A 57,671-nucleotide genomic window follows, 5' to 3' on the forward strand; every position below is an offset into this window, starting at 1 on the left:
CGCATGTAAAAGTCAACGTCAAGTTCTTCGAAGGCGACATTGACGCTTCACGCTCTGCCCTGATCGGCAAGCACAACCAGTACAACACCATGGCCGCCGTGGCGGTCGCCAAGCTGATGGGCTTGGAGGACAGTCAGATTGAAAAGGGGCTCGAGACATTTGAGAACGCAGAGCACCGTTTGCAGGTGATCACAGTTTCAAAGGAAGTCACCTACATCAACGACTCGAAAGCGACCAACGTGGAAGCCGTGTATTATGCCCTGGAGGGTATAAAGCAGCCGATCATCTGGATTGCGGGTGGCGTGGACAAAGGCAACGACTACAGCGTGCTGCAGGAGCTGGCCAAGGAGAAAGTGAAGGTGCTGATATGTCTGGGCAAGGACAATGACAAGTTGAAAGAAGCATTTGGGCGTATAGTGCCGGTTGTGGTGGAGACCACTTCCATAGAATATGCCGTGCGCATGGGCAAATTGCTGTCGACGCCTGGCGATGTAGTACTGTTGTCACCTGCCTGCGCGAGTTTCGACTTGTTCAACAATTACGAGCACCGGGGGCAGCGCTTCAGGGAGGCCGTAGAGAAGATAGTTTTGAGAAAGTAAATTTTTAATTCTTAGCCAAAGGTATTATGATCAAGCAGTGGTTACAGCGGAACCTGAAAGGGGACGCGGTGCTTTGGGGCATCGTGCTGATGTTCTCGCTTATCAGCATGGCAGTCGTGTATTCGGCTACCGGTACCTTGGCGTACAAGCAAAAAGACGGTAACACAGAGTACTTCCTCTTCAAGCACTCTTCCCTGATCTTCATTGGCCTGGCCTTCATGTGGCTGGCGCACAAGATCGATTACCGCTATTATTCCCGACTATCACTGGTAGCGCTTATCCTGGCGGTGCCGCTGTTGCTCTATACCTTTTTCTTTGGTTCTAACATTAACGAAGCGTCTCGCTGGATCACCATTCCAGTGATTAACCAGACCTTCCAGCCTTCGGATTTGGCGAAACTGGCCCTGATCTCCTATCTGGCCAGCATGCTTTCGAAGAAGCAAAACCACCTCGATGACTGGAAGCGCAACTTGCTGCCGATCTTCGCCTGGACAGCATTTATTTGTGCCTTGATCGCCTTGACGAACACTTCCACAGCGGTGCTACTTTTCCTGACGAGCCTGTTGCTGATGTTCATCGGTCGTGTTCCGATGAAGTCGCTGGCTGCTTTCGTGGTAGCGGGTGCTATGCTGGGCGGAGTTGGCCTGGCAGCTGGTCAGCGTCTGGGTACGGCGATCAGCAGGGTTGAGGCTTTCTTCGACGAGTCGGAAACCGCTTTCCAGCTGGAGCAGTCCTATATCGCGATCGCAACCGGTGGCGTGGTAGGCAAAGGGCCGGGCAACAGCGACCAGCGCGATATTCTGCCGCACCCTTACTCTGACTTTATCTATGCGATCATACTGGAAGAGTATGGTTTGTTGGGAGGCGCCCTGGTGCTGTTCCTATACCTTGCCCTGCTCTACCGGGGGCTGGTGACAGTCACGAAAAGCAACGGTGCCTTCGGTGGTTTGCTGGCAGCCGGTCTGAGTTTCAGTCTGGTGCTACAGGGCATGATCAATATGGGCGTGGCCGTTGGGCTGGGTCCGATTACGGGTCTGCCACTGCCACTTCTGAGTATGGGAGGTACGTCACTGATCTTCACCGGTATTTCCATCGGGATTATCCTAAGTGTAAGTCGTACCGTGAAGGCCGAGGAAACATTTGGTGCAACCGCAAAAGTAACGGCCAATGCCTAATCCGCAGCGTCCATATCGCTTCATCATCAGCGGTGGCGGCACCGGCGGGCATATTTACCCGGCCATTGCCATTGCCAACCAGATCAAGGTGGTGCACCCTGATGCGGAGATTCTGTTTGTTGGAGCGATCGGGCGCATGGAAATGACACGCGTGCCGGAAGCTGGGTATAAAATAGTGGGCCTCTGGATCAGCGGTCTGCAGCGCCGCCTCACACTGGACAATCTCTCTTTCCCCTGGAAAGTGATCTCCAGTATCCGGATGTCGCACAGGATCATCCGTGACTTTAAGCCAGATGCGGTGGTAGGAGTGGGAGGCTATGCCAGTGGCCCGTTGCTGTATGCGGCGACTTCTAAGAAGATTCCGGCCCTGATTCAGGAGCAGAACTCTTATGCCGGCATCACTAACAAGCTGTTAGCAAAGCGGGCGCAGAAGATCTGCGTGGCCTACAACAACATGGAAGCCTTCTTCCCGGCTGAAAAGCTGGTGCTGACAGGCAACCCGGTTCGCAAAGACATCATGGGCAGTAACTCGAAGCGTCGCGAGGCTTTGCTGCACTTCGGGCTGACTTCAGAAAAGAAAACCATACTGGTAATAGGCGGAAGCCTGGGTGCCAGAACCATAAACCAAAGTATAGCCGCAGGGCTGCGGCAAATCGCAGATGCCGGCTATCAGCTGATCTGGCAAACGGGCAGAGCTTTTTATCCGCAGGCGCAGGAACTGGAGAAGCCGTTTGCCGACGCAGGTATACGTGCTTTCGATTTCATCCGGCAGATGGATCTGGCCTATGCCGCCGCTGATGTGGTGGTATCCAGAGCCGGGGCACTTTCGATTTCGGAACTGTGTCTGGCTGGGAAGCCGAGTATACTGGTGCCTTCGCCGAATGTGGCCGAAGACCACCAGACCAAAAACGCCATGTCGCTGGTGCAGGAGCAGGCCGCCCTGTTGGTGCGCGATGCCGAAGCACAGCAACAGCTTATACCCGCCGCATTGGAGCTGGCTGGAAACGAGGCAGAGCAGCAGCGTCTGTCGCAGAATATTGTGAAACTGGCGCGGCCAAATGCCGCTGTCGATATTGTAAACGAACTGTTAAAGTTGATCAAGTGAGACTGGAAGATTATAGCTATATCTATTTCCTTGGCATCGGCGGCATCGGCATGAGTGCCATCGCCCGTTGGTTCAATGCCCGGAAGCTTCCGGTATGGGGGTATGACAAAACGCGCACCCCACTCACCGAGGCGCTGGAGCAGGAAGGCATCCGGGTACATTATGAAGATGATGTGAACCAGTTGCCAAAAGAAATACTCGAAAACAAAGAGGTCACTTTAGTGGTGCTCACGCCGGCTATACCCGCTGAGCATACCGAGTGGGCATACCTGAAAGAGCAGGGCTATACTATCAAAAAGCGCTCAGAGGTGTTGGGCATTATCACAGGCTCGGCTTATACCGTGGCAGTGGCCGGTACCCATGGCAAGACGACTACTTCCTCCATTGTAACGCATTTGCTGCACGAAGGTGGAGTGGACTGTTCGGCGTTCCTGGGAGGTATAGCGACGAACCTGAACTCGAACCTTTTGATCGGAAAAGGTACGGCTGAGCAGGAGACCATTGTGGTGGAAGCCGACGAGTACGACCGTTCGTTCCTGACGCTTTACCCGGACATTGCCATCGTGACGTCGGCTGACCCTGACCATCTGGATATTTATGGCGACAAAGAGGAACTGATCAGGACGTTTCAGAAGTTCATTAGCCAGGTGAAGCCCGGTGGTTACCTGATTTTGCATAGTGCTACCGATCCGCGCTTACTCCAAAAAGTGCATGAGGGGGTGAAGGTGATTCGCTATAGCTTGAACGAAGGTGATGGCCATGTGCAACAGCTTGAGATACAGGGGTACAGCTTTTGTTTTGATGCAAAAACACCCTTCGGTAACATAGCCCGTCTGGCGCTGGGATTTCCCGGATATCACAATGTAGAGAATGCGCTGGCCGCATTGATTGCAGGTCAGATCATGGGTGTGTCGGAAGACAAGTTGCGTGATGCACTGGCGACTTACAGAGGTGTGAAGCGACGCTTCGAAGTGGTGTATGAAGGGAAAGGAAGAGTATACATCGATGACTATGCTCACCATCCGAAAGAGATCGATGCGTTCATGACATCTTTGCGCGCCATTTACCCTGACAAAAAGCTGACCGTGGTGTTTCAACCGCACTTGTTCAGCCGCACCCGCGACTTTGCAACCGAATTTGCACAAAGTTTGAGCGCTGCCGATGAACTGATCCTGCTGGATATATACCCAGCACGGGAAAAGCCAATTGAAGGTGTGACTTCAGAGATGATTCTGGGCTTGGTAAATGGTCCGAAAAAAAGACTTTTGCATAAAGAGGATGTTGCGGCTTATTTAGCCGAAAACGCTGATTTTGAGGTGCTGGCGACAGTAGGTGCTGGTGATATCGATACATTAGTAAAGCCTATAAAAAATATTTTAGAAAATAACTGAAATGGGCTTGAATAGTAAAATAAAATCTTTAATTTTTGCATGTTGTAGCGTAGTTACCATTGCCGCACTTGCAGGTTTTGCTTCCTCTCGCCAAAATGAAAAAAAGTGTGAGAAAGTGTCAATAAATATTGATAATGAGTACAACAATTACTTTATTGGGGAAGAGGAAGTAAGAGACCTCCTGACCCGTGAAGGCGAACGAAAACTTGAAGGTTTGCCGAATCAGCAGATCGACCTGAAGAACCTCGAAAAGCGCATCGAAGCGCATAGCTTTGTGAAAGAAGCGGAGGTGTTTAAAGGTTTAGACGGCAACATACAAGTAAGCATAAAACAGAACAGGCCTATAGCTAGAATTATACGATCAGATCAGGATGTCTACATCGACGCAGAGGGTAATATGCTGCCCCTGTCCGACCGATACACCGCTCGTGTAATACCCATTACGAAGACCCAGTCCGGCAGACCATTTAGCCGGGATTTCTTCCAGGACTCTACAGGCCAGGCCTACCTTTCCTTGCTGCGTTTCATTGAAACAGATCAGTTTTGGAAAGCCCAAATAGCCCAGATGCATATCGATGAAAAGGGCAAAGTTTCTTTTCTGCCACAGGTAGGGGAACACACCATCGAGTTTGGGAAGCCAAATGATGTGGATGAGAAATTTAAGAAGTTGATGGTCTTTTATAAAGAAGTACTGCCTGTGATGGGCTGGGATAAATATAAGAGAGTCAATGTGGAGTACGAAGATCAGATAATTTGTGAATAACATATACAGCATATGCAGAACGACAAAATTGTAGTAGGCTTGGACATCGGCACAACCAAAGTTTGCGCACTTGTTGGTCGGAAGAATGAGTATGGAAAGCTGGAAATTCTTGGGATGGGTAAAGCCATCTCAGAAGGGGTGGTACGCGGTATTGTCAGCAATATCGACAAAACCGTAGAAGCGATCAGAAAAGCCGTTCAGCAGGCCGAAGATCAGGCGAGCATCAACATCAAGGTGGTAAACGTGGGCATTGCCGGGCAGCACATCAAGAGCCTGCAGCACAATGGCAGCATTACCCGCCAGATGACAGACGATGAGATTACGGTAGAGGATGTGAACCGCCTGACGAACGACATGTACCGGTTGGTGACTCCTCCGGGGAGCGAGATCATCCATGTGATGCCGCAGGAATACAAAGTAGATTACGAAGAAGGTATAGTGGATCCGGTAGGGATGTCGGGTGTTCGTCTGGAGGGTAACTTCCATATCATCACCGCACAGTCTAACGCGATCAGCAATATCAACAAATGCATCGCCCGTGCCGGACTGGAGATCGACAATCTGATCCTGGAGCCACTTGCCTCGAGCATGTCGGTACTGAGTGACGAGGAGAAGGAAGCCGGTGTTGCCCTGGTGGATATTGGCGGTGGTACGACAGACCTGGCCATTTTCAAAGACAATATTATCCGCCATACAGCTGTTCTACCTTTCGGGGGTAATATCATCACATCTGACATCAAGCAGGGCTGCATGGTGATGCAGAACCAGGCCGAGCAGCTGAAGGTGAAGTTTGGCAAAGCTATCGCCGACGAAGCCTCCGAAAATGAGATCGTTTCGATTCCAGGTCTGCGTGACCGCACGCCTAAAGAGATCTCTCTGAAAAATCTGGCCTATATCATAGAGGCGAGAATGGAAGAGATTGTGGAGTTGATCTACTCTGAGATTGTAAGATCAGGGTATAGCAACAGCCTGGCGGCAGGTATTGTGATCACCGGTGGTGGCGCGCAGCTCCAGAACTTGGTGCAGCTGGTGGAGTACATTACCGGCATGGATACCCGCATTGGTTACCCGAACGAGCACCTTGGCAAGTCGAAGATCGATGCGGTGAAGAGCCCGATGCACGCAACAGGCGTTGGCTTGGTGTTGGCCGGCTATCAGTCGCTTGATCAGCGCGAAGAGAAGCACGTGGAAGTGCAGCAGCATGAAGAGTACAACAGAGTAGTAACAACAAAGACCGCCAGCAAAGAAAGCAGCGGCAAAGGATTGCTCGACAGAATTAAAGGACTTCTGTCGGACGACATCGATTAGTTAGAAGCATAATTATTAGAAACCCATAATAGCAGGAGATTTTAGTATGACATCAATGTACAGTTTTGACCTGCCGGCAAGCGGTAAGTCCATCATCAAGGTGATTGGCGTCGGGGGCGGAGGCAGCAACGCGGTAAACTTCATGTACGGCCAAGGTATCAAGGATGTAGAGTTCGTGATTTGCAACACGGACATGCAGGCTTTGAAAAGCAGTAGCGTACCAAACAAACTTCAGATTGGTCTTAACCTGACTGAAGGTCTGGGTGCCGGAGCCAACCCTGAAAAAGGAAAGCATGCCGCCCTGGAAAGTAAAGAAGAGATACGTGAGCTACTCAGCAATGATACCAAGATGGTGTTCATCACCGCAGGTATGGGTGGTGGTACCGGTACTGGTGCAGCGCCTGTCATTGCTAAAGTCGCTAAAGAATTGGGTATCCTGACAGTAGGTATCGTAACGGCACCTTTTGCCTTCGAGGGCAGAAAGAAGAAGGCTGCCGCCGAAAACGGCATCAAGGAGCTAAGCGAGAACTGCGACACAATCCTTGTTATCCTGAATGACAAGCTGCGCGAGATGTTTGGTAACTTGGCGATTCGTGAGGCTTTTGCAAAGGCCGACAACGTATTGACTACAGCTGCTAAATCTATTGCTGAAATCATTACCGTAACAGCCGAAATCAACGTTGACTTCGAAGACGTTAAGACTGTTATGAAAGATTCTGGAGCTGCAGTGATGGGTTCTGCAACGACAGAAGGTGAGGGGCGTGCGCTCCGAGCTGCTGAAGAGGCACTTTCTTCTCCATTGCTTAACAATACTGATATCCACGGTGCTCAGAAGATACTCCTTTCTATCATGTCTGGTGACCAGGCTGAATTGGAAATGGATGAGTTGACCGAGATTACAGAATACATTCAAGACAAAGCCGGTCAGGAGGCAGAGGTTATCTTTGGTCACGGCATTGACTCTTCGCTGGGTCAGAGCATCCGCGTGACTGTGATTGCCACTGGTTTTGCCAGCAGCGCTGAGGAGATCATCGAGCCAAAAAAGACGGTTTTTGATCTGGAGAGCCAAAAAAAAATTGAAGTAGCAGAGCCAGTTAAGCCAGAGCAGCCTAAGATGGTGAACTTCGTGCCGGAGCCAGTAGTAGCGCCTGTAGTTACGCCTCAGCCGCAGCAGCCTGTGCAGCAGCAGTTCGAGATTCGCCGCCCGGTGGTGGATCAGCCGCAGCAGCCAGCTCAGCCGCAGGCCCCGCAACAACAGCAGTACCAGCAGGCGCCTCAGCCACAGCAGCCGGTACAGCAGCAACCGCAGCGCCGTGTGTTTAACCTGGAAGGCTCCACTACACAAGAGTACAGCAACGGTTTTGGTGCACAGCAGCAGGAAGATTATGCCACACGTGAGGCAAAACGCCTGGAAGCTGAGCGTGAGCTGATGAAGCAGAAAGCGATTGAGCGCCGTGAGCGCCTGAAGATGCTGAGCGCCGACATGACCACGAGCGAAGCGATGAAAGAGAAGCTGGACGTACCGGCTTACCTGCGTCGCAATGTTGCCCTGGATTCAGTTGCACACTCTTCTGAACGCAACATATCCCGTTTCAACCTAAACGATGACAACGAGATACTAGGCGACAACCGCTTTCTGCATGATAATGTAGACTAATTTTCAATCCTGTTTTCTAATAATGTGAAGAGCCCGCTGTCAAAGCGGGCTCTTTTTTTATACCTATACCTATACCTATACCTATACCTATACCTATACCTATACCTATACCTATACCTATACCTATACCTATACCTATACCTATACCTATACCTGTGCCTATACCTGTGCCTATACCTGTGCCTATACCTGTGCAGTCTGACTAAAACAGGTTCGATATTAATATTACAGGTATAAAGAGCGGAAGGAGCAGTTTTGTAGTTGCCTTATAAATAACTCTGGCCGTTGAAAGACTTTAAGAAAACCCCAAAGGCCCAGATTAGCGAGTAGGAGCAAGGGGTAATACACCATCAGCAACAGTGGAGCCTTGTCATTGCCAGTCCATGTTTTTAATACCAGTAGGGCAACGAATATCAGATTGATCAGAATTGCTAATGCGAAGTGGTAGCGCATATTTAGCTCTTCAGGGTGTATCGCCTAGGCTATTAGAAATGGATGAATTGATCGATCTGCTGTTTTAGCAGCTCCAGGTATAGCTCGTTTGTGATAGCAGTTCCATCGAAGTTCTTCTCAATTTGAGCCAGGCGCGGTTTCAGCGCCAGCACGTGCATGCCTAAGTAATTGAAAATATCAGTCAGGTGGCTCATAGCCAGTCCACTGCCTTGCACTCCGGATGATAGGCCAACCAAGGCTGCCTTTTTATTGCGAAAAGTGTTTGGGTAGGAAAGGCCATCAATAAAAGCCTTGAGAACGCCCGGGAATGAACCGTTGTACTCCGGCACGATAAATACAAACTTTTCTGAATCACCAATAAGAGTGCTCAACTCATTGAAGGCAGCGTTTGTGCCAATGTTGTCGTAAAGGGCTGATGTCGTAAAGTCAGCCGGAAGGTCGGCTAAGTCCAGTATCTGATTGGCTATTTGGCGCTCCTCCAACAGTTTTGAGTACAGATTGGCTACAGCTCTGGAGTTGGAGGATGGTCTGTTTGTGCCCGTTATAATGGTGATCATAGTATCATGTAGGTGTCTTCCTGTAAACAGACGCTAGTCTTTACGGTTTACAGGAAAGTATAGATGTCAGAATATTTGTGCGAATATAAAAGCAAAAGGCGAGAACAGTTTCCTGTCTCGCCTTTTAAGCTTATTAGAATCAGGTTAACTATACGTTCTCTGAAGTTGCTTTTGCGCTAAGATACTCACGGTTCAACATGGCAATGTTGTCAAGTGAAATACCCACTGGGCACTCAGCAGCACAGGCACCTGTGTTAGAGCAGGCACCAAAACCTTCCACGTCCATTTGAGCCACCATGTTCTCGGCGCGAGTCTTACGCTCCACTCTACCTTGTGGCAGCATCGCCAGCTGTGATACCTTCGCACTTACAAAGAGCATAGCAGAGGCATTCTTACAGGCAGCTACACAGGCTCCGCACTGGATACAGGTTGCCGCGTCAAAAGCTTTGTCTGCAATTGTCTTCGGAATTGGAATAGCATTGGCATCAGGTACGCCACCTGTGTTTACAGACACGTAACCACCAGCCTGCTGAATGCGGTCGAGAGCAGAGCGGTCAACGATCAGGTCTTTGTGCACCGGGAAAGCAGCTGCTCTCCAAGGCTCGATCGTGATGGTATCGCCGTGGTTAAAGTGACGCATGTGCAACTGGCATGTGGTGGTGCCGCGCTCCGGACCATGTGCTCGGCCGTTGATGAACAAGCTGCACATACCGCATATACCTTCGCGGCAGTCATGGTCAAAGGCAACAGGCTCTTCACCTTTTACAAGTAGTTCTTCGTTGAGCACGTCCAGCATTTCCAGGAAAGACATATCCGGAGATATGTTCTTAAGCGGATAGGTTACCAGCTGACCTGCAGTATTTCTATCTTTTTGGCGCCAAATCTTCAATGTGAGGTCCATTGGTTTAGCATTTGGATTACTTCCAGCCATTTCTTTATTAATTACGAATTAAGAATTACGAATTAAGAACTTCAATCATCTGTTTACCAGATCTATTACTCGTTCTTAATTATTAATTATCCATTATTTATAGCTACGCTGCGTCAGCTTCACGTTCTCGAACTTGAGCTCCTCCTTGTGCAGGATTGGGTCGTTGCCTACCCCTGTAAACTCCCAGGCGGCTACGTAGGCATAGTTCTCGTCGTCACGCAGGGCTTCGTTTTCTGGTGTCTGGTACTCCTCACGGAAGTGACCGCCGCATGACTCGTTTCTGTTCAGTGCGTCGTCTACCATCAGTTCACCCAGTTCCAGGAAGTCGGCTACACGGTGCGCTTTCTCCAGCGTCTGGTTCAGCTCTTCGTTAACGCCCGTCACTTTCACGTTCTGCCAGAACTCGTCACGTAGCTTGCGGATTTCCTGCTTGGCAAACTGAAGACCTTCAGCGTTACGTGCCATACCGCAGTAGTCCCACATGATCTGTCCAAGAGCCTTGTGAAAGTCGTCTACCGTACGGTTACCTTTGATGGAAAGCAGTCGCTGAGTAATACCCATTACATTCTGCTCAGCTTCCTTAAACGCAGGATGGTCTGTGCTTATCTTGTCGTAAGGCGTCTGTGCCAGATAGTCACCGATTGTGTAAGGAATAACGAAGTAACCGTCAGCAAGACCCTGCATCAGAGCAGAGGCACCAAGGCGGTTTGCACCGTGGTCAGAGAAGTTACACTCACCTGTTGCATATAGGCCAGGTATGTTCGTCATCAGGTTATAGTCAACCCAAAGGCCGCCCATGGTATAGTGTACAGCAGGGTAGATACGCATTGGCTTTTCATACGGATTCTCATCCGTGATCTTAGCGTACATATCAAACAGGTTGCCATACTTGGCTGCGATTGCCGCTTGTCCGTCACGCTTGATCGCATCAGCGAAGTCAAGGTATACCGCCAGGCCGGATGCACCTACACCGCGTCCTTCGTCGCACATCAGCTTAGCATTGCGTGATGCGACGTCGCGTGGTACCAGGTTACCGAAGGCAGGGTATTTGCGCTCCAGGTAGTAATCACGGTCCTCTTCTTTGATATCATTCACTGTGATCTCACCCTTGCGCAGGCGCTGGGCAATCTCAACAGTCTTAGGCACCCATACACGGCCGTCGTTACGCAGTGATTCTGACATCAGTGTCAGTTTCGACTGGTAACCACCCGAAACAGGTATACAGGTTGGGTGAATCTGTGTGAAGCAAGGGTTAGCGAACAAAGCACCTTTCTTGTGTGCTCTCCAGGCTGCCGTAGCGTTAGAGCCCATCGCGTTAGTAGAAAGGAAGAACACGTTGCCGTAACCTCCTGTTGCCAATACCACGGCGTGTGCACTATGAGACTCAATTTTACCTGTGATCAGGTTACGCACCACAATACCGCGGGCTTTGCCGTCTACCATTACCAGGTCCAGCATCTCCGTGCGAGGGAACATCTTCACTTTACCGTAAGCGATCTGACGGTTAAGGGCAGAGTAGGCACCCAATAGCAGCTGCTGTCCGGTTTGGCCGCGGGCGTAGAAGGTGCGGGATACCTGCGCACCACCGAATGAACGGTTAGCTAGCAGGCCGCCGTACTCACGGGCGAAAGGAACACCCTGCGCCACGCACTGGTCAATAATGTCCACTGACACCTGAGCCAGGCGGTACACGTTTGCCTCACGGGCGCGGTAGTCACCACCTTTGATGGTGTCGTAGAACAGACGGAAGATCGAGTCACCGTCGTTCTGGTAGTTTTTAGCGGCGTTGATACCACCCTGCGCAGCGATAGAGTGCGCACGGCGAGGGGAGTCCTGGAAGCAAAACGCTTTCACGTTGTAGCCCAGTTCGCCAAGAGTAGCAGCAGCGGAAGCACCGGCAAGACCAGTACCCACTACAATGATGTCGTATTTCCGTTTGTTGGCTGGGTTTACCAGCTTCACATTGAATTTATGCTTATCCCACTTTTCAGCTAAGGCGCCTTCCGGGATTTTAGAATCTAATATCATAGCAACTATTGAAAGTTTATGTTATGCAGCGAAAAAGAAATAAATCGGAATGATGGCAAAGCCAAAGCAAACCGCTATAGAGAATACAACACCGAATGTCTTAATGAACGGGGTGTATTTTTTGTGCGTCAGGCCCAGTGACTGGAAGGCACTCTGGAAACCATGGATCAGGTGATAAGCCAAAGCGATCATAGAAATAACGTAGATCAGTACATACCACCAGATTTGGAAAGACTGCACTACCTTCAGGTAAAGGTTGTCATAGTCCACATTCTCAATCACAACACCCTCCAGGCCACCAGCGGCACCAAAACGAGCTGGAACAAAGAAATTCCAAAGGTGAATGATCAGGAATACCAGAATCACTGTACCTAAAAGGCCCATGTTACGGGAAGACCAGGTAGAGTTTTCCTGCGGATGCTGCTCAGCATAATCAATAGGACGGGCAGCTTTATTGCGGCGCGTCAGTACGAGCGCATCGTAGATGTGAAACAAAAATCCCAGAACCAATACAATCTCCATCGTGCGGATGATCGGATTATTCGCCATAAAGTGAGAGTATAAGTTAAATGTCACGCCGTCATCACCTTTGAATAGCGTTAAATTACCTATCAAGTGAACTACCAGAAAAGAGCACAGGAAAAGACCTGTGATAGACATGATGATCTTGCGGCCGATTGTACTGGAAAACGTTTTAGTAAACCAATTCATCTGTATTTGTTAGAAGGTTAAGTAATGAATGCTTTTTAATGCCCAAAGGTACAAGCGGAGCCCGTATAAAACAATTAAATAGCATATTTTGAATCAATCTAAATTGCAATGCGTAGGACTGAAAACCATATACTATTAACCCACTTTTCTTGTGATTGTTGATAATAAAAAGGTAAAAATTCAGTTTTCATTTTACCTTTGTTCAGCGCCAAACCTAACTCTACGCTTATGCCAAATAGTTTACGCTTGAGCTGTTGCTTGCCTGGCCGCATTGTGCTGTTGGTATTGATGTTGTTGTTGGGATATGCATTCGAGGCGCAGGCAACACACATCAGGGCGGGAGATATCACTGCCCGCAGGGACACAGGTCCCAACCCCAATCCCCGAAAGTTCTTCTTCACCATGGTGATGTACACCAAAACCAGCTCCCCGGCTGATGACCCTTTTGTCTTTATTTCGATGGGGGATGGTAATACGGTGCGCGTAGAACGGCAGTCCGTAACACCGGTAAAGCCGGAGGTGGACCGTGAAGTGTTTGTGTGGGAGTATATCTATGATGCCAACGGGACCTATCTTGTAACATGGGTAGGGGAAAACCGCAATGGGGGCATCCTGAACATGGCCGCTCCAACTGATCAGCTTACCTTTTCTATTACGACCACGGTTTCAATCAACCCGCTTCGTGGCCTGAACAGTACGCCAGTGCTCACCGTAGCACCTATTGACGAAGCAACTGCTGGCGAGCGTTGGGTACATAACCCAGGAGCTATTGATGACGATGGAGACAGCCTCGCATACAAACTGATACAACCGCAGCACCGCAACCAGGCTACTGGCACGATCACCAACGTGCCTGGCTACCGCGATCCGCATACGGTGGATAACTGTCGCAACTCCGCTAACACCGGACCCTCTACTTTTACCCTTGACCCCATCACCGGACAGTTAACCTGGGACGCGCCCTGCCGACTGGGCGAGTATAACGTAGCCTTTGTGGTGGAAGAGTGGCGTGTAACAGGCGCCGCACCCGTGCTGATCAGTACGGTGGTGCGCGACATGCAGATCCTGGTGGTGGATGCCCGTAACCGTCCGCCGGTGCTGGTTCCCCGCGACACCTGTATCGTAGCTGGCGAAACGCTGCGCACTACCATCACAGCTACTGACCCTGACGGTCACCTGATCACGCTTACTGCGCCTGGTACTGGCGGTGTTCTGCCACCTGCTACCTTCAACGTGACTGTAAATCAGCCGGGCCGCGCTGCAGGACAGCTTGTGTGGAACACCTCCTGCAACGATGTGCGTGCCAATCCATATCAAGTCATTTTCAGGGCAGAGGATAACCCGCCGCCGCCATCCAGGCAGCTGGCTGACCTGCAGCCCTACCGCATTAGAGTAATTGGCCCGCCACCGCAAAACCTGCTGGCAACCGGCCAAGACCGTACTGTGCGGCTGACCTGGGACAGCTACATGTGCCAGAATGCCGCAACCATCCGGATCTACAGGCGCGAAGGACCCTCTGGCTGGACCCCCGGCCCTTGCGAAACCGGCGTGCCTGCCATCACAGGCTATGTGTTGATTGGAGAAGTGGGCAAGGATGCTACTGAGTTTCTGGATGATAACAACGGGCAAGGGCTGGCAGCAGGCGCAGAGTATTGCTATGTGATTTATGCTGAGTTTCCAAGACCGGCCGGCGGACAAAGTATTGCTTCGCTGGAGGCCTGTGTTGTGATAGAGCGTGACATACCTTACATCACCAATGTGACAGTAGACCGCACCGACGTGACTAACGGGCAGATTACCGTTCGCTGGACGCAGCCGGGTCCAGGTATAGAGCGCCTGAACCCACCGTTCGAGTACCGGCTGTACCGTAAGACAGGGCAGGAGCCAGGCGGAGCCTATCAGCGGGTATTTACTTCCCGCAGACTGAGTGACACCGTCTATGTGAACAGCGGCTTGAACACAGAGGAAAACGCCTATCGATATAAACTTGAGTTCTACAGTACCACTACACCAGGTGGCGCCACACCGGATATGCTGCGCGATTCGACATCCGCCTCCAGTGTGCGACTGGCTGCCGAGGCACAGAGTACTGGCGACGAACTGGGTGTAACACTCAATTGGACCTATGATGTGCCGTGGCGCAATGAAGTGCTGGAGCACCAGATCTTCCGGGTAGTGGGAGATGAACTGGTGCAGGTCGGCAGCGTAACGGCATCGGCTACCAGCGGCACCTTTACCGACAATGGCACTGCTGCCGCCCCACTGGAGCGGGGCCAGACCTACTGCTACGTGGTGCGTACCCAGGGCACTTACCAGATAGACGGTCTGCCGGAGCCTTTGCAGAACCTGAGCCAGGAAGTGTGCGTGGAGATACCGCTTATCATCTGTCCGCCTGAGCTGACCCTGGATGTGCTCAACTGCGAGGCTTTCTTTGCTAACCCAACCCAGCCGCCTTACCAGAACGTGCTGAACTGGGTGCCGCAGATCGGAAATGGATGTACGGATGAGATCGACTTCTATACCGTATACTTCAGAGGACCGGGCGAAACCGAGTATCGTGCCATCGCTACGACTAAAGAGACCACCTTTACCCACACCGGGCTGGAGTCTTTTGCGGCTTGCTATTACGTGACGGCCACAAGTCTGGCAGGAGAGGAGAGCGAGCCAAGCAACGAAGAGTGCAAAGACAACTGCTTCTTCTTCGAGCTGCCGAACATTATCACGCCTAACGCTGATGGCAAAAATGATGTGTTCAAGCCAGATCCCAGAGCTGCGTTTATTCGCTCCACCACCTTCAAGGTATTCAACCGATGGGGCGTGAAGGTATACGAAAGCAGTGCAGATGCGTATATTAACTGGCCAGGCACCGATAACGATGGTAAGCGCCTTAATGATGGGGTTTACTATTATGAGGCCGAGGTTGAGTTTATATCCATTGACCCGAACCGCAGCCGCAGTAAGTACAAAGGCTGGGTTGAAATAGTACGCTAATGATAAAAGATGAACTGGACCGGCTGCAGGGTTTGCCCATCGTATTTTACGATGGCACCTGCGGCTTTTGCCAGGCCAGCATACAGATCGCTTTGAAGTATAATAAGCAGCAGAACCTGCATTTTGCCGCTTTGCAATCCGGATTGGTAGAGCAGTTGGTACCACAGCAGCTTATACCTGATCCCTTGCCCGACTCTATTCTTTTTTTTGAAAACGGCCAGCTCTACACCGAGTCTGAAGCCGCTCTCCGCATCGCCCGCCATCTCAATTTTCCATGGTCGGTGCTTTACTATTTCAGGTTTATTCCCTTATCTTTCCGCAATTTTGTTTACCGCTTTATCGCGAAACACCGCTACCGCATAGCAGGGCGCAACGAAGCCTGTATGCTGCCAAGCCCCGAAGAGAGGGCCCGGTTTGTAGCTTACTAAATTGTTAAATTGTTGATGGTTAAATTGTTGTTGGGCCTTTGCGTGACGACAAGAAGTGGCTGTGCTTATCAGGTTTATACCTCTGAGGTAGGTATAAGTACGGATGGGTTCAAGCATGGATAGGCCTTGGTGAACACAGCTATACCTGTGTAACCGTCCAAGAGAGAGCTATAAACCAGACCCGCAAAGACCACAGGCAGCCATTTAAAGATTCAACAATTTAACCATCAGCAACCAGCAACTAACTATCAACAATTAATATTAGCATGAAAAAGGCATACGTTTTCACGGGACAGGGCTCTCAGTTTGTGGGTATGGGTAAGGACCTGTATGAGCAGCACGAGTCTGCTCGTCAGCTGTTTGATAAAGCAAACGAAATCCTGGGATTCAACATTACGGACATCATGTTCGGTGGTACGGACGAAGAGTTGAAGCAAACCAGAGTGACACAACCGGCTATTTTCCTGCACTCAGTGGCGCAGGCGGCCGTTGCACAGGATTTCAATCCGGATATGGTGGCTGGTCATTCACTGGGTGAATTCTCAGCTTTGGTAGCCAGCAAAGTGCTGAGCTTTGAGGATGGCCTGAGACTGGTATACAAAAGAGCGATGGCGATGCAGGCAGCCTGCGAGGCCAATCCGTCTACCATGGCGGCTATCCTTGGTCTGGACGATGCGAAAGTAGAGGAGGTATGTGCCTCAATAGAAGGTGAAGTGGTAGTGGCAGCTAATTATAATTGTCCGGGTCAGCTGGTGATCTCGGGCTCTAACAAAGGGATAGAGATCGCCTGCGAGAAGATGAAGGAAGCCGGTGCCAAGCGTGCCTTGCCACTGCCGGTAGGCGGTGCTTTCCATTCCCCGCTCATGAAACCAGCCGAAGAGGAACTGGCCAAAGCAATCAAAGAAACAACCTTCAGCCAGGGCATTTGCCCGATCTATCAGAACGTAGATGCTCAGCCGCACACTGATCCGGAAGAAATCAAGCAGAATCTGATCAGCCAGTTGACGGCCCCGGTGCGCTGGACGCAATCAGTGCAGCAAATGGTAGCCGATGGTGCTACGCATTTCGTAGAGTGCGGCCCTGGTAAGGTATTGCAGGGATTGGTTAAAAAGATCGAACGTACGGCTGAGGTGAGTTCAGTAGAATAAACCTTAACGCAAGACATAAAAAAAGACCATTGCAGCTGCAATGGTCTTTTTTTATGGGAAGTAGATGTCTTAATGATGGTGCTTGGGTAGGGCTTACTGCCCATTCTCGTCTACGGCCATCGGTGTTACGCCTAGTCTGCTTAGTTCGTCCGACAGTTTCAATAGTTCATTTCTGATGATGTCGCTTTGCTGCAGTTCCTCTTCTGGCAGGCTGATCACGCGTGACAGGTATAGATTCTCCTTTAGCTGCAGCTCTTGCATGAGCCGGTCCAGTAATTCCTGGTTTTGACCGACATAGATGAGGGGCGAGAGCTCGATCTGGATGTTGTGCTGCTTTGGGTTGATGATGTTCACCCTGAAGAAGTAATTGCCTACTTTGCCGAACAGATAGGTTGAAATCTCCTTCACAATCGCGTTGTATTTTTCAACAGCTCCACTGAAATGAAGCGATGCAAAGGCAGGGAAGTCATACAGACGCTTCTTCTGCAGCAGCTTTTCGTAGTTGTTGAGCAGCAGCAGGATAATAATGCCGGCTGCGATCAGTGCCGCAACGAGGGCCTTTTCTGGCAATTGCTGGCTAAATGTTTCAGCAGTAAAGCGCTGCGTGAACAGAACAGGTATAAAAGTAAAGGGAAGCACCAGTATGAACACAACCAGGAAGCCTCGCATAAGGCTTCTTTTTTCATTCGTGATGATGGTGAGGAGGTCGTTCATAAGCTATTCGGGAGAAGCGCACCACGAGCGCATCATATCTCGCACAATCGCAAGTATAGCAATCTCGCAATATAAGTAAAATTTTACTTTCTTGGCTGTATTCCGCTCTAAAGTAAGGTATTTTAGAGGAAATTCACAGCTCCCTTCCAAGCTATTGATTTGAAGTTGAATTAAATAAATAAACGGGAAGTTCGTCTGGGCAATTTTGTAAGAGCTGTGTTACCTGCATGTGCAGTACTGGGTGCTGCAGGTACGGTGCGATCTCGCTCAGCGGCAGGAGCGTGAAACGGCGCAGGTGCAACTGCGGGTGGGGGATCGTCAGGCGCTGCGACTGCAGTACAAGCTCGTCATAGAACAAAATGTCGATGTCGATAACGCGTGCTCCCCAGTGCTCGTGCCGGATGCGGCCCAGATCCTGCTCGATCTGATTTATCGTTTGCAGCACTTGCTCCGGGCTGAGAGTAGTCTGCACCTCCAGCACCTGGTTCAGGAAAGCGGGTTGGTCTGTATTGCCCCAGGCAGCGGTTTCGTAGAGGGAGGAGCTTTGCGCGATCGAACCGACCTGTGTGGCAATGCTATCGCGGGCTTGGGACAGGTATAGCGGACGGTCACCGAGGTTGCCGCCCAGGAGCAGGTATAGCTTAGGCATGTTTGTTAAAAAAGGCGATACTAAGATCGGCAGCGGCTTTGGCTGCAAGTGGTAACTCTTCCTGCTGGTAAGGGTGTTGGCCCCCGAAAGAGTGATCGGCGCCAGGTAGAAGGTGCAGCTCAGCATCGGGTTTCCAGGTATGCAGGTCGTGGGCCATCTGCACTGGCAGTGTCTCGTCCTCCTCGCCATGAAGTATAAGCAGAGGTTGCTGCATTTTCTGAATCACCTTCGGGATTTCCAGTCGCTCCACATTGGCCAGGTAATCCTCCACGATCTGGTAGTAGAGCGGCATGCGTATACCTGTGCGGGCGTTGGTGACCCATTGCACGCCTTCTTTCTTCCAGGACTCTTTTTCCAGTTCGTCCCAGCGCTGGTCAAAATTATTGACGGCAGCCCAGGTAGCCACAGCCCGCACACGGGTATCTTCAGCGGCTTTGAGTATAACAGAACCACCTCCCCGGCTGTGGCCGATCAGGTAGATGCGATTCAGGTCCAGCTCGTTTTGCGGCAGCGGGCCTTCCTCGTCGTGCACCAGGTCGATGAGCGCCTTCAGATCCTCGAGCTCGATACTGAAGTTATTGCGCCCAAAGGCTTCCATGTCGTGCAGGTCGGAGTCGTTGTCGATGCTGGTGCCGTTGTGAGAGAAGTTGAACTTGATGAACACAAAGCCTTGCTCCGCGAAATAGTTTGCCAGCAGGTTGAAGTGCCCCCAGTCTTTGAAGCCTTTAAAGCCGTGGGTATAAAGCACGACTGGCTTTTTGTTGCCGTCCTGGGTATAGGTGGCGTCAGCGGTGAAAGGACGCTCGTGCTCCGGGTATACCACGAAGTCTACTTTGAGTGTGTCTGCCATAACGGTCTGCTGTGTTATCAGAAGGCAATATAGTTATTTTAGGCATGCGGCAAACCAGCACGAGGCTGTGCTGTTGGTTACGTATACCGCCTGGCTTATCTTAGATTATTTAAACGCCGATTTGCTATACTTGTTTGGAAACGACCCCCACACCTAGTAATATTGCGGAATATCGCATGAGCATTAGCCTAAAGGAAATACAAGCGCCGATTGCGCAGGAAATGGAGCTGTTCGAGAAAAAGTTCAGGACTTCGATGAAGTCTAAGGTGCTGCTTCTCGACAAGATCATGAGCTACATCGTAAAGCGCAAGGGCAAGCAGATGCGGCCTATGTTTGTGTTTTTCATGGCCAAGCTCTTCCGCGGCGACGCCATCGGCGATGCCACCTACCGTGGTGCGGCCCTGATCGAGCTGCTGCACACAGCCACCCTCGTGCACGACGACGTGGTGGATGATGCCAACTACCGCCGCGGTTTCTTCTCTGTAAACGCTCTCTGGAAAAACAAGATTGCCGTGCTGGTAGGCGACTACCTGCTCTCCAAAGGCCTGCTTCTCTCGCTGCAGAATGATGACTACGAACTGCTCAAGATCGTGTCGAATGCCGTGAAGGAGATGAGCGAAGGGGAACTGCTGCAAATTGAGAAAGCCCGCCGCCTGGATATTGATGAATCTGTGTACTTCGATATCATCCGACAGAAAACCGCCTCCCTGATCGCCTCTTGCTGTGCGGTTGGAGCTGCCTCTGCCGGCGCCTCTAAAGAAGACATTGAAAAAGCGCGTCTCTTCGGCGAGAAAGTAGGCATCGCTTTCCAGATCAAAGACGACCTGTTTGATTATGGCACCGCTGAGATCGGCAAGCCCGTAGGTATAGACATCAAGGAAAAGAAGATGACCCTGCCACTGATCCATGCCCTGCGCGAAGCTGATTGGATGACTCGTCGGCGTGTGATCTACAACGTGAAGAACAATAACGGCGATAATAAGCGCGTGCAGCAGGTGATCGACTACGTGAAAACCTCCGGTGGTATACAGTATACCATCGAGGCCATGAACCAGTATCACGCCGAGGCGCTGGCCATTCTCCATACCTTCCCGGCCTCCCCATCCCGCACCTCCCTGGAGCAACTGATTGCTTATACCATCGAAAGGGAGAAATAGAATTGCTGAATTGTTGGTAGTTGAATTGTTTTGACCTCGCGGTGCGCGCAGCTCCCGCGAGTGCCTTAGGTAACAGCTATACCTATACCTGAGCGAAAATATCTGTAAACTTTGGAATGAAATCTGTAAGCTTAGATGGCAGGAGCGTGGGTAATTTTGAGCTGTACGAAATGACCTATGAAAAATGAGTATCAACACGAACACCTGGAACCGACTGCGCTATACGGTATACCTGCCGATTTATGACCTCATCGCAGACCGCATCTTCCGAAGGTATAGGAAACGCTCGGTTGAGCTGCTGCAAGCCAAACCTGATGATGCTATACTTATAGTCGGTGCCGGCACCGGGCTGGACCTCCCATACCTCCAGGGCTATACCCGTATCACCGCCAATGATATCACACCGGGCATGATCACGAAACTAAAGGCAAGAGCTGAAAAGCTGGGTATACCTGTCGATGCCCATGTGATGGACGGCCAGCAACTCAGTTGCCCCGACAACAGCTTTGAAGCCGTGATCCTGCACCTGATTATTGCGGTTATACCTGATCCAGTGGCCTGTATCCGGGAAGTAGAGCGGGTGCTGAAGCCGGGCGGCACCGTCATGGTGTTCGACAAGTTCCTGCCAGACGGACAGAAGCCCTCGCTGCTGCGCCGTCTCTTCAATCAGGTCGCCAGCACATTTTTTTCTGATGTGAACCGCAGCATTGGCAGCATCGTGCGCCATACCTCGCTGCAGGTGGAATTGAACGAGCCGGCAGCTTTCGGGGGGACGTTCAGGATCGTGCGGCTTCGGAAACATGCCTAAGCATAGATCGCCAGGATGAATGGTAGCCAGAAGTTACTACATAAAGGCTCAGAAGGTGATGAAAGGGCTATACGGAACTGCAAAAACACAAAGGCCACTACTGCATCAGTAGCGGCCTTTGCTATACCTGCTGATCCAACAATCAGCAATTAGCAATCAACAATACTATTTCTCCGCCAGCAGTTCGTCCATCGTTTTGTTAAAGTCAGCTACCCATTCTTCGTAGTATTGGCCTGTACCAGGACCAGAGAAGCCGGTGTGGATCTTGCGCACTTTGCCCTGACGGTCGATGAAGATGGTGGTCGGGAAGGAGAGGACGTGGTTAAGCGCCGGCAAAGCTTGCGCGGCAGCTTCTTTATCGGCTGGACCGGCGTAGAGCAGGTCATACTCGATGTCGAAGCGGTCCTGCATTTTCTTCAGCCTTGGCACAGCCTGCTCGTAGCCTTTGGTGCGCTCAAAGCCAAGGCCGATGATCTCCAGGCCACGGTCTTTGTTCTTGCTGTAGTAGGGCGCCAGAAACTGGGTTTCGTCCATACAGTTCGGGCACCAGGAGCCCAGCAACTGCACCAGCACTACTTTGCCCTTATACTTGTCATCTGACAGCGACACCTGCTTGCCTTCCAGGTCTGGGAACGTGAACTCCAGCGACTCGTAGCCTGGCTTCAGGTAAGTCAGTTCGTTGGCGTTGGCCAATTCGGCGTTTTCATTGCGATTGGCAGTCCAGGTTTCGTAGTCGTAGAGGCCGGCAAAGTACTCACCTTTCAGCGTCTCCTCTGCCGTTGGCTGCGCCGTGAACAGGTAGTCGTGGTTGCCGTCAAAAGTTGACAGCTTCAGCTGGTTGCCTTCCACCTGCCCCTCCAGGTAGCGGTAGTCGCCGGTTTGGGTGATGAACGTGCCGGTCACGTGATTGTCTTTCTGCTCGAACACGCCGATAGCCGGGTAGGTCTTGCCGTCAGCTTTCGTAAAGGTCACCTCCCACTTACCGGAATAGTTAAAAGTAGCCGGGGCGGGGTTTTCCTTGAAGCGATTGGTCTTGCCATGCTCCGCCGTGAAAGGCACAGAATAGCGCTTGCTCAGGTCGTTGCGGGTAAAGCGGCCAGCCATCTTATCGCCGTCGACCTTCGCGATCAGGTCGGCGTCAAAAATGTGTAGTCTGATCTTAAGTGAGTCGCCTTCTTCCTTGATTTCGTCCACAAGGATGCGCTCTTCCGCATTGATCAGGTATAGCACGGCCTTGCCGTTCTGCTCTTCAGCTTCCATGATGAAGGGAATCTCCTGGCCCTGGGCCTGCAGCACAACGCGCCACGGTCCGGGTTGTATGGTGTTATCGCTAGATGTAGAAGAACCACAGGAGGTTAAAAGCTGTGTGAAGGACAGTGCCAACAACAAAATCAGCTTCATTGGGGTATTAAAACAAGTAAGTTTCATACCGCGAAATTACTAGATGAATTCGTGAAATGCGAAACTTAGCGTAAATAGCAACATCAGGTATGGAAATGTTATATTCCTATCTGCTAATGTTGTGCTAAAACACGCATATTTCGTACATTTGTAAACTTCACAACGAAGCATTAAAAATAATAACAATAGCAAAACTATGGCATTTGATTTAGGAATGATCAAGGCAGTGTATGCCGGGATGGCCGAGCGAGTGAATGCTGCCCGTAACGCAGTAGGCAGACCGCTTACCCTGACAGAGAAAATCTTGTACGCGCACCTTTACAATGGTAACGCGACGCAGTCTTTTGAGCGCGGAAAGTCTTACGTGGACTTCGCTCCGGACAGGGTGGCTATGCAGGACGCAACGGCGCAAATGGCCTTGCTTCAGTTCATGCAGGCTGGAAAGCCGCAGGTAGCTGTGCCTTCTACAGTGCATTGCGATCACCTGATCCAGGCACGTGTTGGTGCTGACCAGGACTTGCAGGACGCTTACAGCGAAAACAAAGAGGTATACGACTTTCTGGCCTCTGTTTCAAATAAATATGGCATCGGCTTCTGGAAGCCAGGTGCAGGTATCATCCACCAGGTGGTGCTCGAGAACTACGCCTTCCCGGGCGGTATGATGATCGGTACAGACTCACACACACCAAATGCAGGTGGTTTGGGTATGGTTGCGATCGGTGTTGGTGGTGCTGATGCAGTGGACGTAATGGCCGGTATGGCCTGGGAGCTAAAATTCCCGAAAGTAATTGGTGTTAAACTGACCGGTAAAATGAGCGGTTGGACTTCTCCAAAAGATGTGATCCTGAAAGTGGCCGGTATCCTGACTGTAAAAGGTGGTACAGGCGCTATCGTGGAGTACTTCGGCGAAGGCGCTGAGTCTATGTCTTGTACAGGTAAGTCTACAATCTGTAACATGGGTGCTGAGATCGGCGCGACTACTTCGGTATTTGGATACGACGACAGCATGCGTACATACCTGCGCGCTACTAATCGCGAAGAGGTAGTACAACTGGCCGACGAAGTGGCTGACCAACTGCGTGCTGACGACGAGGTATACGCTGACCCGGCTGCCTTCTACGATCAGTTGATCGAGATCGATCTTTCTACGCTGGAGCCACACGTAAACGGTCCATTCACGCCGGATGCTGCCTGGCCAATTTCTCAGTTCGCTGCTGTTGTAAAAGAGCACAACTGGCCAGCTAAACTGGAAGTAGGTCTGATCGGTTCCTGCACCAACTCTTCTTATGAAGACCTGACCCGCTCTGCATCCATTGCAAAGCAGGCTGTAGATAAGAAACTCGTAGCGCAAGCTGAGTTCACCATCACACCAGGTTCTGAACTGGTACGTTACACCACAGCCCGCGACGGCCTGTTGGATACCTTTGCTCAGATGGGCGGTGTGGTACTGGCAAACGCCTGCGGTCCGTGCATTGGCCAGTGGGCACGTCACACGGACGACCCTACCCGTAAGAACTCTATCATCACATCATTCAACCGTAACTTCGCCAAGCGTAACGACGGCAACCCGAACACACACGCGTTCGTGGCTTCTCCTGAGATCGTAACGGCATTCGCCATCGCCGGTGACTTAACTTTTAATCCACTGGTTGATAAGTTGATCAACTCTGACGGCGAGGAAGTAATGCTGGACGAGCCAAGAGGCATCGAATTGCCACCACAAGGCTTTGCCGTAGAAGACGCAGGCTATGTAGCCCCTGCTGAAGACGGAAGCAGTGTAGAGGTTGTAGTTAGCCCGACGTCTGATCGTCTGCAGTTGCTTGAAGGCTTTAAGCCATGGGAAGGTACTGACCTGAAGGGTCTGAAGCTGCTCATCAAAGCACAAGGCAAGTGTACAACTGACCACATCTCAATGGCTGGTCCATGGTTGAAATACCGTGGTCACCTGGACAACATCTCCAACAACATGTTGATCGGTGCCATCAACGCTTTCAACGGCGAGGCAAACAACGTATACAACGACATGACCCGTGGCTACGATACAGTGCCTGCCACAGCCCGTACCTACAAGGCTGCCGGTATTGGTACAGTGGTAGTAGGTGACGAGAACTACGGTGAAGGTTCATCCCGTGAGCACGCTGCCATGGAGCCGCGCCACCTGGGTGTTCGTGCCGTTATCGTGAAGTCATTCGCGCGTATCCACGAAACCAACCTGAAGAAGCAAGGTATGCTGGCGCTTACATTCGCCAACAAAGCCGATTACGATCTGATCGAGGAGAACGATACCATCGACATCCTGGGGCTGGAGAACTTCACGCCAGGTCAGCCGCTAAAAGTTGTTTTGACGCACAAAGATGGTTCACAGGATGCCTTCCAGGTTAACCATACTTACAACGAAGGACAGATCGCCTGGTTCAAGGCTGGATCAGCCCTTAACCTGATCCGTTTGCAACAGAAGCAGTCAGCTAACGCCTAATAAGCAGTTAGTTGCCGATAAATAACAAAACGCCCCGCTCGAAAGAGCGGGGCGTTTTGTTATTTATAGTGGTGTAAGCTTGTGCGGCTCGCTACCAGGATCCTTGCAGGATGACAAAAAAATAACCTGAGCTTGACCTTGGGAGAAGGGAACGTCTTTACCTAAGGCCTGATGATCAGCAAACGTTTCGTAACAGTGTTTTGCTCGTAGGTAAGCTGCACAATGTAAAGGCCTTCTGCCAAGCCGCTGAGGTCGTAAATGGCCTCGTGCGGCAGGCGGCTGCGTAACTTAGGACTGACACGGCGACCCATGGCGTCTGTCATGAATAAAGTGAGAGCAGCATCAGCTGTTGGCATCGCGACGTATAGTTCGTACACGGCCGGGTTAGGGTATACTACAAACTGTTGAGGAGCTTCCTGTGGTGGAATCACCGTTTCGCTTTGCTTGATTTCTATTCTCCTTGTAACGGTGTCTTCAGCACAGTTATAGGCATTCGCTACAATCAGGGCCACATCGTAGGTGCCAGGCAAGTCATAGGTATAAGTGGGGTGCTGCTCAGTAGAGGTATCACCGTTGCCAAAGTTCCATCGCCAGCTGTTGCCATTTTCGCTTTCATTGCGGAAGTCAATACTCTTGCCGGGCTCCAAAGCTTCCGGTTGCTGCACAATGCTGAAACCTGCTACAGGAGAGTTGGCTACCACGATCCGGAAAGGTACCAGCGGACTGTCAAACAAGGAGTCGGCGTTGCAAACGTATAGCACCGTGCTTGTGTCGAGGGCAGCCAGTTCGAAATTATTGCCAGTACCCAGAAGCTTCGTTTTAGTTTCGTCAGCGTAAAACTTGAACTGCTTGCCTCCTTGTGGCGAAAGACTAACCGAAGAACCAACGCATACCGTATCACTGATAGCCAGTGGAGCAGGTCCTGCTTTCAGAACCTGGTATTTCAGGAGAGCTGCCCTGGCGTTCTGTTGAAGCTGCTCCAAGTCATCGCCGGCTACAATGGCAAACGAAACCAGCTGGCTTTGGCCTGGTGCTAACCCCTTGGCCGTAGTGCCCACTACATGCGCCACATCATTGCCATAGCCGCTGCCCCATGCTTTTTTTCTGGCTACGCCACCCGACAGTGCTCGGTATTTCTCCTGTGTGCTAAAGCCATCGGCAATTGCAAAAGTCGAAGAGCCTCCAGACAGGTTATCGATCGCGTAGTAGGAAGGAGGTGTCACCGAAAGCAAACTAATACCAGCATAAGGCGAAGCCTGCCCCATGTTATAGACATAGCCCATTTTCAGTGTTTCGTCCCAGTCTGCCACGTTCATGTAAGCGTCGGTTATGTTCCAATCAGCAAAAAGGCCCGCGTGCAGGGTTTTGATCGTATCAGGGGTGATATTGCGGATGCGATACTCTAAGATGACGAAGTCTGCGTCCGGAGTTTCACTCCAGGCCATTCCTTTATAGCTGACTTGCACACCCGCCTGTGTTGGCGTCGGGAATTTGTCGCGCATTACGCCGCTGATTTCCTGATCTGCATCACCTGTGTTGTGGCGGAGCTTGACAGTATTGACTGATACAAAGTCATTATCGGTTTGCCAGCTGGCATTGCGCACGTTATCCGATACACGGTCAGGGGCAGTGGCAACCAGTAGTCCGCCCTCAAATAGCATGGAAGAGCTGCCCTTATACGTGATGCCGATGCCCTGTCTGAAATTATAACCATTATACCCAAGGTTGCCTTTGCTGTTCAGGGTGATGTGCAGGTTGTTAGCCGTAAGGGTGATATAATCCGGGTTGACCGGCAACTGAAAATACTGGAAGTCCTGGTAGTCCCCATCTGTAAATCCGAGTCTGAAAGTAGCCAGTGCATTGTGTGGCGCGTCAGGAAGCACCACAAACCGGAAGGGCTTGCTGTGATTGTTGCGGGAGGCCAGGGATTCCATTGCCCCAATGGTCAGGTTCTTTTCATCCAGCACCTTGATAAAAGGCGAGGTAGAGGTAAGTGTAAGCTTCAAGGCAGTAGTAGGGTCGAGGTAGTTCATCACGCTCAGGTGGACCAGCATCGTGTCGCCAATTTGCGCCACCTTATTATCAACAATACTGAAGGAGGTACAGCGCACCGACTTGGCTCGGGCCTCCCGCACAGCTCGCTTCACATTCAGGCGTCCTCTGCCGAGGAGTTCGTTGTAGGGAGCATTGCCGGAGAGGTGGTAGATGTTATCGGAGGTAGCCCGTATCCTTTCTATCACCTGCAAGGCGTTCAGGTGTGGCAGCTGGGAACGCACGAGGGCTGCTGCGCCTGCCACTTGCGGAGAAGCGTGGGACGTTCCCGCTCCCCAGGTGCCATAGGAATTGTCACGCGAGGTTGTGGTGGTATAAATGCTGGCGCTCGGAGCAGTTACATCCACTTTGTAATTCCAGGTATGGTCATTGGTTTTCACGTCATTGGTGATACCGCCCACCGAAAGCACATGCTCGTAGGCGGCAGGGTAGATGTTGACCAGGGCATTGGTGTTGCCCGAGGCAGCCACAATTACCACATCGCGGTCGAGTACAGCATAGTTGATGATGTCCTGCTCAAACTGGGAAGAGCCCTCACCGCCCCATGACAGGTTGATGATACTGCAGCCTTTGTCGGCAGCGTACACGATGGCTTCGTACCCTCCAAAGCTACCATAGGCAGTAGATGGGAAAACTTTGAGCGGCATAAACTTGGTGTTGAAGCCGACGCCCGCTATACCTACGCCGTTATCAGCATGGCCAATGGCGGCACCGGCCACTGCCACCCCGTGCCCGCGGTGCGGACTATCGTCATTGGGGTTGTTGTCACGGTCTGCGAAGTCCCACCCGATGTAATTGTCGATCAGTCCGTCCCCGTCATTGTCGATGCCGTCAACAGGGTCGTCGTAGTTGTATTTAATTTTGTTACGGATGTCCTCGTGCGTCAACCTGAAACCCGTATCCATTATAGCGATTACGATGTTGGTATCGCCCTTCTGTACAGCCCAGGCACCATAGGCCTGAATCAGTTTGAGGTAGGACTGCGTAGTTTTAGTCGAGTCGGAGGCCGGGTCATTGGGCTGGTAGAGTGGTACACGTTCGTAGAGCGGCTCTACATACTCCACCATACCGGTTGCCAGCAGGGCTTGCTGCACGGCTTCCAGATTATGGGCAGGGTCGTATGACAGTTCGTAGATAAGTGAGAGATCCACATGCGCCTTTCGTGCAAAGGAAGAGGGAGCTTTTCCCGGGAACTTCTGTTCAACCGATTTGGCTCCAACCTTTTGCAAAGCTTTTTGCATAGGATTACCGCTAGCCATGCGTAACTGATTACCTGACTGAGGCTTCAGCTTGTAGACAACGGTATGAGGTTTAGTCGCGGTTCCTATACCTTTTGGAGCGGGCAAATGCTGCGCAGCAAGCAGGGACGAACACAGGACTATACATAATAAAGATAGAATGCAGCGGTAAACCACTGGCCCTCGGGTAAACATTAAATCATATTAAACTATTAGGTGAATATAACCTCAACTGAGCTGGCAGAGGTATAGAGTAAAGCGCATATTACACGGCGAAATTTAAAGATGCTTCCCGTGCGTATTAAAAAAATACGTAACTTTCCAACAATTGATTCTAATATATGTGTTTAATTATATAAAATAAATACTATGACTTCGGATTTGAAAAATAAAAATCTTCCCATCATAGAAAACGCCGTGAAAGCCCTACACGAACGACGTTTTTTTGCGCAATATCCTGAAAACCCGATGCCCGATATTTATGGCGAAACCGCTGATAAAGAAGGCCGTGAGAAGTATAAGCAGCACCTTAACAACAAATTTACGGAATTGGTGCACGATAATGCTGAAAATTGGGCTGGTCAGGAAGAATCACCTTATGAGCAGCAACCATTAGGTATAAAGTACCCTTATTTCAGTGCAGAAACGCTGGTGTCGCGTGCCGATGAGGCTTTTCATCAGTGGCGCAAGGTAAAGCCGGTTGATCGTGCTGCCATTCTGGTGGAGTCGCTGGAGCGTATGAAGGAGCGGTTTTTCGAAATTGCCTATGCTACGATGCACACAACCGGGCAGGCTTATATGATGTCGTTTCAGGCATCGGGGCCGCATGCAGCTGACCGTGCGCTGGAGGCCATAGCGGCAGGTTACGAAGAGCAGACCCGCTTTCCGGAAAACATGGAGTGGGAGAAGCCGATGGGCAAGTATAACCTCAAGCTGAACAAGAGCTGGCGTGCCGTTCCGAAAGGTATAGGCCTGGTTATTGGTTGTTCTACCTTCCCGACCTGGAATACAGTGCCAGGTATGTATGCAAGCTTAGTAACGGGTAACCCTGTGATCGTGAAGCCACATCCGAAAGCGGTGTTGCCAATCGCCATTGTAGTGGCAGAGGTACAGAAGGTGCTGGTAGAAAACGGACTGAGCCCATACATCTGCCAGCTCGGTGTAGATGCGGACGATCACCTGATCACAAAAGAACTTGCCGAAAACCCGAAAGTAAAGCTGATTGATTACACAGGCGGTACCGAGTTCGGTAACTACGTGGAGAGCCTGCCGGGCAAGGTGACCTTCACAGAGAAAACGGGTGTGAACTCGATCATACTGGATTCGGTGCAGGACATTGATAAAGTGGCGCAGAACCTGGCCTTTTCATTGAGCCTGTACTCCGGGCAGATGTGTACGGCTCCGCAGAACTTCTTTGTGCCAGCCTCTGGCGTGAAAGTAGGCGGGGAAACCATGCCGTACGAGGAAGTGGTGAAGAAACTGGCCGATGCCGTGACTGGTCTGGTTAATAACCCCAAAGCAGGTCCACATATTCTAGGCGCTATCCAAAACCCGGCCACATCAGAGCGTGTGAAAGAAGCTGCCAGCGTAAAAGGTAAGGAAGTGCTGAGCACCTGCGACTTCAGCAACCCGATGTTTGAAAATGCGCGTACCTGCACGCCTGTGATTTATGAAGTGGACGCAACGGAGAAGGAAAGCTTCAGCCGTGAACTGTTCGGGCCGATCGCTCTTATCATCAAAACAAAGGACACTGATCAGTCAATCGAACTGGCCAAAGAGATGGCGATGAACTACGGTGCGATCTCCTGCGGTGCCTATACCACAGACGAGGATATAAAAGAGAAGATCATGGATGAGATGGGCCTGGCGGGCACGCCGGTGAGCTTCAACCTGACAGGTGGCATCTATGTGAACCAGAACGCCGCTTTCTCTGACTTCCACGTAACGGGCGGCAATCCGGCTGGTAATGCGTCTTTTACAAATCCTGAGTTTGTGATCAAACGCTTTACATGGGTAGGTTTCCGTGAGCCTGTAGCTGGTTAAACCAGGTATAGCCTATAAGCAAAAAGCCCCGGCACTGTGAGAGTGCCGGGGCTTTTTTTGCTTTATTTGAACAGGTTGTCCATGTCTTTTTTGAGGTTGTCGAGGCCATCTTTCAGCCCCTGCCACTTGCTTTGGCTGTCTTCCTGGTCCCCCACTTTATTTGCAATCAGTTCGCGCTTGGCTTCAAGTGCCGCAATGTGCTCGTGATAAGTATGGTTCGAGTCGGCGGCTGTCGCATTCACCCGGCCTTTCAGCACTTTTATTTTGCTATCCAACTCATCCAGGCTTTTCTGTATCTCCTCACGGGTGAGATGAGCAGGAGCCCGCATATGCTCCGGTTTCAGGTTATAAGTATCCATATCTCTTAGTTTTGTCTTTCAGTTTCTGTCATGCCACCATCGGTAGCGATATTCTCTAAATACTCAAAAAAGGCCAAAAAGGATGTACAGCCTGGAGTATAGTGGAGCTGGGAGATGATTTATGTCACTTATTTAGAAAATATCTAAATAACTCTTTTCTCTTATGTTTCTAGTATCTACTTTTGCAGCACTTCTTAGAATTAATCTAAATAAGAATTCATGCAACGCATACTCACCATTATGTTTGCCTTCGTGCTCCTGGCACAGCAGGCATATGCACAAACTACAGGCCGTATCGAGGGCCGTATCCAATCAGAAAGGGGAGAAGGTATAGCCGGTATCAGCGTTGGGCTGGAAGGCACTTCTTATGGCTCCACGACAGATGACGAAGGCAAATTCCTGATCAGGAACATACCTGCCGGAAACTATACGCTGGTGGCATCAGGTATAGGCTATACCTTGCAGAAGCAGCTGCTGGAAGTGGCAGGAGGGAAGGCTTCGTTTGTGAACGTAGACCTGGCTGCATCTTCGCATTCACTGGGAGAGGTGCAGGTGACGGCGCACCGCAGCGGCGAATATCTGCAGCGCACCGCCACGACAGCCACTAAGATGGAAGCACCTATAAAGTCAGTGCCGCAGTCGGTGCAGGTGGTATCGCGCCGTGCCCTGGACCAGTTGCAGGTGCTGCGCCTGGAGGATGCCATGCGCAACGTAAGCGGCGTAAGCATGGAGACCGGTTTTGGTGGTCGCTCCGACATCTTCCAGATACGTGGTTTCCGTACCGATATGCAGAGTGTGTTCAAAAACGGTTTCCGCAACACGGTGCGTACTTACCGTGAAAGTGCCAACATCCAGCAGATCGAGGTCATGAAAGGCCCTGCCTCAGTGTTGTATGGCGTGAGCGATCCGGGGGGTATGGTGAACATCTCCACCAAGAAACCGACAGCTCATACCTTCCAGGACATCCAGATCACGGCCAACAACTTTGGCCTCGTAAGACCTGCCATAGACTTGGGCGGTGCTTTTAACGAAAGCAAAACATTTAAGTACAGACTGAATGCCGTATATGAACGTGCTGACAGCTACCGTGATTTCGTGAAAACGAAGCGCATTTTCGTAGCTCCGGCCATCACTTACGATTTCTCTGACAAGACGTCCCTGACCGTAGAAACCGAGTTTTTGAACCATAATCAGCCATCAGACCGGGGTATATTCTCAGTTAACGGCCAAATTGCACCTGTGTCGAGAAGCCGCGTGTTGATTGAGCCTGGCAATACAGGTGAGTTTACCAACCGCATGGCCCAATACAACCTGCAGCACAAGTTTTCTGAGGCGCTGAGCTTCCGTCATGCATTCAACTATAACTACGCCACCGAGACACGTGACGTGGTTGAGCAGACTACTGTGCTGAAAGACGGGTCTTTCCGCATCAATCGCCAGCACCAGGACCAGGATACCTATGACCAGAACATCGCTACGCAAAATGAATTGTACGCCAACTTCAACACCGGTGCCTTGGTAGAGCACAAGGCTGTGGGAGGTATAGAGATTTCCCGCTCCATTTTTGACATCTGGGTAAAGCGTGCTCCCTATGACGTGCTTGATATCCTAAACCCACAGTACAATCCCAAGCCAAAGGACTATTCGCTGCTCACTTACTCTCAGGATTACCAGGACCGCGTGAATGTGCTGGGTTTCTACCTGCAGGACTTCATCACAATAAACCAGCGCCTGAAAGTGTTGCTGGGCGGCCGCTACGATTTCTGGGAACAGGAGAAGGAGAACCGCATGAAGGACGAAACAACCAAGCAAAACAACAAAGCCTTTAACCCGAGACTGGGTGTGTTGTACGAGGTATACGGTCCAGTTTCGGTATACGCCAACTACTCCAAAGGCTTCCAGCCAGGTATAGGGCAGACACTGGAAGGAGAGGCGTTCAAGCCGATTACCTCTGTGCAGTATGAAGCCGGTACCAAAATCGGTTTGCTGAACGACCGTGTAAACCTGACGGCTGCTTACTTCGATATTACGCGCCAGAATGTGGTAGTGCCGCACCCAAGCCAAAGCGGCGCCAGCGTGCAGTTGGGTGAAGTGCAGAGCAAAGGTATAGAAACAGATATCACGGGTGAGGTGCTGCCTGGCCTGAATGTGATCGCCACTTATACCTACACTGACGCCCGCGTGACAAAAGACGCGCTAAGCGCAGACGACCCACGACGCACGGTAGGCCGTCGCTTCAGAGGAGTAGGGTATAACAACAGCAGCCTTTGGACAACTTACGAACTGCAGGACGGCTTGCTGAAAGGCCTGGGCATTGGCGGTGGTTTTACGTATGTAGAGGATCGTCCGGTAGATGATGCCAACAGTTTTATGCTGCCGAGCTATACCCGCTACGACGCCACCATGTTCTACAACAGCAAGCGCTTCCATGCGGCCCTGAATGTGAAGAACCTGACCAATGTGAAATACTACGAAGGTTCACAGTCAGCTACCGTGATTATGCCTGGTGCGCCAACTACAGTGCAGGGCACAGTTGGTGTGAGATTTTAATTGATAGAAACATAAATAACTATATCGGCGGCATTGTCCTGAAAGGGGCGATGCCGCCGATTTCAAGTTCAGGTACATGCGTAAAATCCTCCTTCAACTACACCTTTGGATCGGCTTGACAGCGGGTGCCGTACTAGCCTTTGTGGGCTTGACAGGCTCGCTCTACGTTTTTCAGCCCGAGCTGACGGTGGCGCTATACCCTGAGCAGTACAAAAGCTCTGATCCGGGAGCAGCCCCTGTAGATGTACGACTGGTTATCCGCAATGCCGAAAAGGAGTTTGGCGCTTCGGTTACCAGCATCTTCTTTCCGGTACGGGAGCTGGAGAATTACATCGTCAAGGTAAAAGGCAATAAGCAGTTCCTCTTTTTTGACGCTGCCACCGGCAAGTATGTAGGGCAATTGGAGAAGAGACGCGGTGTGATGGATACGGTACTGGACCTGCACCGCCACCTGACCATGGGCGACTCGGGTGCTTTGATCACAGGTATATGTGCGCTGCTGCTGGCCTTTGTGCTGCTCTCGACAGGGCTATACCTGTGGATGCCCCGCCGAAAGCGGAACCTGAAAGACGGCCTGCGCCTTAAGGCCAATGCCTCTTTCAAACGGCGGAATTTTGATCTGCACAATGTGTTTGGCTTCTACTTCAGTGTACCGCTTTTCCTGGCCGCACTTACCGGGGTATATTTTGGTTTTCAGGAGAAGACCCAGGCAGTGGTCGATAAGCTGACGCTGGCCAGGGAGCCGACACCTTACGTGAAGGCACTGCAGTCGGCTTATCCGGCAGATGGTACGGCACCGCTGACCGTGTACCAGGCACTCGACAGGATGGATGCCTTATACCCTGGCTACGTCAGGCGGACGCTCACACTGGCGCCCGATAGTTCAGGCACGCTTAACCTGACTTACCTGGCCTCTTCTGATCTGGAAGCCGGCCCCCAGGATCGCCCGATGGTATACCTGAACCAATACACTGGAGACGTCGTGTACGATTATAATCCGCACACTGCTCCCCTGGGCCGGCAGCTTACCCGCAATTGGTTTGTGCCGATTCACTTTGGGGAGATAGGGGGCTGGATTACCCGGATACTCTGGTTCTTTCTGGGGTTGATGCCAGCCATGCTTTGGGTAACAGGCATTGTGATGTGGCGAGGCAAAAGCAAAAAGAAGAAAAAGAAAGGCTATGTGAAGGTAAAGGGTGGTGTAACGGCCTGAAAAATTAGGCACGATAACCGCTGAATTAGCTTTAAACTTAAAAATCAAAAATGTATTTTTGCGCCGCTATGGTGCTATAAGTCACAAAGAGCAGCAATATTGAACATTAATTGTTTACAATGTGTTAGTGGCTCAACCGGGTACCAAAGCACCCGCAGGTACAAATTGTACCTTACCGTTGATTTGAGAGATAACAAAACTGACTATGAAGGAAGCATCCGAAATGCTTGACCTAGTGCTGCTGGTAGACGATGACGACACCACAAACTATTTGAATAAGCGCCTGCTGACCGACATGAAGGTGGCAAAAGAAATTTTGGTGCTGAAGAACGGTAAAGAAGCAATTGACTACCTGAGCAAAGCCTGTGACGAGCATTTGGATGGTGCTTTCAAGTGCCCCGACCTGATCTTCCTCGATATCAAAATGCCTACCATGGATGGCTTTGAGTTTCTGGAAGAGTACCAGCGCAAAGGGCTGGATGCCGGTGACCATGTCATCATTCTGATGCTGACATCTTCAGCAAGTTTTTATGACCTGGAGCGTATCAAGAGCTTCAAGAAAGTAAAAAAGCACTACTCCAAGGCGCTGACCAACCACGATGTGAAGGAGATATTGGCTGATTTTTTTCAGAATCGCAGAAACTAAAAGAACCTACGCTATAAAAGCATAAAGCCTGTATACCGCAAGGTATACAGGCTTTATGCTTTTACTCGGCATCTTCTGACTCGGTGACCACTTCAGTGGCTGGCCACGTAAACACAAAGCGGGTGCCGCGACCCATTGACTCTACCCACACATCGCCCTGCTTTTCTTCGAGTATACGCTTTACTATGGCGAGGCCCAGACCTGAGCTGTCATGGCGTGTCAGGTTGTGGCCAAGTGCTTCATATTTGCTGAAGATCTGCTCCTGATCTTCGGGTGCTATACCTGGGCCGTTGTCCTGCACTACCAGGTATAGAAGACCAGACCTGAGGCTGCATTGTACTTCTATCACAGCTTCTTCTGGTCTGTCGTGGTACTTCACGGCATTGCCGAGCAGGTTGCTGAATATCTGGTACAGGTAGATCTCCTGGGTGTAGAGGGTAGGCAGATCGTCTGGCAGTATAATCTTAAAAGACGCCGGTATGTAGAGCGACTCCAGCACCTTGTGAAGCACGGACCGGACAGACACGATCTGGCGATGCAGGCTGTGGTGGCCGGCAAGCGAATAGGCCAGTATACCTGTGATCAGTTTGTCCATCTTGCTGGCCTGCTCCCGAAGTATCGGCAGCAGTGAAGTGGCATCTTCGTTATTGCCGTTCTGCAAACTGTTTTCCAGGAAGTTGATAATACCTCCAATGTTCTGCAAAGGAGCCCGCAGGTCATGCGAAACGGTATGGGCAAAAGCATCCAGGTCGGCATTGGCTTTCTGCAGTTCGAGGTTCCGGCGCTCACGCTCCTCCGATAGTGACTGTATCTCAAAGTTGGACTGCTGAAGCTGCAGGTTCAGTCTCCTGATCTCCTGCAGTTGCTGTTCTGCCTCCAGGTTGCGAAGACGCAGTTTCTCGAGCAGCTCAAGCTGCTGCATGTTCTGCCTTTTGATCTCTGCATAGGGTGATATTCCCTCTTCGTCGTTAAACTCCCGTAGCCAGAGCTCCTGCAGACTCTTTGTAAATACAGGAGACTGCGTGGGGATGCGCTTACGGAGGGTCACAACAGTACCTTGCTCGCTCTCGGTCTTGATCTCAAAGAAATCCACCAGTTTGCGGGAGTTCACAATGCCCATGCCGCGCCCTGTAGCACTGCTGCCATACCTGGTCCGATCATAAATCTGATCCAGGTTGCCGATGCCACGCCCACGATCCGACACTTTCGCTTCCAGGTAGTTATGCCCAGCTTCTCCGATAATGCTAAACTGTATAGTGCCGTTGCCCACATGCTCTACCACGTTGCGGCAAATCTCCGACACGGCCGTTGCGAACTTGGTCTGGTTGGCCTGTGCCATACCTGTTTTTTCTGATAGCTGCATCGCCCGCTTATAGGCCAGCACCACGTCCAGTTCGTTTGCAATGTTTATTTTGAGAAAGCTCTTTGGCATCAGCTAAACTTTGGCTTTACAAACAAGTACGAGTGTATCATCTGTTTGGCGGCTATGGTCTTTGTAAAGAACTGCCGCGATGGTAGTTGGTAAGTGTCGGTGCAGGTTAGGGTAGCGGCTCAGGTCCCAGCGCGATTTCAATCCGTCGCTGTGCACGATGAGCAATTTGTTACGGTTCCATTCCAGCTCTTGGTTGTTGAAAGTACCCGGAATGTTGTGACCGAGTATACCGTTGTACGATATCACATTCTTATAGGGCATATTGCCCAGCGAACTCTCCATGGAGAATAGCTTGCCGGCTATGTTGCCTATGCCGCAGTAACTGAATATGTTCTGGCTGATGTCGATGTTAGCGGCAAAGCCCACTGCGCCCCGGGTACGCCGGATGCTCGAGTGTATTTCTTGCAGCGCCACGGCCGGATCAGGTATAGGATTGTCGCAATAGGTCTTGACGGCCAGTTGGGATGCCTCCTGTGCATGCGTGCCATGCCCCAACCCATCGAGTGCCAGCAAGTAGACGCCCCATTCGTGATGTACGATAGCATACCCGTCGCCGCAGTCTATTTCTTTCGGCTTAGGGACCATGATGTTGCCAATATCGTAGCGCCTGCCTGGTGGGATGGAACGAGCCGACTTGTATACCCGGGCCACGATCACGGTGCCTACCTGGGGGTGTGAGTAAAGGTCGAAAACATCAGACTGTCTCTTGATCGCCCCAAGCCCTTCACCAGCGGAGCCGAAAGTAGACACGCCGTCTTCCAGCATCCGGTCAGGGTTGTTCATGCCGGGCCCATTGTCCAGGCTGATGATCTCAATCCCATGGATGGGTTTACCGATGGCTTTCACCAGCAGTTCGCCACCCTGCGTCGTGTGCTTCTCCAGGTTAGAGAGCATTTCTGACACGATAATATTGACCTTGCCCACGGCTCCTTCCGATAAGGCGAAGCTTTCAGCAAGTCGTGTGATGTCTTTTTTTGTGAGACTAGCGTAGCTTCGGTCGGGTATCGCGAAGCGGTAGTGTTGATTAACGTCCATGTTTCCAGTGGATGACAGTAACTGTTGTGCCTTCTCCCGGATTGCTTATGAGGTCAAATTCGTTGACTAGTCGTTTGGCACCGGGAAGACCAAGGCCGAGACTCCTGCCGGTAGAGAAGCCATCGCGCATGGCCATGGCGATATCAGCTATACCCGGGCCTTCGTCTTTGAAGGTTAGTCTTACGCCGGTTTTGGCATTGTGGCTGATAATTTCGAGTATTACTTTGCCTCCGCTGGCGTACTTGAGCATGTTACGCACCAGTTCGCTCGCAGCCGTGATCAGCTTGGTCTGGTTGACCAGACTCATACCTATACGGGTGCCAAATTCGCGCACGCGGTTGCGGAAGGGGACCACATCCTGCTCGCGCACGATCTCCATCGTATCTTTAGTCATTACGATCATCCTGGTCTTCCTCCTCTTCGTCGTCTAGTTCCAGGTTATCGCCTAGTTTAGTGTTAAGTAATTCCATGCCCTTTTCTACATTCAGGGCAGTATGTACACCTTGCAGCGTTAGGCCAAGCTCCACGAGTGTAATAGCCACAGCGGGCTGCATACCTACTACTACGGTTTCAGCATCCATAATGCGCGACATGGAGGCAATGTTGCCCAAAATGCGACCCATAAACGAATCTACGATGCTTACTGCCGAGATATCTATCAAAACGCCCCGTGCTCCGGTCTGGCTCACCATGTTGATCAGGTCATTCTCCAGCGTCAGGGCTAGCCTGTCGTAGAGGTCTACCTGTATGGTTACCAACAGGAAAGGCCCCATTTTTAAAACTGGTATCCTGTCCATCGTATTAGCGCGTTATTTTGAATCCTTTGTTTCGGTCTACGCGGCGCACCTCGAGGTTGGTCATACTAAAGGCAAGCTGCAGTGCGCTGGCCAGGCTGGCCTTCGTCTTGATGTTAGAAAGGTCAATGCCCAGGTGTACAATGGTTTGCGCAATTTCGGCTCGTATACCACTGATGATACACTCGGCACCCATCAGGCGTGTCGCGCTCACGGTTTTGATCAGGTGCTGTGCTACCAGTGAGTCGACGGCAGGTACGCCCGAGATATCCAGGATCGCGATATTACTGCCTGTGTTCACGATTTCCTGCAGCAGGTTTTCCATCACTACCTGGGTGCGTGCGCTGTCCAGCGTTCCGATGATTGGCAGGGCCAGTATACCGTCCCATACCCGGATCACCGGTGTAGATATCTCACTGATTTCATCTGTCTGACGCAGGATCACTTCCTCACGCCCTTTGATAAAGGTTTCGAAAGTAACGATGCTCAGGTTGTCCAGCAGGTCGTTGAGCTGCATGATTTCCTGGTAGAGGGTAGTAGGGTCATCTTTCCGCTGCTCCACCAGTACTGCTATCACAGCCTGCTTCAGGCTTAGTACATACGCTCCGGTTTCACGCGGACTAAATCCTTGTCTTGCCCTGGTAATGGAAATGTCGCGGAGCGTATCAGTTACCTGCTCAAATTCCGTGTCATAGATGTTGTCATAGTTTCCTCTGGCAACTGCTCTGAGCAGGCCGTCGAGCATCTCTCTTGACTGACGCTGCAGTTCATCGCTTGTCATCAGATCATCACGGAGTGAAGCATCCGACAATTGATTTTGCATCCACTTTTCAAGGATGCTTTCTTTGTTTTTTTCTAGTACTTGTGCCGTTGTGTTCATGGAGGGCAAAACGTAGCTTGTGGACGTATGGTTTAAACGATGCTGATATTTTGCATCGCGCAATAGTTCCTGTAGTAGGCTAAGTGCTAAGTTAAATATAAAAATCGCAATCGATGCATACTTACCGGATTACTGCTTACGTATACAGATTATTTTATGTGTGATGATCCAAGAACTTTCGGAAATGAGAAAACTAATATTAAGTACTGCTTGTCTGTTACTCTGGCTGTTCACAGCCTGTAGCTCTTCCACCAGTATCCAATCTGAGCCAGCACCCGGCTTCGGGTTAAATACTTACCGTCAGTTTGCCTTTATGGACGTGGATACGGACATAGAAGATATGGGTAAGAATTATCAGGGGCATGTGCACTTCCTGAAGCAGGAGTTGGCCCGTCAGTTGGAACTCCGCGGTCTGAAGCAAGCACCAACGACAGAAGAAGCTGACTTACTCATCAACCTGGGTATAGTGGTAGACAGGCAGGTACAAACCAGGGAAACCGATATCATATCTGACCCGCCCCGCTACATAGGGCAGCGCCGCTATACCTGGCAGAGCAGAGAGGTAGAAGTTGGGCGCTACAGCGTAGGCACAGTGTCAGTGCACCTCGTGGACCCGGTGCAGAACGAACTGGTATGGCAGGGAACGGCTGAACGTGTTATTTCTGATAAGCCTGAAAAATTGCGGGAACAAATAGAGAAAGGTATAGCACAACTGGTAGAGGAAATTCCTTCGTAAACTAGCTTTGTCAAACAGTACAGCAAAGGTCTTGCAGCTAGCTGCAAGACCTTTGCTGTTGTCGGAGCGGCGGGACTCGAACGCAAAACCCGCAGGAAGTTACGCTAGGTGATTTTAACGGTTTGCAGCTGTATTTATTAAAATGGCAATTTTTGAACATCTACATTGCCACCTGATAGTATAATGCCCACCTTTTGGTTTTTCAATGTTCCTTTTTCTTTTAATAATCCAGCGAATGCAACAGCACTGGAGGGTTCTATTACAATTTTCATTCTTTCCCAAATCAAACGCATTGCATCTATTATCTCTTCTTCCTCTACAAGAACAATATGGTCAATTCCTTTTTTGATGATTGGAAAGTTAACGTCTCCTAAATGCGTTTTAAGTCCATCTGCAATGGTGGATTTATTATCGTGCGTTTCAATTTTATTTGACACCAATGAACGGTAAGCGTCATCAACAAGAGCGGGTTCTGCTCCTACAACTTTTATTTTTTTTGAAAAATTTTCTGCTGCCAGAATTGTTCCTGCAACCAAACCCCCTCCTCCTACAGGAGTATAGATACAGCTTATGTCAGGATACTCCTCAAGCAGTTCCATTGCTGCAGTTCCTTGTCCTAAAATCACATTCAAATCATTGGAAGGATGGATAAAAGTCAAACCTTTTTCTGCCACCAGGCGATTAGTATATTCTTCTCTTGCTTCATTTGTCGGGGGGCACTCCACTACAATGCCTCCATATCCTTTTACTGCATTCTTTTTTACGGTGGGTGCGTTGGAAGGCATCACTACATAAGCGGCTATTCCTAAACTTTTAGCGGCAAGTGCCAATGCCTGGGCAAAGTTTCCAGATGAATGCGTAACCACACCTTTCTGTTTTTGCTCATCAGTTAATTGCATAATCGCATTTACTGCTCCGCGCATTTTGAATGCACCCATACGCTGGAAGTTCTCACATTTAAAGAACAGCTCACAGCCTGCTAGTTCATTTAACAGGCTGGATGTCAGAACAGGTGTTCTATGGATGTATGGCTTTATCCTTTCCTGTACTTCGACCAACTGATTCTTCATTACTTAATTTCTGCTATTATCTCTACTTCTAATTGGTAACCATAATGTAATTCTGGCACGGGGACCACGGTCCTTACCGGCTTATGTTCTCCCATAAATGAAGCATAAAGCTTATTAAACTCCGGCCATAATCTGACATCGGAAATGTAGGCTGTTACTTTAACTATCTTCTCTTTAACCGTACCTGAGGCGTGCAATATTTGAATTATATTTTCAAAAACTACTTCAAATTGCTTTTCAAATGATTCATCTTGATGATGTGTTCCATCTGTTGAAACAGGTAATTGGCCTGAAACAAACAGAAGGTTATTAGAGATTATCGCAGTGCTGTAATGTCCATTTGCGGCAGGTAATTGTTCATGTGTAATTATTTTCATGGAGTAGTGATCTGATTTGATAGTGTTGATGTCAATGTTGCTATCTGCACTTTGTGTAGAGTGTGGTAGACTCTTTCGTTAACAGAATGAATATAGGAAGAAATAGTTGAAGAAGGAGAAGCTTGCTTGGAATTCTGCAGGAATGGCGGGGTGAGAAGCACCACTAGAAATGCCTGAAGATGCTGAAAAGTGGCTTACAGTTCTTGGAGGAACTATTTTGCCTGCAACCTTCCTCGGTAGGCGTCACTTTTTCGTCAATAAAAAGGGCCTTTACATGCTGTAAAGGCCCTTTTGTCGGAGTGGCGGGATTCGAACGCAAGTACCACCAAATCAAGCTTTATAAAAATGCCTCAGAAGCGTTGGTTAAATGTTAGTTTCCGTTAAAATTCCGATGTTTTTGGCCACAGCTGACGCAGATTCTGACGCAAGCGCTACTAACGCAGGAAGTGACGCAAGGTGCTTTTGAAACTAAGCTTCAACCGGCTTAAAGATATATTATATCCAACTTATTTCAACTCCTAGAAACCTCTTTTGCCTATTCTGATTTTTGTGCCCTCCAGCAATGCTATACCTGTGTGCGGATCTTTAATCTTTTCATTGTTAACTTGAATGCCGCCTCCTTCAATCAATCTACGAATGGCAGATTTCGTTAAATCATTTTTCAATCTTTTACATAGATCAACTATACTCAAAACAATATTATCTGCGTGCAGTGATTCAATTAAGACAGGTTCGAAAGCCTTCTCTTCAAAGTTTTTGTTCTGAAACTGAATACTGAAAAACTGCTCGGCCACTTCTGCTTCAGACTCACCATGGTATTGAGTAATGATGTTCTTTGCGATGAATTTTTTAATGTTCATCGGATTCTCTCCTGCGCTCAGCTTGCTTTTTAGGCTAAGTTTTTCATCTGATGTAAAATCCGTCGTCAGTTCCAAAAATTCGAGAATCAAGCTGTCTGGAATAGACATAGTTTTGCCAAACATTTCATTAGGTGCATCGGTCAGCCCAATAATGTTATTCAGCGACTTGCTCATCTTCTCTTTTCCATCTAGGCCCTTCAATAAAGGCATACATATCACAATCTGAGGGTCCTGTTCGAAAGTTTCCTGTAGCTGCCTTCCCATAGTGCAGTTAAAGAGCTGGTCTGTGCCTCCCATTTCTATATCACATTCAAGTTTTACAGAATCGAATCCTTGCAATATGGGGTACACCAGCTCGTGCATTGCAATCGGAGTGTTTTCAGTAAACCGTTTATTAAAATCATTTCGGTGCATCAGCTGCGCAACCGTGACCTTAGAAAGCAGCTGAACGATCTCAGAAGACGACAAGGTATCCAGCCATTCAGAATTGAAGACTACTTTAGTCTTATCCACATCGATTATCCTAGAAAGCTGGTTAATGTAGGTCTCTGCATTATACTGCACCTCCTCTAGACTCAAGGGCTTTCTGCTTTTGTTCTTACCAGTTGGATCACCGATGCGTGCCGTAAAGCTTCCTACCAGTATTACAATCTGATGCCCTAAGTCTTGGAATTGCCTGATTTTTTTGAGCACAACAGCGTGTCCAAGATGCAGGTCAGGGGCTGTAGGATCGAAGCCCAATTTGATTACCAGTTTGCGGTTCTCTTTCTCAGCCAATGCCAACTTCTGTTCCAGCCCGTTTTCAGGAAGAATGATTTCTACGTTTTCTTTTAGTCTGTCGATGGTACTCATTTTTTTGAAATAAAAAAAGCCCGGGCAAATGTGCCCGGGCTTCATGTTATGTTTATTTATAAATCTATCGCTATATTAAATTTCGATCTGAAGTATAAACATACCTTCCCCGAGCAAATACCATAGCATAATAGGTGCTGAAAAATGGGAGACGCAGTATGTTATTCAAAAACTTCATTTCAGTTACAAAGGTAAGCAATTTCTGATAGCGTGATAAAATAGGGTGTGATTTTTAAGTGAGGCTCTAAGACTATATAGGCCTATATAGGAGTGTCAATGCGGTTAGGGAAGTGCTTTCGCGTCAGTATTAATTAGCTTAAAATGGCCTTCTACACACTGTAAAAGGCCTTTTTTAAAGTCGGAGTGGCGGGATTCGAACCCACGACCTCCAGCACCCCATGCTGGCGCGATACCAGGCTACGCTACACCCCGTAAATTTTTCGCAACATAATAAAAATGACCAATTGCCGCAAGTGCCCTGATTGTACTTCTTTTCATGTCTGAATGGGCAGGTATATGGCATCACTTCATGCCTGAGTAGTTTCCATTTAAAATGAATTGCCCATAAAAAAAGCCCTACATTGCTGTAAGGCTTCTTAAAGTGCTCTTGAGTGGACAAATCTCGAACCATTTCATGGAAGATTTGAGGATATTGGGCGGCAAAGGGCAGCGTCAAGCCACTGTATAGGCAGTGCTGCCCATGCCGTGCCTTGATTATAGGAGCCTCCTGTTGAGTTGAATCTTCTGTAAACTTCTTTCTTTATCAGATCACTCTCAGAGACCCAACCTGGAAAACCACTCCTGCAGCACAGCTTCGTAGTCGGATTTAAGAGCCTGACTCAGAAAACTGAGTTCAATAAAGACAAACCATTTTTGTTTTGCTTTCTGTATATATTATGCCTAGGGCCCTGGCACACTTAGTATGCCTGTTATGCATTGATTAGACGTGAAAGGTGTTGGCTTTAACAGCAGACATACTGATTATGATTATCAGTGGCACGCTTACAGCTCTGCACCTTTAAGTGTGGTTCTTAGGGGCAATGAAAACACAAGAATTCATCATTTGGCTACTCATATAAGAGAGGCGAGTGATCCTAATCAAACTGTAGGTAGTGAATCAGGACATTCTTACATGCTAGTGCTGCTAGGCACCACATATGAAATAACACTTAATAATTTAGGTGCTACTTAACTGATGAAATTTATGCTTAACGGGTTAAATTCCTTGTGTTTTGCTCTCAGGTGCCTACAGGACACTTTAAATCCTATCTGGATACTGTTGTAACAATAGCGGGTAGTATCAGAAGAAGAACAGTGTGTTCACCAGGACTAAGTTACTTTTGAAACATTTGTTAAAAATTATTCCGCTACGAATGAGGCTTGGGGGAATAAGAAAGCAAATACATGGTTGAAATATAGTGATTTTTCTATATTTAATTAATGTTACTTTTGATGGTGTTTGTTCTTTTTATTAGTTATTAAAACGTTCGTTTTTTGGGGGCGGATACAGAATACGTTCCTGCTAAAGATCCAAGCTCTAAACGAACTTCAATGAAACCATCATTTAATCAAATGACATCGGTGTGCCGTTTTCCCAGACCAACCAGCACTAACAAATGCCAGTTCTACTTATTTAGTCAACCTTCCCTGATCCTGTTAGCAAAAAGAGTTTTCCATAATTAAGAATCCCACAGCGGAGAATACATACTTACTCTTGTAAATAATTCTTCTAAGCTCCTTTCTTAGGATATCAATTTTACTTATCGAAAAAACTATACACGCAGATGCTGTCTTACTTTCTCTTCCTCCCTTCCATACTATGGAACCAGGCATTGCTTTGCTTGAAAATGCAACATTGCAGGTTTTGTCTACTATTGATACTCCTAATCATGCAAGGAAACACTCAAGCCATCTTTGCACAGGCCCCGGTAAAGGGAGAAGTAAAGGGAGCACCTGCCCAGCAGTGGCAGGAGGACTTGGAGGCAGAGCTTTTGAAGCTACGCAGTAGGCACCAAGTAAGGGCAGGGGGCAGCAGGGAGGAGACTGAGCGTCTTCAACGGTCGTACGACCGCTCCAGGGACTCTCTGGTATCCGAGTTCTACCTGCGGCGTACCCTTCAGGAGCTCAAACTGGAGACTTTCGCTGTACGATCTTCTGCGACTAACTCACTGAGCATGTCGTCAACTGGCTATAACCTGGTGCCGGACGAGGTGGAGCTACAGGTTTTGCGCGACATCTATAATACGATGGGCGGGAATGGGTGGCAGTACAGGCACAATTGGCTCCAGGGGACAACGAGCGCTGATTTTGCTAATTGGTATGGCGTGACGGTGGTAAACGGGGACATAACGGAAATCAGACTTGTCGTTAATAAACTTACCGGGCCGATTCCGGCTTCCATCGGTAACCTTAAAAGCTTGCGGGTACTGAACCTTAGTTCCAATAACTTAGGGGGAACAATTCCTGAGACCCTGGGCAACCTGCCGAATTTACAATCACTCATCCTCAGTTACTGTAAACTTTTCGGTCAGATTCCTGGGGCACTAGGAAATTTAACAGGATTAAATACCCTTGACTTGAACAGTAACAGCTTGGAAGGTACTATTCCCACTTCCTTGGGAGGCCTTTCCAGTTTGCAGACCCTGAACCTGAACTGGAACAGCTTAAGTGGAGTGATTCCCGAGTCCTTTAGTAATCTGTCAAACCTGTTATCCCTACAGCTTAGTTACAATAATTTCAGTGGGGGGATCCCCGCCTCTCTGGGTAATCTCAGTAGGTTGGAAGTGTTGACCATAGGTAACGCAAAGCTAACCGGCTCAATTCCGGCTTCACTGGGCAACCTGCAAAACCTGTGGTTGCTCAACTTAGGATCGAACAATCTGAGTGGCACAATTCCGGGCTCATTTGGGAATCTGGGCAACTTGACTGATCTTCAGCTGGATTTCGCGGGAGTTGAGGGGCAGATTCCTGCCTCTTTGGGAAACCTGACGAAATTGAGGTATCTTTCCCTTGTAGGCAACAGGCTCACCGGTACAATCCCAACCGAACTGGGTAACCTTTCGAATGCTTGGTATTTCAATATTAGCTCCAACTGGCTTACTGGCCCTATACCGGCTTCACTGGGTAATCTCGCGGGCGTTATGAGGCTTTATCTTCACAGAAACCGGCTGAGCGGTACAATCCCTGCGGAACTTGGCAGGCTGACAGCAATGGATGCGCTTAACTTGGGAGACAATAACATAGAAGGTACTATACCAGAAGCACTGAAGGAGTTGGCTGCCATGGGGTACCTTAGTCTCAACAACAACAGCCTGAGCGGCCCCGTACCCGAGTGGCTGAACCTCCTTCCGAATCTTGTAAGTCTCAATATTGGCTTCAACAGGTTAACCGGTACATTGCCGAATTTCAGCAACTATCCTAACAAGAGCGGCCTTACTCTCATTTTCAACCACAATAATTTAGATTTCGGCGGAATAGAGGCCAACATGACAGGTGTAAACCAACACCCTTTCAGCCGTTTTGAATTCAATCCGCAGGGTGTTATCGGAGAGGCCTATACTGCGGAAGTGGTGATAGGGAAAAAAATGGACTTAACGGTGCAGATGGGAGGGGTGCGTAATCGCTTCCAGTGGCAGCACAAAATAAACGGGACGTGGCAGGACATAGATGGGGCAACAGCTTCGACTTACACAGTAGGGCGTGCTGGTGAGAGCGACGCGGGTTCATACCGGGCCCGCGTGACAAATGAGTGGGTCACGGGGCTGACGCTCTATACTGCAGAAATAACCGTGGAGCTAATGGCCGGCGCTGAGGAGGAACTGCTCGCGTCTTCACCAAGCCAGAACAGAAATTACATCCTCACCAATACGGCGCAGGTGGCGGGGTTAGCCAAATCTGAAGACCTTCAGGCAGGTACAGTGCGGCAGGTTATGCAATCAATAACCTATTTTGACGGGCTGGGGCGGGAACTGCAGACAGTGCAGACCAAGGCCTCGCCGCTGGGGCAGGACCTAGTCACGCCGGTGAGCTATGATGCCTTGGGAAGGGTTGACCGCACATATCTACCTTACGTAGCTGAAGGTGTGGCCGGCTCGTTCCGTATTGAGGGCACATCTGAGCAGAAGCTATTCTACAGCCCGTCAAACCTCAGCCAACCGACCATTGCCAAGACCAACATGCCTTGGGCCGTGCCGGTATACGAGGCCTCCCCGCTAGGTCGGGTGAACAAGCAGGGCGCCCCGGGGGAGTCCTGGCAACCCGACGACTTGCCGGCGTCAACGAGTACGGACCATACCATCAAGAACCTGCAACGCACTAACATGGCTGGAGAGGTGCGTCTGTGGCAGGTAAGGCCCTATACGCCAGCAGCTACTGACAACCCGATGGGGAACGCCGTCCTTCTTAACGGCACGAACCAGTTCCTGAGAGTTGTGGCAAGCCCAGTCTTAAAAATGACGGAGTCCATAACGCTCGAAGCGTGGATTTATCCTACTGGCAGTGGTAGCAATGAGACTTCCGGTGGGATAATCGCTTGCCGTGAAGGGGAGTACTGGATGGCCCGCTATCCGGATGGAAGTATTGCTTGGGCACTTGCCAACACTTCCCCGGGATGGAAGGGCGTCAAAACTAAGGCTAAGGCCCCACTCCACACCTGGACTCACGTGGCCGTGACCTACGATGGCGCATACGTCAGAACCTATATCAACGGCAGGCTTGCAGAGACTCCTCAGGCCGCGACGGGCCCAATTGTTGACAGGGACACAGGTCGCAATGAGTTGCGCATCGGGGGGCGGCAGAGTACGACGACCTCGCAGTACTTCCAGGGCGCCATCGACGAGGTGCGTGTGTGGAACACAGTCCGTACGGAGGCACAGATAGCTGGTGATATGCGCGCCGTGCCCGCGGCTTTGACGCCGGGGCTGGCAGGTTTTTGGCGCATGGAAGAAGGGCAGGGACTAGCTGTAGCCGACGCCTCAGGCCAAGGCAACGCGGCCGCACTGGTAAGTGGGGCAACATGGGTCACTACCGGGCTATATCCGAGCAATACGCTGTACACGACAGCCACGGCAGAACAGGGGGGCTTCTATGCCCAAGGCACCCTTAACGTGACGGAAACAAAGGATGAGCATAATGCCTTAGTAGTAGAATACAAGGACTTGCAGGGCCGGGTGGTGATGCGGAAAGTGCAGGAGGCCGCTACGGTGACTAACACAGCGGAAGATGATTTCATGATTACACAATACGTGTATGATGAGATAGGTAATCTTAGACTAGTCATACAGCCGGAGGGTTACCGTTCGGAATTGCCAGCCCCGGACAATACAGGCCGTATTGCGCTCACTCCCACCTTTCTGGAACGTTGGTGCTTCCGTTACGAGTACGATGCCAGGAAAAGAATGATCGAAAAGCAAATGCCTGGTTCGGGACCAGTTGTCATGGTCTATAATCTGCGAGATGATTTAATTCTTACCCAAGACGCCAACCAGGCTGCAAGTAAGAAATGGGCTTTCACTAAGTATGACGCGCTGAGCCGCCCTGTTATGACAGGAGAGTTTGTCAGTACAGCGGACAATAACAGCCGTAATGCCATGCAGGCCGAGGCAGATACCTACAATCAACAAGGAGGGAGAGCCCAATTCGAGTCAAGGTCTGGGGACACCGAGCTTCCAGGTTATACCCTAGATAACACCTTTCCATCCCTTGCTGATTCCGATCCGTTGCTAACTGTAACCTTTTACGATGACTACAACCATAACCAACTGTCGGGGTACGGCTTTGATGAAAATCATTTAACTGGTGTAGCTGCCTTTAATCCGTTGGTCCGCGGACAGGTGACGGGCACACGCACAAAAACAGAACTGATAAACACGCAGAGCAATACTATCTGGCTAACATCAGCCAATTATTATGATGAACAGTACCGGCTGGTTCAAACCGTGGCCCAAAATCATCTGGGCGGGTTGGACCGGGTAAGCACACTATTTGACTTTGCAGGACGAGCAATGGAAACGCTTGCCACACATGAGAAGGGCAATATGAACTATGTTGTGTACAACAAATTCCAGTATGACCATGTCGGACGACTGCTGGTAACCTGGCAGCATACAGGCACTGGCCCTTACGATCCTGAAAAAGCCTCTTTAGTCACATTGGTGGAGAACCAATATAATGAACTAGGGCAGCTGGATGCAAAAAAGCTGCACGGTCGCACCGGGCAAAGCTTCCTGCAGAAGGTAGACTTCCGCTACAACATCCGCGGCTGGCTCACGCAAATAAACGATCACAGCCTCACAGGGCAGGATGAGGATCCCCATGGGGATTTATTTGGCATGAAGCTCAACTACAATATAGAGCTGCAATTGCCGATAGGGGGCGGTGCGCAATACAATGGCAATATCGCCGAGGCGCTTTGGAAAACAAAACCTGCAAGTGGGGGAGGAGTGCAGCGCGGTTACCGCTACACTTATGACAAGGCCAATAGGTTGCTGGGTGCACATTATCGGGCTAAAACCGGAACGAGCTGGACTGTGGAGTCGGACCGTTATACAGTGCAGATACCCTCTAAAAATGACGCGAGTGGAAACTTGCTTAACGGGTATGATGCCAACGGCAACATTCGCTTTTTAACACGTCGCGGAATGGTTAAGGCTAGCCCTACATGGGGAGTAGTCGATAACCTTACCTATCGCTATGAAGGAAACCGCCTGGCCTCGGTGCAAGATGCGGTCACAACAGAAGGGGTGGCCGGTGATTTTATCAACGGTGCAAACCGCTCGTACGCTGAGGGCACAGCCAGTTCCTGGGAATACTTTTACGACGCCAACGGCAACATGACCCGTGACGACAACAAGAAAATAAATGCAGTCACCTACAATCACCTGAACCTGCCCTTAAAAGTTGACATCACCGGAAAAGGAAGTGTGCGCTTTTACTATACCAAAGCTGGGCAGAAGCTTCGCAAGACGGTGCTTGCCGCCAACCAAGACTCGGTGGTGACGGACTACGTGGGGGCTTTTGTGCACAGCCCGGAGGCCACCTTCGCCCATACACCGGAGGGGCGGGTGCTTTACGACCCGGCAACAAACGAAAAGTGGCGCTACGAGTACCACTTGAAAGACCACCTGGGCAACCTGCGCGTGTCCTTCGCCGAGGAGGTGACCACCACTGACGGACTGACGATGGAGCCGATGATGGCCCAGCAGGAGGAGTCTAGCTTCGGGCGCGTGGCCGAGACGCGTCACCTGGACCGGGGCAAGTCCCGCACTGGCTCCCACGCGGCGCTCTTGGGTGCGGGCCGCAACCAGCCGCTGGGGCCGAGCAGGCGCCTGGCTGTGAAATCCGGCGATATCGTGAAGGCGGAGGCCTACGGGCTCTACGAGGAGGAGGTGAAGAAAAACACGGCCTTCAACCTGGCCACCTGGCTGCTGGGGGTGGCCACGGCGGGCGTGGGTACGATGACGGAGCTTGGCAATGGCAAAGGGAAGGCCCTGCCGCTCCTGGGGGCAGGTATCGCGGTTGCCCCGCAGGTACTGCAGAAAGAGAAGGCGGCGCCGAAGGCCTATCTTCGCTATATTGCCTACGATGCGGACTCCAACTATGTAGACAGTGGGTACCAGCTACTGACAAAACAGGCCAACGGTGAGTGGGAAAGGCTCGAACTGGAATACAAGGCTGAGCAGGATGGCTTTGTGGAAGTATTCTTGGCCAACGAAAGCTACGAGGCGGCCTGGTTCGACGACATGTCTGTGAGCCAGACGAGTCCGATGCTGGTGCAGGAGAACCACTACGACCCCTGGGGGCTCAATTTATTTGGCATTGAGAAGGCCGGTGACCCTAATCACCTTTTCCAGTACAACGGCAAGGAGAAGCAACAAGAGCTGGGCCTGAACTGGATGGACTACGGGGCCAGGATGTATGACGCGCAGATCGGCAGGTGGCATGCGGTGGACCCACTGGCAGACCAGATGCGCAGGCACTCGCCATATAATTATGCCTTTAACAACCCGATTCGCTTTATCGACCCAGATGGGATGGCGCCTGATGATTATTTTGATAAGCAGACAGGCAGGTACATAGGGAGCGATAATGCCGAGACTACTAATGTAAGGGTTATATCAACTTTAGCCTTTAAAAATGATGGTAGTACTGAGCAGGGTGAACTAGTTTCATCTACAAATTTGACAGATGCTGCTGCTAAGGAAATAGCAAACCACTATTATAAAAAAGCAGGAGGTAATCTCTCTGAAATAGAAAATAATTCTATAGACTTAAATACAAGCGGTCTTGCTGGTACAAACAGAGCAAAAGTTTCAAACAAAATTAATATTTCAATAAATAAAGGAGAATACGGTGATTTGCTTAAAACAAGAGAAGATTTTGTTAATACTATGGTTCATGAGCGAGATCACGGACTGAGATATCTTAGTAATCCAAGTTATAAATATAATCGCAACACTGATTATTGGCCTAATGAAGGTAGTGCAACCAATATACAAATACGTCATTCATCTTGGCATGGCACTTCTCCTGAATATAAGCAGAATATATATGATGTCTACGGACAACACACAGTGGACCCTAGATTACATATATTTTATTTTGGACAGTACGGAGTTGAGATCAGAAAGCAAATTAACAAATAACAATATATGATAAAGCTTTGCAAAGATATTTCCGTGTCTATATTCCTGTTTTTACTTTGCAGTTGTGACAATAGTGGTCAAAGTGAATTAAATGATAACTCAGTTATAGGTATTTCATGTCTAGAAAAGATTGAAATTGTTAGACCTCAATTAGGCAGGGAGGAACCGGATCTATTGGAAATAGTTATTAGAAGTAATGATTTAATTCTTAATAACGCTTTGGATTCTTCTAAAGTAGAAAAACTTGTTTTTAAGGAAAAGAAATTCTTAGCTGATAGTGTAATCACTCATCATGTCCGTATCCAAAAACTAGATAACAACAGCTATAAGTTATCTTTTATGACGAGTTATTACTTAAATTCTCAAAAGGATTCAGTTGCAGAAACAGCTAATAATTTTAATAAAACTGGACTAATAATTTTAACTATTAAGGATGGAGATCAATTGACAATAGGTACATGTAATGGTGTTTCTTTGTAATATATTTAAATTTCATGAGATAAATTAGAGTTTATCCCTATCCTCGACCACTACTTTGTAGTGGCAAAATCAAGGTCAAAGGAACTCTCTGCGGAGCTAAAGCTATTTTTTCTTAAAAATATTATAGAGATAAAATAATTGTCGGAAACAGTCATATTTGATATTTTTAAAAAACATAATGAAAGCAGTTTTTATCAAGCTTATTATCCTTACAGTTTTGTCTGGTTTAACGATTTACAATTGTATTGCTCAAGAACTGAACAGTGCAGTGCCTCCTTCACCAACCGCGGCTGCCATGGGTATCTACGGTGATATCCCCATGAACTATTATACAGGTATACCCAGTATCTCAATTCCTGTTCACTCTTTAGAACAGTTTGGACAAAGTTTTCCAATCACCCTCGATTACCACTCAAGTGGGACGAAGAAATTACAAGAGGCTACTGCTGTTGGGTTGGGTTGGTCAATTAATAATACAGCGGTGATCACCAGAGCAATGAGAGGCCGTGATGATTTTCATCCCAATGGCTATTTCAAATCTGAATTGAGGAACAAGCGCACTGACGGGAGCAGAGAAGAAGATTTTCAGCCTGATATTTTCTACTACAACATTTTTGGCAAGACGGGCAAATTTGTTATTGATTACCCAGGAGTTCCTCTTGAGATGAAAGGGGAGTCAGACGTAAAAATAGATTTTGACAAAGTAAATGGAAATTACTGGGTGATAACAACGGATGATGGAACAGCTTACAGATTTGAGAAAAAGGAATATGTCCGACAGGAATATAAACGGCCAGATGTAAGCACAGTGAATGCAACGTATGTGTCCGCGTGGTATTTAAGTACCATTACACAGACAAACGGTCAGGGTATTAATTTCAACTATCGCAATGCTTCCAGTCAGGCTAAAATTGTCAACATTTATAAGGATGAGTCTCAGTCAAGAATTATAAGTTATTACCCATATGTATATTGTGCAGAATGGTTAGGCAGCCCACTCTATAATTATGTAGGAACTGTCGGACGATCCGAAACCAATACCTGGACGGATGAAGTATTGCTGGAGAGTATAACTTTCACAAAGGGGAAAATCAATTTCCTTTATTCAGATAGAGTAGATGTAAGAGTTGAAAATTTTGCAAATAGAAGCAAGAAATTAGATGCTATTGAAGTTAGAAGCCTGAATAATGAACTCCTTAATCGGTATCTGCTGTCTTATGAGTACTTTATTTCCCCTTCATCCATCTCTTATTCCGAACCGGATTATATATCGAAGCGACTTAAGTTAGTCAGTATTTGTGATGCAGGAGGAAGCACTGAGGCTTCAAGTGCTATGTGTCACTCCTTTGGGTATAAATTAGACCCTAATGCAACAAATTACTTAGGGTTTAGGCGTCTGGTGCCCGATAAGACAACCGATCAATCTAAATACGGTTACGCGATTGACCCAGAAATTGGCATGTTAAATAAAATCATGTATCCGGCGGGCGGAGAAACGAATTTTGAGTTTGAGTTTCATAAAGTTCCAGCCAGTGCGGGTATGCGTGTAAGTAGAATAACGAATAAGAACGAAACAGGAGAAACGACGAGTATAAAACGTTTTGATTATAAGAAAAAAAATGAGTCAGGCAATTGGGTAGACAGTGGCAAGGAATTGAATCCAAGGCTAAACTTTGCTCGACCTGGTAGAGCAGAGGTCGATGTCACTTGTGGGGTGGGAAATCAAGCTAATACAACTACTGTTACTGTTGATTATGAGGTCACAGCAGGGAAGCAGGCTATTGCCCTTGGGGAGTCGGCTAGCGGTGCTTTTGTCGGGTATGATCAGGTTACAGTTTTCAGTGATGAAGAAGGTAAACATGGTAAAACCGTATATCATTATATAAATAATATAGCTACTCCTGCAAAGGAACACTATGTTCCTGGACTGTATGATACTCAGGATAATGCCAATGGAACATTGGTACTTACGGAATACAGCGAATACGATGCCTCTTTGCCTGAGCGTTACAAGCTTGTAAAGCAGGTCTTTTTAGAACATGAGACCTTCCGCTCAAACATAGTGCTGGGACAGGTAAAGAAGGGGCAAGCAAAATCTGACCCGTATGATCAATACACCATAAATCCAATAGGTATTAGACTCAAAAAAGAGGAGACAATACACTGGTACAATGGTACTGAACAAAAGGAGACGATCACTTACGCTTATATCAAAGATACACAGGGCAGAGGGTTTAAAAGCTGGTATTTGCCTAATTCAATTACCAAAAACACCAGTTCTGGTGAGAGCATAACAACAAGGAAAAGATTTCCAGATGATATGTTTAAGAATGGCAGAGAGGTACCCCAGCCCTATGAGGAAATGCGTCAAAGGAACATGCTCAACTATGTCATTGAGGAGGAGTTTAAAGTAGGGAATGTAGTGCAGGAGAGCATTTTCAATCACTATAGACAGGATGCATCCACCTCAGGTCTGATCAAGCCTTCGGTCGTACAAACGCAACACAGAGCCGAACAGGCGGTTGACAGGGTCATTTTCAACTCTTACGATGCTGCTGGCAACATATTAGCTGCATCAAAAGTAGGGGCAGCCCAAGTTGCAACAATCTGGGGATATGGTAAGCAACATTTAATTGCTGAGGTCAACAATGCAACAAATCTAAACAGAATAGCTTTTTCAGGCTTTGAGTCAAACGATATCAATGCCTCTTTGGCCACTGGAAATGGCAGTATTAACTACTGGAGTTATAACGATGCCGGCATTGTCACAAGTGAGGGTTTCACTGGAACCAAATGCTATGATATTGGTATGGGAGGAGTGTTTAAGTTTGGCTTAGGACCAAGCTCAAAATACATAATTTCATATTGGGCCAAGAGAACAACACCACTCGATATATTGGATGAAAATAATAATCTGATCAATAGTAAAGTATACTCTGGTAGAGAAACAAACGGCTGGAGATTCTTTGAACACCAGGTAACATTGACCAATGCTGTCATAATTGGTGGGTCGGGTTATGTTGATGATCTGCGCCTATATCCAAGCGACAATCAAATGACCACCTACACATTCAATCTAAGAGGAAATGTGTCGAGTGTCACCGATGTAAACAACAGCGTTGCTTTCTACGAGTATGATTCTTTCGGTCGTCTCGTGAATATAAAGGACATGTACAAGAATATTCTCAAGACGATTGAATACAACTATGTCCGTACCTACCGAAACAAAGAGAAAGTAGCACGCGTCTTCAGAACTAACTGCAAGAATGGTTTAGTATCGGGGCCACCTGCGCTTTACTATATAAACAGTTTTAAATACAGCTCCCTCGTATCTGATGCAGATGTTGACGCACAAGTCCAACAAGAGATTGACACAGAGGGTAGTGCACTTGCCAATAATACGTGCGATTGTGTTCCGGTCTATGCGCGTATTGTTACAGAAATAATAGCGGATAACAGTCAAGTTGGGAATACTTACGAAAGTGTAAATCTTGAAAAAGCGGTTTATATTAAGTTTTATGCAGACTATGACTTAACAGTACCCTATACTCTCCCAGCAGGGGTTACAATTAGTTACATCTTTAATGAGAATTACCAATCCCAAGATTCAAATTATAACTATACTCGATCCTTTAATAGAAATGTACATGTGCCGGCGGGGGTTAATCAATTAAAACTTGAGGATTTTTTTGAGAATTGTTTTTATAGCTACGGTAATTTAGAAGGAGATTGCACTACCTATTCTGTTACTCTAAACCCTGGAACTAGTTATACAATCCGATAACCTCCCTTGTGTGTGCAATAGTAGTGATTAAAAAAGTGGTACACGCTTACCCTGCCAGTAACGCGAAATGCTTATGCAAAGGGCCAAGGTTTTGGATGCCGGGTAACAGTACTCTTCCGCCAAGCGGTATGATGTAAGGCAGTATATAAATTAGGCTGGAGATTCAAATTGTTAATGGTTTATATGATCTTTCATTGCATGAATACTTAAGCAGCAAGAAGTAGATTAGACAGTTTGATTACCTTACAAATACATTATAATCCAAATGTAAACAATTTGGCAGCACTCTTGTGCAAACTCATAGTCACTAAGTTAATTCGAGCTTACAAAGAGGGTGAAAACCAGTAAATAACACTACTGTTGAGTTATGTGCAGTTATTGCCATGCCTCTTGCATACTTGTATTCCACTGATAATTATCTTCTACCATGCACTACATTTTCTCACAACTTAATAAGTATTACGTGCATCTAATGCCAATCATGCTGTTTTTTTTACCATTAACTGTTCTTGCCCAGCAAAACAAACCGAGCCTTCTTACAGGGGCACCAGAAGCCGGTGAGCTGCTACGCCGACTAGTGGTTTGGCAGGACAGCCTACAGTCAATTGATCTGGCACTTCAGGACACATCCCGCCTAGTGGCTGTGCGTGACAGCCTGCAACAGCTAGGCGTGGAGGGAGAGGAGCTGGCACACAGAGCAGACAGCCTCTCACAGGCGATACTGGGGGAATCAGTAGTAACTGAAGAGTTGCAGGAGGTAAGAGTGCGGCTGGAGCGGCAGCTCAGGGAGGGTAAGGAGGCACTGGCCACCCAGTTGATGCCCGAGGAGCTGCAGAAGGCCCTGCAACAGCTGGAGGAGGCGGGGCGGAAAAGCGCAGGAGCCTCGCTGCCCCACCCCCCGGGCATGGGGCAAATGCCCGCCTCACCAGACGAGCTGAAAGCAAAAGCCAGTCAGGCGGCGCTGAAGGCGGCAGGGGAGCCCTTTACCGAATCCTTCGACAAGCTGGGGCAGGCTAAAGCAGACTTTGACAGGTACAAGGGCCGGGTAAGCAAAGTGGAAAGTATGAAGGACATGCCGAAAGGCATACTGGGACCCAACCCGCTCAAAGGAAAGCCATGGACAGAGCGTTTGGTGGTGGGCAGCCTCTGGCAGGCGGGCAAGCAGGAGCGCTTCTTTCTGGACCTGGGGCCGACGGTGGCCTGGCGCTTCTCGGAACGTCTCTCAGCGGGCGCGGGCGGACAGTACCGCCTGCACCTGAGCGTGAGGGAAAAGCCCTTTGTGGGCGGCGCGGAGCGGGTGGGGGGGTACAGCCTTTTTTCAGACTTCC

General features: G+C 49.3%; 40 protein-coding genes and 1 tRNA gene (2 of these 41 cut by a window edge). 22 read left to right on the forward strand and 19 right to left on the reverse strand.

Going from position 1 to position 57,671, the window contains the following annotated elements; genetic code table 11:
- From murD to ftsZ, 7 genes are all read left to right on the forward strand, one after another.
- Nucleotides 1-599 carry the 3' portion of a UDP-N-acetylmuramoyl-L-alanine--D-glutamate ligase gene (murD, locus tag AC5FXQ_RS15965; protein WP_493603417.1) on the forward strand. It extends 745 nt beyond the left edge of the window, so only the last 599 of its 1,344 coding nucleotides appear in the window; the start codon falls outside the window, past its left edge; it ends in the stop codon at nucleotides 597-599.
- Between the two features lie 26 nt (nucleotides 600-625).
- Nucleotides 626-1,774: an FtsW/RodA/SpoVE family cell cycle protein gene (locus tag AC5FXQ_RS15970; protein ID WP_493603418.1), complete on the forward strand. Its 1,149-nt coding sequence runs from the start codon at nucleotides 626-628 to the stop codon at nucleotides 1,772-1,774.
- Complete coding sequence (gene murG / locus AC5FXQ_RS15975) at nucleotides 1,767-2,879, forward strand: undecaprenyldiphospho-muramoylpentapeptide beta-N-acetylglucosaminyltransferase (RefSeq protein ID WP_493603419.1); 1,113 nt, start codon at nucleotides 1,767-1,769, stop codon at nucleotides 2,877-2,879. The genes AC5FXQ_RS15970 and murG overlap by 8 nt, the downstream gene beginning before the upstream one ends.
- Nucleotides 2,876-4,270: a UDP-N-acetylmuramate--L-alanine ligase gene (gene murC / locus AC5FXQ_RS15980; protein ID WP_493603420.1), complete on the forward strand. Its 1,395-nt coding sequence runs from the start codon at nucleotides 2,876-2,878 to the stop codon at nucleotides 4,268-4,270. The genes murG and murC overlap by 4 nt, the downstream gene beginning before the upstream one ends.
- A gap of 115 nt (nucleotides 4,271-4,385) precedes the next feature.
- Nucleotides 4,386-5,033, forward strand: coding sequence for a cell division protein FtsQ/DivIB (locus AC5FXQ_RS15985; protein ID WP_493603421.1), 648 nt, complete (start codon nucleotides 4,386-4,388; stop codon nucleotides 5,031-5,033).
- Nucleotides 5,034-5,045: 12 nt separating this feature from the next.
- Nucleotides 5,046-6,341 carry a cell division protein FtsA gene (gene ftsA / locus AC5FXQ_RS15990; protein WP_076422540.1) on the forward strand — a complete coding sequence of 432 codons (1,296 nt, stop codon included), beginning with the start codon at nucleotides 5,046-5,048 and terminating at the stop codon, nucleotides 6,339-6,341.
- A gap of 46 nt (nucleotides 6,342-6,387) precedes the next feature.
- Nucleotides 6,388-7,998 carry a cell division protein FtsZ gene (gene ftsZ / locus AC5FXQ_RS15995; RefSeq protein WP_493603422.1) on the forward strand — a complete coding sequence of 537 codons (1,611 nt, stop codon included), beginning with the start codon at nucleotides 6,388-6,390 and terminating at the stop codon, nucleotides 7,996-7,998.
- A 485-nt stretch (nucleotides 7,999-8,483) separates the two neighbouring features.
- Here ftsZ and AC5FXQ_RS16000 read toward each other — a convergent pair whose 3' ends face one another.
- From AC5FXQ_RS16000 to AC5FXQ_RS16015, 4 genes are all read right to left on the reverse strand, one after another.
- Nucleotides 8,484-9,008 carry an NADPH-dependent FMN reductase gene (locus AC5FXQ_RS16000; protein ID WP_493603423.1) on the reverse strand — a complete coding sequence of 175 codons (525 nt, stop codon included), beginning with the start codon at nucleotides 9,006-9,008 and terminating at the stop codon, nucleotides 8,484-8,486.
- 148 nt (nucleotides 9,009-9,156) lie between these two features.
- Entirely contained in the window at nucleotides 9,157-9,909 is a 753-nt protein-coding gene (locus AC5FXQ_RS16005) for a succinate dehydrogenase/fumarate reductase iron-sulfur subunit (protein WP_493603424.1), read from the reverse strand.
- A gap of 123 nt (nucleotides 9,910-10,032) precedes the next feature.
- Complete coding sequence (locus tag AC5FXQ_RS16010) at nucleotides 10,033-11,967, reverse strand: fumarate reductase/succinate dehydrogenase flavoprotein subunit (RefSeq protein ID WP_493603425.1); 1,935 nt, start codon at nucleotides 11,965-11,967, stop codon at nucleotides 10,033-10,035.
- A 21-nt stretch (nucleotides 11,968-11,988) separates the two neighbouring features.
- The gene (locus AC5FXQ_RS16015; RefSeq protein ID WP_493603426.1) at nucleotides 11,989-12,678 is read right to left on the reverse strand and encodes a succinate dehydrogenase cytochrome b subunit; all 690 of its coding nucleotides are present in this window, start codon (nucleotides 12,676-12,678) and stop codon (nucleotides 11,989-11,991) included.
- Nucleotides 12,679-12,906: 228 nt separating this feature from the next.
- On the opposite strand from AC5FXQ_RS16015, the gene AC5FXQ_RS16020 reads away from it, so the two are divergent.
- The 3 genes from AC5FXQ_RS16020 to fabD all read left to right on the forward strand — a co-directional run bounded on the left by AC5FXQ_RS16020 (nucleotide 12,907) and on the right by fabD (nucleotide 17,245).
- Complete coding sequence (locus tag AC5FXQ_RS16020) at nucleotides 12,907-15,669, forward strand: T9SS type B sorting domain-containing protein (protein ID WP_493603427.1); 2,763 nt, start codon at nucleotides 12,907-12,909, stop codon at nucleotides 15,667-15,669.
- Nucleotides 15,669-16,097, forward strand: a complete 429-nt coding sequence (locus tag AC5FXQ_RS16025) for a thiol-disulfide oxidoreductase DCC family protein (protein WP_493603428.1) — start codon at nucleotides 15,669-15,671, stop codon at nucleotides 16,095-16,097. Before AC5FXQ_RS16020 ends, AC5FXQ_RS16025 begins: the two co-directional genes overlap by 1 nt.
- 266 nt (nucleotides 16,098-16,363) lie before the next feature.
- On the forward strand, nucleotides 16,364-17,245 hold the full coding sequence (fabD, locus tag AC5FXQ_RS16030) for an ACP S-malonyltransferase (RefSeq protein ID WP_493603429.1): 882 nt from the start codon (nucleotides 16,364-16,366) through the stop codon (nucleotides 17,243-17,245).
- Nucleotides 17,246-17,338: 93 nt separating this feature from the next.
- Here fabD and AC5FXQ_RS16035 read toward each other — a convergent pair whose 3' ends face one another.
- From AC5FXQ_RS16035 to AC5FXQ_RS16045, 3 genes are all read right to left on the reverse strand, one after another.
- Nucleotides 17,339-17,959 (reverse strand): hypothetical protein, encoded by a 621-nt coding sequence (locus AC5FXQ_RS16035; protein ID WP_493603430.1) that lies wholly within the window; start codon nucleotides 17,957-17,959, stop codon nucleotides 17,339-17,341.
- A 151-nt stretch (nucleotides 17,960-18,110) separates the two neighbouring features.
- Nucleotides 18,111-18,608: a 2-amino-4-hydroxy-6-hydroxymethyldihydropteridine diphosphokinase gene (gene folK / locus AC5FXQ_RS16040; protein WP_493603431.1), complete on the reverse strand. Its 498-nt coding sequence runs from the start codon at nucleotides 18,606-18,608 to the stop codon at nucleotides 18,111-18,113.
- A complete protein-coding gene (locus AC5FXQ_RS16045; RefSeq protein WP_493603432.1) occupies nucleotides 18,601-19,458 on the reverse strand; it encodes an alpha/beta hydrolase family protein in 858 nt (285 codons plus the stop codon). Before AC5FXQ_RS16045 ends, folK begins: the two co-directional genes overlap by 8 nt.
- A gap of 176 nt (nucleotides 19,459-19,634) precedes the next feature.
- On the opposite strand from AC5FXQ_RS16045, the gene AC5FXQ_RS16050 reads away from it, so the two are divergent.
- The gene (locus AC5FXQ_RS16050; protein WP_493603433.1) at nucleotides 19,635-20,615 is read left to right on the forward strand and encodes a polyprenyl synthetase family protein; all 981 of its coding nucleotides are present in this window, start codon (nucleotides 19,635-19,637) and stop codon (nucleotides 20,613-20,615) included.
- 184 nt (nucleotides 20,616-20,799) lie between these two features.
- Nucleotides 20,800-21,423, forward strand: a complete 624-nt coding sequence (locus AC5FXQ_RS16055; RefSeq protein WP_493603434.1) for a class I SAM-dependent methyltransferase — start codon at nucleotides 20,800-20,802, stop codon at nucleotides 21,421-21,423.
- Nucleotides 21,424-21,588: 165 nt separating this feature from the next.
- Here AC5FXQ_RS16055 and AC5FXQ_RS16060 read toward each other — a convergent pair whose 3' ends face one another.
- Nucleotides 21,589-22,824 (reverse strand): peroxiredoxin family protein, encoded by a 1,236-nt coding sequence (locus AC5FXQ_RS16060; protein WP_493603435.1) that lies wholly within the window; start codon nucleotides 22,822-22,824, stop codon nucleotides 21,589-21,591.
- Nucleotides 22,825-23,020: 196 nt separating this feature from the next.
- On the opposite strand from AC5FXQ_RS16060, the gene AC5FXQ_RS16065 reads away from it, so the two are divergent.
- Nucleotides 23,021-25,300, forward strand: coding sequence for an aconitate hydratase (locus tag AC5FXQ_RS16065; RefSeq protein WP_493603436.1), 2,280 nt, complete (start codon nucleotides 23,021-23,023; stop codon nucleotides 25,298-25,300).
- A 161-nt stretch (nucleotides 25,301-25,461) separates the two neighbouring features.
- Here AC5FXQ_RS16065 and AC5FXQ_RS16070 read toward each other — a convergent pair whose 3' ends face one another.
- Nucleotides 25,462-28,581: a S8 family serine peptidase gene (locus AC5FXQ_RS16070; RefSeq protein ID WP_493603437.1), complete on the reverse strand. Its 3,120-nt coding sequence runs from the start codon at nucleotides 28,579-28,581 to the stop codon at nucleotides 25,462-25,464.
- A gap of 378 nt (nucleotides 28,582-28,959) precedes the next feature.
- Here AC5FXQ_RS16070 and paaN point away from each other — a divergent pair, with 378 nt between their 5' ends.
- A complete protein-coding gene (gene paaN, locus AC5FXQ_RS16075; protein ID WP_493603438.1) occupies nucleotides 28,960-30,633 on the forward strand; it encodes a phenylacetic acid degradation protein PaaN in 1,674 nt (557 codons plus the stop codon).
- A gap of 62 nt (nucleotides 30,634-30,695) precedes the next feature.
- Here the strand turns inward: paaN and AC5FXQ_RS16080 are convergent, their stop codons facing one another.
- On the reverse strand, nucleotides 30,696-30,992 hold the full coding sequence (locus tag AC5FXQ_RS16080) for a sll1863 family stress response protein (protein WP_493603439.1): 297 nt from the start codon (nucleotides 30,990-30,992) through the stop codon (nucleotides 30,696-30,698).
- A 219-nt stretch (nucleotides 30,993-31,211) separates the two neighbouring features.
- Here AC5FXQ_RS16080 and AC5FXQ_RS16085 point away from each other — a divergent pair, with 219 nt between their 5' ends.
- From AC5FXQ_RS16085 to AC5FXQ_RS16095, 3 genes are all read left to right on the forward strand, one after another.
- Entirely contained in the window at nucleotides 31,212-33,542 is a 2,331-nt protein-coding gene (locus AC5FXQ_RS16085) for a TonB-dependent siderophore receptor (RefSeq protein WP_493603440.1), read from the forward strand.
- A 76-nt stretch (nucleotides 33,543-33,618) separates the two neighbouring features.
- On the forward strand, nucleotides 33,619-34,755 hold the full coding sequence (locus tag AC5FXQ_RS16090) for a PepSY-associated TM helix domain-containing protein (protein ID WP_493603441.1): 1,137 nt from the start codon (nucleotides 33,619-33,621) through the stop codon (nucleotides 34,753-34,755).
- A gap of 205 nt (nucleotides 34,756-34,960) precedes the next feature.
- Nucleotides 34,961-35,401 (forward strand): response regulator, encoded by a 441-nt coding sequence (locus AC5FXQ_RS16095; RefSeq protein ID WP_493603442.1) that lies wholly within the window; start codon nucleotides 34,961-34,963, stop codon nucleotides 35,399-35,401.
- A 61-nt stretch (nucleotides 35,402-35,462) separates the two neighbouring features.
- Here AC5FXQ_RS16095 and AC5FXQ_RS16100 read toward each other — a convergent pair whose 3' ends face one another.
- The 5 genes from AC5FXQ_RS16100 to AC5FXQ_RS16120 are packed head-to-tail and all read right to left on the reverse strand — an operon-like array spanning nucleotide 35,463 to nucleotide 39,542.
- Nucleotides 35,463-36,833, reverse strand: coding sequence for an ATP-binding protein (locus AC5FXQ_RS16100; RefSeq protein ID WP_493603443.1), 1,371 nt, complete (start codon nucleotides 36,831-36,833; stop codon nucleotides 35,463-35,465).
- A 3-nt stretch (nucleotides 36,834-36,836) separates the two neighbouring features.
- Nucleotides 36,837-37,868, reverse strand: coding sequence for a PP2C family protein-serine/threonine phosphatase (locus AC5FXQ_RS16105; RefSeq protein ID WP_493603444.1), 1,032 nt, complete (start codon nucleotides 37,866-37,868; stop codon nucleotides 36,837-36,839).
- Nucleotides 37,858-38,262 (reverse strand): anti-sigma regulatory factor, encoded by a 405-nt coding sequence (locus AC5FXQ_RS16110; RefSeq protein ID WP_493603459.1) that lies wholly within the window; start codon nucleotides 38,260-38,262, stop codon nucleotides 37,858-37,860. The genes AC5FXQ_RS16105 and AC5FXQ_RS16110 overlap by 11 nt, the downstream gene beginning before the upstream one ends.
- Nucleotides 38,255-38,665 (reverse strand): STAS domain-containing protein, encoded by a 411-nt coding sequence (locus AC5FXQ_RS16115; RefSeq protein WP_493603445.1) that lies wholly within the window; start codon nucleotides 38,663-38,665, stop codon nucleotides 38,255-38,257. Before AC5FXQ_RS16115 ends, AC5FXQ_RS16110 begins: the two co-directional genes overlap by 8 nt.
- A gap of 4 nt (nucleotides 38,666-38,669) precedes the next feature.
- Nucleotides 38,670-39,542, reverse strand: a complete 873-nt coding sequence (locus AC5FXQ_RS16120) for an STAS domain-containing protein (protein ID WP_493603446.1) — start codon at nucleotides 39,540-39,542, stop codon at nucleotides 38,670-38,672.
- A gap of 184 nt (nucleotides 39,543-39,726) precedes the next feature.
- Here AC5FXQ_RS16120 and AC5FXQ_RS16125 point away from each other — a divergent pair, with 184 nt between their 5' ends.
- Entirely contained in the window at nucleotides 39,727-40,278 is a 552-nt protein-coding gene (locus AC5FXQ_RS16125) for a DUF4136 domain-containing protein (RefSeq protein WP_493603447.1), read from the forward strand.
- Nucleotides 40,279-40,415: 137 nt separating this feature from the next.
- On the opposite strand, the gene AC5FXQ_RS16130 is transcribed toward AC5FXQ_RS16125, so the two are convergent.
- The 4 genes from AC5FXQ_RS16130 to AC5FXQ_RS16145 all read right to left on the reverse strand — a co-directional run bounded on the left by AC5FXQ_RS16130 (nucleotide 40,416) and on the right by AC5FXQ_RS16145 (nucleotide 43,869).
- Complete coding sequence (locus AC5FXQ_RS16130; protein WP_493603448.1) at nucleotides 40,416-41,348, reverse strand: threonine ammonia-lyase; 933 nt, start codon at nucleotides 41,346-41,348, stop codon at nucleotides 40,416-40,418.
- Nucleotides 41,348-41,725 carry a RidA family protein gene (locus AC5FXQ_RS16135; RefSeq protein ID WP_493603449.1) on the reverse strand — a complete coding sequence of 126 codons (378 nt, stop codon included), beginning with the start codon at nucleotides 41,723-41,725 and terminating at the stop codon, nucleotides 41,348-41,350. Before AC5FXQ_RS16135 ends, AC5FXQ_RS16130 begins: the two co-directional genes overlap by 1 nt.
- Nucleotides 41,726-42,243: 518 nt before the next feature.
- Entirely contained in the window at nucleotides 42,244-43,437 is a 1,194-nt protein-coding gene (tyrS, locus tag AC5FXQ_RS16140) for a tyrosine--tRNA ligase (RefSeq protein ID WP_493603450.1), read from the reverse strand.
- A 358-nt stretch (nucleotides 43,438-43,795) separates the two neighbouring features.
- Nucleotides 43,796-43,869 (reverse strand) — tRNA-Pro (locus AC5FXQ_RS16145).
- Nucleotides 43,870-45,326: 1,457 nt separating this feature from the next.
- On the opposite strand from AC5FXQ_RS16145, the gene AC5FXQ_RS16150 reads away from it, so the two are divergent.
- The 4 genes from AC5FXQ_RS16150 to AC5FXQ_RS16165 form a co-directional block, all read left to right on the forward strand.
- Complete coding sequence (locus AC5FXQ_RS16150) at nucleotides 45,327-52,079, forward strand: DUF6443 domain-containing protein (protein WP_493603451.1); 6,753 nt, start codon at nucleotides 45,327-45,329, stop codon at nucleotides 52,077-52,079.
- A gap of 6 nt (nucleotides 52,080-52,085) precedes the next feature.
- Nucleotides 52,086-52,559 carry a hypothetical protein gene (locus AC5FXQ_RS16155; protein ID WP_493603452.1) on the forward strand — a complete coding sequence of 158 codons (474 nt, stop codon included), beginning with the start codon at nucleotides 52,086-52,088 and terminating at the stop codon, nucleotides 52,557-52,559.
- A gap of 178 nt (nucleotides 52,560-52,737) precedes the next feature.
- Nucleotides 52,738-56,343 (forward strand): DUF5977 domain-containing protein, encoded by a 3,606-nt coding sequence (locus AC5FXQ_RS16160; protein WP_493603453.1) that lies wholly within the window; start codon nucleotides 52,738-52,740, stop codon nucleotides 56,341-56,343.
- A 481-nt stretch (nucleotides 56,344-56,824) separates the two neighbouring features.
- Nucleotides 56,825-57,671 carry the 5' portion of a hypothetical protein gene (locus tag AC5FXQ_RS16165; RefSeq protein WP_493603454.1) on the forward strand. Its footprint extends 284 nt past the window's final position, so 847 of the gene's 1,131 nt are visible here — the first part of the coding sequence; its start codon is at nucleotides 56,825-56,827; its stop codon lies beyond the right edge, outside the window.

The organism is Pontibacter sp. LHS1 (assembly GCF_058932855.1).

What these genes read in the sequence shown, in the direction of transcription:
- AC5FXQ_RS15970 (WP_493603418.1), top strand. Translation starts at nt 626, where the DNA reads ATGATCAAGCAGTGGTTACAGCGGAACCTGAAAGGGGACGCGGTGCTT.
- murG (WP_493603419.1), top strand. Translation starts at nt 1,767, where the DNA reads ATGCCTAATCCGCAGCGTCCATATCGCTTCATCATCAGCGGTGGCGGC.
- ftsA (WP_076422540.1), top strand. Translation starts at nt 5,046, where the DNA reads ATGCAGAACGACAAAATTGTAGTAGGCTTGGACATCGGCACAACCAAA.
- ftsZ (WP_493603422.1), top strand. Translation starts at nt 6,388, where the DNA reads ATGACATCAATGTACAGTTTTGACCTGCCGGCAAGCGGTAAGTCCATC.
- AC5FXQ_RS16000 (WP_493603423.1), bottom strand. Translation starts at nt 9,008, where the DNA reads ATGATCACCATTATAACGGGCACAAACAGACCATCCTCCAACTCCAGA.
- AC5FXQ_RS16005 (WP_493603424.1), bottom strand. Translation starts at nt 9,909, where the DNA reads ATGGACCTCACATTGAAGATTTGGCGCCAAAAAGATAGAAATACTGCA.
- AC5FXQ_RS16010 (WP_493603425.1), bottom strand. Translation starts at nt 11,967, where the DNA reads ATGATATTAGATTCTAAAATCCCGGAAGGCGCCTTAGCTGAAAAGTGG.
- AC5FXQ_RS16015 (WP_493603426.1), bottom strand. Translation starts at nt 12,678, where the DNA reads ATGAATTGGTTTACTAAAACGTTTTCCAGTACAATCGGCCGCAAGATC.
- AC5FXQ_RS16020 (WP_493603427.1), top strand. Translation starts at nt 12,907, where the DNA reads ATGCCAAATAGTTTACGCTTGAGCTGTTGCTTGCCTGGCCGCATTGTG.
- AC5FXQ_RS16025 (WP_493603428.1), top strand. Translation starts at nt 15,669, where the DNA reads ATGATAAAAGATGAACTGGACCGGCTGCAGGGTTTGCCCATCGTATTT.
- fabD (WP_493603429.1), top strand. Translation starts at nt 16,364, where the DNA reads ATGAAAAAGGCATACGTTTTCACGGGACAGGGCTCTCAGTTTGTGGGT.
- AC5FXQ_RS16035 (WP_493603430.1), bottom strand. Translation starts at nt 17,959, where the DNA reads ATGAACGACCTCCTCACCATCATCACGAATGAAAAAAGAAGCCTTATG.
- folK (WP_493603431.1), bottom strand. Translation starts at nt 18,608, where the DNA reads ATGCCTAAGCTATACCTGCTCCTGGGCGGCAACCTCGGTGACCGTCCG.
- AC5FXQ_RS16045 (WP_493603432.1), bottom strand. Translation starts at nt 19,458, where the DNA reads ATGGCAGACACACTCAAAGTAGACTTCGTGGTATACCCGGAGCACGAG.
- AC5FXQ_RS16050 (WP_493603433.1), top strand. Translation starts at nt 19,635, where the DNA reads ATGAGCATTAGCCTAAAGGAAATACAAGCGCCGATTGCGCAGGAAATG.
- AC5FXQ_RS16055 (WP_493603434.1), top strand. Translation starts at nt 20,800, where the DNA reads ATGAGTATCAACACGAACACCTGGAACCGACTGCGCTATACGGTATAC.
- AC5FXQ_RS16060 (WP_493603435.1), bottom strand. Translation starts at nt 22,824, where the DNA reads ATGAAGCTGATTTTGTTGTTGGCACTGTCCTTCACACAGCTTTTAACC.
- AC5FXQ_RS16065 (WP_493603436.1), top strand. Translation starts at nt 23,021, where the DNA reads ATGGCATTTGATTTAGGAATGATCAAGGCAGTGTATGCCGGGATGGCC.
- paaN (WP_493603438.1), top strand. Translation starts at nt 28,960, where the DNA reads ATGACTTCGGATTTGAAAAATAAAAATCTTCCCATCATAGAAAACGCC.
- AC5FXQ_RS16080 (WP_493603439.1), bottom strand. Translation starts at nt 30,992, where the DNA reads ATGGATACTTATAACCTGAAACCGGAGCATATGCGGGCTCCTGCTCAT.
- AC5FXQ_RS16085 (WP_493603440.1), top strand. Translation starts at nt 31,212, where the DNA reads ATGCAACGCATACTCACCATTATGTTTGCCTTCGTGCTCCTGGCACAG.
- AC5FXQ_RS16090 (WP_493603441.1), top strand. Translation starts at nt 33,619, where the DNA reads ATGCGTAAAATCCTCCTTCAACTACACCTTTGGATCGGCTTGACAGCG.
- AC5FXQ_RS16095 (WP_493603442.1), top strand. Translation starts at nt 34,961, where the DNA reads ATGAAGGAAGCATCCGAAATGCTTGACCTAGTGCTGCTGGTAGACGAT.
- AC5FXQ_RS16100 (WP_493603443.1), bottom strand. Translation starts at nt 36,833, where the DNA reads ATGCCAAAGAGCTTTCTCAAAATAAACATTGCAAACGAACTGGACGTG.
- AC5FXQ_RS16105 (WP_493603444.1), bottom strand. Translation starts at nt 37,868, where the DNA reads ATGGACGTTAATCAACACTACCGCTTCGCGATACCCGACCGAAGCTAC.
- AC5FXQ_RS16110 (WP_493603459.1), bottom strand. Translation starts at nt 38,262, where the DNA reads ATGACTAAAGATACGATGGAGATCGTGCGCGAGCAGGATGTGGTCCCC.
- AC5FXQ_RS16115 (WP_493603445.1), bottom strand. Translation starts at nt 38,665, where the DNA reads ATGGACAGGATACCAGTTTTAAAAATGGGGCCTTTCCTGTTGGTAACC.
- AC5FXQ_RS16120 (WP_493603446.1), bottom strand. Translation starts at nt 39,542, where the DNA reads ATGAACACAACGGCACAAGTACTAGAAAAAAACAAAGAAAGCATCCTT.
- AC5FXQ_RS16125 (WP_493603447.1), top strand. Translation starts at nt 39,727, where the DNA reads ATGAGAAAACTAATATTAAGTACTGCTTGTCTGTTACTCTGGCTGTTC.
- AC5FXQ_RS16130 (WP_493603448.1), bottom strand. Translation starts at nt 41,348, where the DNA reads ATGAAGAATCAGTTGGTCGAAGTACAGGAAAGGATAAAGCCATACATC.
- AC5FXQ_RS16135 (WP_493603449.1), bottom strand. Translation starts at nt 41,725, where the DNA reads ATGAAAATAATTACACATGAACAATTACCTGCCGCAAATGGACATTAC.
- tyrS (WP_493603450.1), bottom strand. Translation starts at nt 43,437, where the DNA reads ATGAGTACCATCGACAGACTAAAAGAAAACGTAGAAATCATTCTTCCT.
- AC5FXQ_RS16150 (WP_493603451.1), top strand. Translation starts at nt 45,327, where the DNA reads ATGCAAGGAAACACTCAAGCCATCTTTGCACAGGCCCCGGTAAAGGGA.
- AC5FXQ_RS16155 (WP_493603452.1), top strand. Translation starts at nt 52,086, where the DNA reads ATGATAAAGCTTTGCAAAGATATTTCCGTGTCTATATTCCTGTTTTTA.
- AC5FXQ_RS16160 (WP_493603453.1), top strand. Translation starts at nt 52,738, where the DNA reads ATGAAAGCAGTTTTTATCAAGCTTATTATCCTTACAGTTTTGTCTGGT.